The 57671-nt window shown below is 33.1% G+C and carries 46 protein-coding genes (1 of these 46 running past the window's edge); 20 read left to right on the forward strand and 26 right to left on the reverse strand.

All coding sequences use genetic code 11. The annotated features are described in order from the left end of the window. Window positions 1–203 precede the first annotated feature (203 nt). Window positions 204–1076 carry a DUF808 domain-containing protein gene (locus tag ACUSJC_RS14330; protein WP_449270246.1) on the forward strand — a complete coding sequence of 291 codons (873 nt, stop codon included), beginning with the start codon at window positions 204–206 and terminating at the stop codon, window positions 1074–1076. 68 nt (window positions 1077–1144) lie between these two features. Here ACUSJC_RS14330 and ACUSJC_RS14335 read toward each other — a convergent pair whose 3' ends face one another. Then, on the reverse strand, window positions 1145–2404 hold the full coding sequence (locus tag ACUSJC_RS14335; RefSeq protein ID WP_449270247.1) for an NAD(P)/FAD-dependent oxidoreductase: 1260 nt from the start codon (window positions 2402–2404) through the stop codon (window positions 1145–1147). Window positions 2405–2865: 461 nt separating this feature from the next. On the opposite strand from ACUSJC_RS14335, the gene ACUSJC_RS14340 reads away from it, so the two are divergent. Continuing rightward, window positions 2866–3186: an antibiotic biosynthesis monooxygenase family protein gene (locus tag ACUSJC_RS14340; protein WP_449270248.1), complete on the forward strand. Its 321-nt coding sequence runs from the start codon at window positions 2866–2868 to the stop codon at window positions 3184–3186. Here ACUSJC_RS14340 and ACUSJC_RS14345 read toward each other — a convergent pair. The 17 genes from ACUSJC_RS14345 to ACUSJC_RS14425 all read right to left on the reverse strand — a co-directional run bounded on the left by ACUSJC_RS14345 (window position 3183) and on the right by ACUSJC_RS14425 (window position 23964). Further along, window positions 3183–4121: a YeiH family protein gene (locus ACUSJC_RS14345; RefSeq protein WP_449270249.1), complete on the reverse strand. Its 939-nt coding sequence runs from the start codon at window positions 4119–4121 to the stop codon at window positions 3183–3185. The genes ACUSJC_RS14340 and ACUSJC_RS14345 overlap by 4 nt on opposite strands. Window positions 4122–4203: 82 nt before the next feature. After that, complete coding sequence (locus ACUSJC_RS14350) at window positions 4204–5088, reverse strand: LysR substrate-binding domain-containing protein (RefSeq protein WP_449270250.1); 885 nt, start codon at window positions 5086–5088, stop codon at window positions 4204–4206. A 156-nt stretch (window positions 5089–5244) separates the two neighbouring features. After that, on the reverse strand, window positions 5245–7131 hold the full coding sequence (locus tag ACUSJC_RS14355; protein ID WP_449270251.1) for a DUF349 domain-containing protein: 1887 nt from the start codon (window positions 7129–7131) through the stop codon (window positions 5245–5247). A 220-nt stretch (window positions 7132–7351) separates the two neighbouring features. Then, complete coding sequence (locus ACUSJC_RS14360; protein ID WP_449270252.1) at window positions 7352–8110, reverse strand: shikimate dehydrogenase family protein; 759 nt, start codon at window positions 8108–8110, stop codon at window positions 7352–7354. A 2-nt stretch (window positions 8111–8112) separates the two neighbouring features. Beyond that, complete coding sequence (locus tag ACUSJC_RS14365) at window positions 8113–9084, reverse strand: DUF368 domain-containing protein (RefSeq protein WP_449270253.1); 972 nt, start codon at window positions 9082–9084, stop codon at window positions 8113–8115. 63 nt (window positions 9085–9147) lie between these two features. After that, on the reverse strand, window positions 9148–10542 hold the full coding sequence (locus tag ACUSJC_RS14370) for a tetratricopeptide repeat protein (protein WP_449270254.1): 1395 nt from the start codon (window positions 10540–10542) through the stop codon (window positions 9148–9150). 168 nt (window positions 10543–10710) lie between these two features. Continuing rightward, complete coding sequence (locus ACUSJC_RS14375; protein ID WP_449270255.1) at window positions 10711–11898, reverse strand: aspartate aminotransferase family protein; 1188 nt, start codon at window positions 11896–11898, stop codon at window positions 10711–10713. Window positions 11899–11932: 34 nt separating this feature from the next. Beyond that, window positions 11933–13633: an OstA-like protein gene (locus tag ACUSJC_RS14380; protein WP_449270256.1), complete on the reverse strand. Its 1701-nt coding sequence runs from the start codon at window positions 13631–13633 to the stop codon at window positions 11933–11935. Window positions 13634–13733: 100 nt separating this feature from the next. Beyond that, window positions 13734–15005 carry an adenylosuccinate synthase gene (locus tag ACUSJC_RS14385; protein ID WP_449270257.1) on the reverse strand — a complete coding sequence of 424 codons (1272 nt, stop codon included), beginning with the start codon at window positions 15003–15005 and terminating at the stop codon, window positions 13734–13736. A 29-nt stretch (window positions 15006–15034) separates the two neighbouring features. Further along, window positions 15035–15487 carry a Fur family transcriptional regulator gene (locus ACUSJC_RS14390; RefSeq protein ID WP_449270258.1) on the reverse strand — a complete coding sequence of 151 codons (453 nt, stop codon included), beginning with the start codon at window positions 15485–15487 and terminating at the stop codon, window positions 15035–15037. 78 nt (window positions 15488–15565) lie between these two features. Continuing rightward, window positions 15566–17788, reverse strand: a complete 2223-nt coding sequence (locus ACUSJC_RS14395; protein WP_449270259.1) for a RelA/SpoT family protein — start codon at window positions 17786–17788, stop codon at window positions 15566–15568. 99 nt (window positions 17789–17887) lie between these two features. Continuing rightward, window positions 17888–18682 carry a TrmH family RNA methyltransferase gene (locus tag ACUSJC_RS14400; protein WP_449270260.1) on the reverse strand — a complete coding sequence of 265 codons (795 nt, stop codon included), beginning with the start codon at window positions 18680–18682 and terminating at the stop codon, window positions 17888–17890. Window positions 18683–18691: 9 nt separating this feature from the next. After that, entirely contained in the window at window positions 18692–20026 is a 1335-nt protein-coding gene (locus ACUSJC_RS14405) for a DUF58 domain-containing protein (protein WP_449270261.1), read from the reverse strand. Between the two features lie 22 nt (window positions 20027–20048). Next, window positions 20049–21074, reverse strand: a complete 1026-nt coding sequence (locus ACUSJC_RS14410) for an AAA family ATPase (protein WP_449270262.1) — start codon at window positions 21072–21074, stop codon at window positions 20049–20051. Next, window positions 21074–22267 carry a DUF4350 domain-containing protein gene (locus ACUSJC_RS14415; protein WP_449270263.1) on the reverse strand — a complete coding sequence of 398 codons (1194 nt, stop codon included), beginning with the start codon at window positions 22265–22267 and terminating at the stop codon, window positions 21074–21076. Before ACUSJC_RS14415 ends, ACUSJC_RS14410 begins: the two co-directional genes overlap by 1 nt. Window positions 22268–22271: 4 nt before the next feature. Next, window positions 22272–22985 carry a DUF4129 domain-containing protein gene (locus ACUSJC_RS14420; RefSeq protein ID WP_449270264.1) on the reverse strand — a complete coding sequence of 238 codons (714 nt, stop codon included), beginning with the start codon at window positions 22983–22985 and terminating at the stop codon, window positions 22272–22274. Window position 22986: 1 nt separating this feature from the next. Next, window positions 22987–23964 (reverse strand): stage II sporulation protein M, encoded by a 978-nt coding sequence (locus ACUSJC_RS14425; RefSeq protein WP_449270265.1) that lies wholly within the window; start codon window positions 23962–23964, stop codon window positions 22987–22989. A gap of 21 nt (window positions 23965–23985) precedes the next feature. On the opposite strand from ACUSJC_RS14425, the gene ACUSJC_RS14430 reads away from it, so the two are divergent. Further along, on the forward strand, window positions 23986–24726 hold the full coding sequence (locus tag ACUSJC_RS14430) for an RDD family protein (RefSeq protein WP_449270266.1): 741 nt from the start codon (window positions 23986–23988) through the stop codon (window positions 24724–24726). On the opposite strand, the gene ACUSJC_RS14435 is transcribed toward ACUSJC_RS14430, so the two are convergent. Continuing rightward, window positions 24727–26541, reverse strand: coding sequence for a T9SS type B sorting domain-containing protein (locus ACUSJC_RS14435; RefSeq protein WP_449270267.1), 1815 nt, complete (start codon window positions 26539–26541; stop codon window positions 24727–24729). Window positions 26542–26647: 106 nt separating this feature from the next. Here ACUSJC_RS14435 and ACUSJC_RS14440 point away from each other — a divergent pair, with 106 nt between their 5' ends. Genes ACUSJC_RS14440 through ACUSJC_RS14455 form a run of 4 tightly spaced genes read left to right on the forward strand, consistent with a single transcriptional unit; the run spans window position 26648 to window position 31141 of the window. Beyond that, window positions 26648–27628 carry a GNAT family N-acetyltransferase gene (locus tag ACUSJC_RS14440; protein WP_449270268.1) on the forward strand — a complete coding sequence of 327 codons (981 nt, stop codon included), beginning with the start codon at window positions 26648–26650 and terminating at the stop codon, window positions 27626–27628. Beyond that, window positions 27625–28722 carry a DegT/DnrJ/EryC1/StrS family aminotransferase gene (locus ACUSJC_RS14445; protein ID WP_449270269.1) on the forward strand — a complete coding sequence of 366 codons (1098 nt, stop codon included), beginning with the start codon at window positions 27625–27627 and terminating at the stop codon, window positions 28720–28722. Before ACUSJC_RS14440 ends, ACUSJC_RS14445 begins: the two co-directional genes overlap by 4 nt. Further along, window positions 28710–29702 (forward strand): hypothetical protein, encoded by a 993-nt coding sequence (locus ACUSJC_RS14450; protein ID WP_449270270.1) that lies wholly within the window; start codon window positions 28710–28712, stop codon window positions 29700–29702. The genes ACUSJC_RS14445 and ACUSJC_RS14450 overlap by 13 nt, the downstream gene beginning before the upstream one ends. Continuing rightward, window positions 29702–31141: an oligosaccharide flippase family protein gene (locus ACUSJC_RS14455; protein ID WP_449270271.1), complete on the forward strand. Its 1440-nt coding sequence runs from the start codon at window positions 29702–29704 to the stop codon at window positions 31139–31141. The genes ACUSJC_RS14450 and ACUSJC_RS14455 overlap by 1 nt, the downstream gene beginning before the upstream one ends. Here ACUSJC_RS14455 and ACUSJC_RS14460 read toward each other — a convergent pair. Together ACUSJC_RS14460 and ACUSJC_RS14465 are read right to left on the reverse strand one after the other, a co-directional pair. Beyond that, entirely contained in the window at window positions 31134–32861 is a 1728-nt protein-coding gene (locus ACUSJC_RS14460; protein WP_449270272.1) for a sulfatase-like hydrolase/transferase, read from the reverse strand. The genes ACUSJC_RS14455 and ACUSJC_RS14460 overlap by 8 nt on opposite strands. 530 nt (window positions 32862–33391) lie before the next feature. Continuing rightward, the gene (locus ACUSJC_RS14465) at window positions 33392–34267 is read right to left on the reverse strand and encodes a glycosyltransferase (RefSeq protein ID WP_449270273.1); all 876 of its coding nucleotides are present in this window, start codon (window positions 34265–34267) and stop codon (window positions 33392–33394) included. 51 nt (window positions 34268–34318) lie between these two features. On the opposite strand from ACUSJC_RS14465, the gene ACUSJC_RS14470 reads away from it, so the two are divergent. Continuing rightward, window positions 34319–35395, forward strand: coding sequence for a glycosyltransferase (locus ACUSJC_RS14470; protein WP_449270274.1), 1077 nt, complete (start codon window positions 34319–34321; stop codon window positions 35393–35395). Then, window positions 35392–35787 (forward strand): sugar 3,4-ketoisomerase, encoded by a 396-nt coding sequence (locus ACUSJC_RS14475; RefSeq protein ID WP_449270275.1) that lies wholly within the window; start codon window positions 35392–35394, stop codon window positions 35785–35787. The genes ACUSJC_RS14470 and ACUSJC_RS14475 overlap by 4 nt, the downstream gene beginning before the upstream one ends. Here ACUSJC_RS14475 and ACUSJC_RS14480 read toward each other — a convergent pair. Further along, complete coding sequence (locus tag ACUSJC_RS14480) at window positions 35781–36713, reverse strand: glycosyltransferase family 2 protein (RefSeq protein ID WP_449270276.1); 933 nt, start codon at window positions 36711–36713, stop codon at window positions 35781–35783. The genes ACUSJC_RS14475 and ACUSJC_RS14480 overlap by 7 nt on opposite strands. Before the next feature lie 60 nt (window positions 36714–36773). On the opposite strand from ACUSJC_RS14480, the gene ACUSJC_RS14485 reads away from it, so the two are divergent. Together ACUSJC_RS14485 and ACUSJC_RS14490 are read left to right on the forward strand one after the other, a co-directional pair. Next, window positions 36774–37928, forward strand: a complete 1155-nt coding sequence (locus ACUSJC_RS14485) for a hypothetical protein (RefSeq protein WP_449270277.1) — start codon at window positions 36774–36776, stop codon at window positions 37926–37928. A 34-nt stretch (window positions 37929–37962) separates the two neighbouring features. Continuing rightward, window positions 37963–38787, forward strand: coding sequence for a 2OG-Fe(II) oxygenase (locus ACUSJC_RS14490; RefSeq protein WP_449270278.1), 825 nt, complete (start codon window positions 37963–37965; stop codon window positions 38785–38787). Here ACUSJC_RS14490 and ACUSJC_RS14495 read toward each other — a convergent pair. Then, window positions 38784–39467: a cell division ATP-binding protein FtsE gene (locus ACUSJC_RS14495; RefSeq protein ID WP_449270279.1), complete on the reverse strand. Its 684-nt coding sequence runs from the start codon at window positions 39465–39467 to the stop codon at window positions 38784–38786. The genes ACUSJC_RS14490 and ACUSJC_RS14495 overlap by 4 nt on opposite strands. A gap of 220 nt (window positions 39468–39687) precedes the next feature. Between ACUSJC_RS14495 and ACUSJC_RS14500 the strand changes: the two genes are divergently transcribed. From ACUSJC_RS14500 to ACUSJC_RS14540, 9 genes are all read left to right on the forward strand, one after another. Next, on the forward strand, window positions 39688–42702 hold the full coding sequence (locus ACUSJC_RS14500; RefSeq protein ID WP_449270280.1) for a tetratricopeptide repeat protein: 3015 nt from the start codon (window positions 39688–39690) through the stop codon (window positions 42700–42702). 73 nt (window positions 42703–42775) lie between these two features. Then, window positions 42776–44527: a TonB-dependent receptor gene (locus ACUSJC_RS14505; RefSeq protein ID WP_449270281.1), complete on the forward strand. Its 1752-nt coding sequence runs from the start codon at window positions 42776–42778 to the stop codon at window positions 44525–44527. A 187-nt stretch (window positions 44528–44714) separates the two neighbouring features. Next, the gene (locus ACUSJC_RS14510; protein WP_449270282.1) at window positions 44715–45164 is read left to right on the forward strand and encodes a hypothetical protein; all 450 of its coding nucleotides are present in this window, start codon (window positions 44715–44717) and stop codon (window positions 45162–45164) included. Between the two features lie 239 nt (window positions 45165–45403). Next, window positions 45404–47029: an asparagine synthase B gene (gene asnB, locus ACUSJC_RS14515; protein WP_449270283.1), complete on the forward strand. Its 1626-nt coding sequence runs from the start codon at window positions 45404–45406 to the stop codon at window positions 47027–47029. Window positions 47030–47219: 190 nt separating this feature from the next. Beyond that, on the forward strand, window positions 47220–49160 hold the full coding sequence (gene gyrB, locus ACUSJC_RS14520) for a DNA topoisomerase (ATP-hydrolyzing) subunit B (RefSeq protein ID WP_449270284.1): 1941 nt from the start codon (window positions 47220–47222) through the stop codon (window positions 49158–49160). After that, entirely contained in the window at window positions 49141–50148 is a 1008-nt protein-coding gene (locus tag ACUSJC_RS14525; protein ID WP_449270285.1) for a DUF6588 family protein, read from the forward strand. The genes gyrB and ACUSJC_RS14525 overlap by 20 nt, the downstream gene beginning before the upstream one ends. A gap of 10 nt (window positions 50149–50158) precedes the next feature. Further along, on the forward strand, window positions 50159–51091 hold the full coding sequence (locus ACUSJC_RS14530; RefSeq protein WP_449270286.1) for a malate dehydrogenase: 933 nt from the start codon (window positions 50159–50161) through the stop codon (window positions 51089–51091). Between the two features lie 182 nt (window positions 51092–51273). Beyond that, window positions 51274–54201 carry a protein translocase subunit SecDF gene (gene secDF / locus ACUSJC_RS14535; RefSeq protein WP_449270287.1) on the forward strand — a complete coding sequence of 976 codons (2928 nt, stop codon included), beginning with the start codon at window positions 51274–51276 and terminating at the stop codon, window positions 54199–54201. 83 nt (window positions 54202–54284) lie between these two features. Further along, entirely contained in the window at window positions 54285–54731 is a 447-nt protein-coding gene (locus tag ACUSJC_RS14540) for a hypothetical protein (RefSeq protein WP_449270288.1), read from the forward strand. A 49-nt stretch (window positions 54732–54780) separates the two neighbouring features. On the opposite strand, the gene lgt is transcribed toward ACUSJC_RS14540, so the two are convergent. From lgt to cysS, 3 genes are all read right to left on the reverse strand, one after another. Next, window positions 54781–55701, reverse strand: coding sequence for a prolipoprotein diacylglyceryl transferase (gene lgt, locus ACUSJC_RS14545; RefSeq protein ID WP_449270289.1), 921 nt, complete (start codon window positions 55699–55701; stop codon window positions 54781–54783). Between the two features lie 94 nt (window positions 55702–55795). After that, window positions 55796–56044 (reverse strand): membrane protein insertion efficiency factor YidD, encoded by a 249-nt coding sequence (gene yidD / locus ACUSJC_RS14550; RefSeq protein ID WP_449270292.1) that lies wholly within the window; start codon window positions 56042–56044, stop codon window positions 55796–55798. A 206-nt stretch (window positions 56045–56250) separates the two neighbouring features. Next, window positions 56251–57671 carry the 3' portion of a cysteine--tRNA ligase gene (gene cysS / locus ACUSJC_RS14555; RefSeq protein ID WP_449270290.1) on the reverse strand. It continues 58 nt past the right edge of the window, so only the last 1421 of its 1479 coding nucleotides appear in the window; its start codon lies off the right edge, out of view; the stop codon is at window positions 56251–56253.

Consider the following 57671-nt stretch of genomic DNA (forward strand, 5'->3'; position numbering starts at 1 on the left):
TGGAAGAAGCGAAGCGCTTACCAAAATAAGGAATTGGAAAATCTTTGATTTTCAAATAACTCAAATGGAAGAAGCGAAGCGATTCTAGCTTTTAAAGTTCATTATCAGTCAATTAACATTGAGTAAATTTTAAATAATAGTTTTACTATTTTCATAAGAATAAAGACTAATTTTACAACCCAATACAAAAACAATACTATTTTATGGCATCAGGTATTTTTGCAATTTTAGATGATATTGCATCTTTGATGGACGACGTAGCAATGAGCAGTAAGATTGCAACTCAAAAAACCGCTGGAATTTTAGGAGATGATTTAGCAGTAAATGCGGAAAAAGCAACCGGATTTGTATCATCGCGCGAGTTACCCGTACTCTGGGCAATTACCAAAGGTTCATTTCTTAATAAATTAATTATTATTCCAATTGCATTAGCGCTTAATTACTTTTTTCCAATTGCTATTAAAGTTATTCTAGTGTGTGGAGGACTGTTCTTAGCATTTGAAGGTGTAGAAAAAATAATAGAATATCTTTTTCATCGCAAAGAAAAAGTGACTGAAAATCAAATAGGAGTTGTAGAAGATACTGGCTTAGAAGCTGAGAAAGTAAAAGTAAAATCGGCTATTACAACTGATTTCATTTTATCTATTGAGATTGTCATAATGGCTTTGGGGACTGTTCTAGATAAAAGCATTGGAACCCAAATTTTGACGGTAACTTTTGTAGCTTTTTTGGCAACTGTTGGTGTTTACGGAATTGTAGCCTTGATTGTTCGTATGGACGATGCGGGTTTCAACCTTTTAAAACGTTCCAATAACAAAGGGTTTTTATCGAGCTTAGGAAATTTCTTAATCAAAGCACTTCCTGTTGTTATTCGTTTGTTAGGTGTTGTGGGAACTATAGCTTTAATTATGGTTTCCGGTGGAATTTTAGTTCATAATATTGACTTTTTACACCATTTATTGCCTCAAGTGCCATCAATTATAAAAGAAATTACCTCTGGACTAATTGCAGGTATTTTAGTTGTGTTTGTTGTAAAAATGTTTGGAAAGGTATTTTCTTCTTTTAAGAAAGAATAAAAAGAGAGTTATTAGTATATAATAAAGAAATCCGAAGTAAAATTTTGCTTCGGATTTTTTGTTTGTTATTATTTATCGTCTCGAATGTACGGTTTGAAAATCAATCGTAAAGAAGAATTTTTATTAAAATAAGCAGCTGTCCAGTTTACAAATACATGAATTCGGTTACGCATTCCCATGATAAATAAAAGGTGTAACAACATCCAAGTCAACCAGGCAATAAAGCCACCGAATTTAAATTTAGGTAAATCGACAACAGCCTTGCTTCGACCTACAGTAGCCATACTTCCTTTGTTGGTATAATAGAATGATTTGAATTTTTTGCCTTTTAGTTTTTGCTTAAAATTATGAGCTAAATTTCCCGCTTGATGTATAGCTACATTTGCCAATTGAGGATGACCGTGTGGAAATTGTTGGGTTTCCATGTAAGAAATGTCACCAATGGCATAAATATTATCATAACCTTCTACTTGATGAAATTCATTGACCTTCATTCGATTACCACGTACTTTTATCTTGGTATCAATCCCTTCAGGATAATTTCCGGCAACACCGGCAGCCCAAATCAATAAATTGGAACGGATTTTAGTACCATCGGCAAGTTCTACCCATTGGCCATCATAATCTTTCACCTGAGTTTGAACCATAACATCAACTCCCATGTCGTCTAAATACTTTTTCGCCTTTTTAGAAGAATACTCAGACATGGCGGCTAACAATCTCGGACCGGCTTCAATCAAGTAGATTTTCATTTTACTGATATCCAAATCTTGATAATCTTTTGGTAAAACATACTGTTTCATTTCCATTAAAGCACCGGCAAGCTCTACTCCTGTAGGGCCCCCGCCTACAATAACGTAGTTGTATAACCCTTCTCGAACTCCTAAATCTTGAGTCTTATACATGTCTTCAAAATTTTGGAGAATACGCATTCTAATGTAAAGTGCTTCGACTGTACTTTTCATAGGAAAAGCATGTTGGCGAATGTTTTCATTGCCAAAATAATTAGTGTCGGCTCCGGTGGCCAAAACTAAATGATCATACGAAAAGTTTCCGATTTCGGTAACCAAAGTGTTTTCTTCAGGAATAACTTTTAGTACATTTGTAATACGAAGTGTCACATTTTCAGAATCATTGAATACTTTTCGAAGTGGAAAGGAAATATTACTGGCGTCTAAACGAGATGTGGCAACTTGATAGAATAAAGGTTGAAATTGATGAAAGTTATTGCGGTCAATGACCATCACCTGATAATCAGTGTTTGATAATTCGCGGGCTAATCTTAATCCTGCAAATCCACCTCCAACGATAATAATTTGTTTTTTCATAAGATGAATTCAAAATGAGTGTGTGTAGTTAGTTTATCTTTGTTTTTTGGAGTTGAATGTTTTTTAGAAAAACAATCATGAGTTAAGAAACTCAATTATTGTCAGTTACAGGAGCTTAAATAATATTTCATAACGATTGCAATTTTTTATGATTGATTTTTATTGGTTTTTTAAAAAATTGACAGTTTTGTTTTTAGTTCTTTTTTGAGCTAAATTCGTTCCATCTTAGATTGGCTAACGATTTTAACGGTATAAAGGTAATTATTTAATTGAAAAGTGAATAAAAAAGTATTGAGTTTTTTTTAACGAAAACGTAATAATGATGTGAATAATGTAATGAGATTTGTAATAATAATTTGCTGTTTTAAAAAACATCTTACTATTTAATTTAAATTTTCTTAAAAATCAAAACGCTAAAGATTTAATTTAGCCTTTATAAATGTTTAAACAATCCAAATTCAATGAGTCAAATGCATTCAATAAATGAAAAACTACCTTATTATGCCGTTATTTTTACTTCATTAAGAACAGCAATTGATGATGGATATTCAGAAACGGCATCGCGAATGTTAGAATTAGCAGAAAATCAATCCGGATTTTTAGGAGTGGAAAGTGCCAGAAGTGAAATCGGGATTACGGTTTCTTATTGGGAAAGTCTGGAAGCCATTCACAATTGGAAACAAAATAGCGAACATCTTTTAGCTCAGGAAAAAGGTAAAATCCTTTGGTACGAAAGCTATAAAGTCAGGATTGCTAAAGTAGAGCGAGAATACGAATTTTAAAGATGAACGATAAAAAACAAACTTCCTGTACTAATTACGAGCCAAAGAATGACGGCAAAGAGTAACGGTTTTATTCCAATGCTTTTTAGGGTTTGAAGTGTAAAAGTGGAGCCGATTAAGAATAAAGTTAAAGCCAACCCCGATTTAGAGAATTGTGTAATGGTAGGTGTTAGAGAGTTGAATACAGGAAAGTAACTATTCAGCAGAATTGCTACAATAAATAGTCCGATAAACCATGGGATTTTAATTTTTGAAAACTGATTTTTAAACCAATACATGGAAAATAAAGAGATCGGAATGATCCATAAAGCTCGAGCCAATTTAACTGTAGTGGCAATTTTCAGTGCTTCATCGCCATATTTACTGGCAGCTCCTACAACTGAACTGGTATCATGTATGCCAATAGCACACCATAAACCAAACTGTTCTTGGGTTAATCCTAAGAAATGACCAATTATCGGATAAATAAACAAGGCAATAGAGTTCAGTGTAAATACAATGGCTAACGCTAGTGAAATTTGACGAGGATTAGGCTTGATAATAGGAGAAACAGCAGCAATAGCACTTCCGCCACAAATAGCTGTTCCAACAGAAATTAAATAAGATAATGCAGTTTCCATTTTGAAGATTTTACCCAAAGCATAGCCAAGAATTAAAAGAACTGAAATACTTATAGCGGTTAAACTAAAACCTGTTTTTCCGGCGGTCAAAGCTTCATCGATAGACAAGCCAAAACCTAAGCCTACAATTGAAATTTGTAACAATAGGTGTATTATGCGATGCAATTGTTTTTCGAATGGATTTCCTATTATTAATGCCGTTATAAAACCTAAGACTAAAGCCGAAGGAGAAGATATAAAAGGAATAAAGCAAAGCATTCCTAAGGTTACAAATAATGCTTTGGGGAAAAAATGAGGTTGAACAATACTTTTCATCAGTAGATTTTTTTGAATTACTGAATTCAAAAGTCTTTATTTTTATATTACCAAACCAATTGTATTTTGTTTTGACGGATAACTAAAAGTTATAGTTAAGAAATTGCATGAAAAGGCTGATAAGTTCCGAACGTTCGCCTTTCGGTAAAATAAGTTGGAAAGTTCTATTAATATTAAAGCTTTTAATATCGATTATAGAAAGCGTGTGATTCTGTAATTCCTGAAAAATGCTGCTAATAGACAAAAAAGCCATTGCTTGAGAATGCAACAGATAGTTTTTGATGCTTTCGCTGCTTCCTAAATGCATGATAACTTGCAATTTTTCAAGAGCAATACCTTTATCCTGTAGATGTTTTTCGATGAATTCCTGAGTACCCGAACCCGGTTCGCGAAAAATCAGTTCCGTATCGTAAAGATCATTTAGCTTTAAAGTTGCATTTTCTAAAGGATGTTGGGCACGCGCAACCAACACAATCTCATCTTTTTTAAAAGGATGATATTCCAAAAGTGAAGATTGCGAAGCACCTTCAATAATTCCCAAATCAATAGTATGGTTTTCCAGTAATGAAGAAATGGTTTCAGTATTGTGCGTAATCAATTCAATTTGAATGTCTTTATAATACGAGTGAAAAGTAGCTAAAATTTCAGGTAAAATATATTGCGCAACCGTAGTACTGGCTCCGATTCTAAGTCTGCCTTTTTGCTTTTGATTTACTTGATGCATTTCAAATTCCAAATCACGATAAATGCCTCTGATTTTTACAGCATAATCATATAAAATCTTACCACTTTGTGTAAGTTGGATGCTTGCACCTTTGCGGTCAAACAGCTTGGTGTTGAACTGTTGTTCAATTTCTCTGATGTGTTTGGTTACCGCAGGCTGACTGATATGCAGTTCCTGTGCGGCTTTGGTAAAGCTCAGCCGGGTAGCAACGGTATAAAATACTTTTAAACGGTAATCAAACATGGTAAAAGATTTCGATGAAATTCAAAGGTAGTTTTTTTTAAGAAGAAGTAAAATAAAAGAAGAATTGATAATGCTACGAGAAATACCCTTTTTTAATAGAATAAAAATCAGTATATAAGACAAAAGAAACCCCAAGCTTTCACTCGGGGTTTGGTATTAAATTTCTCTTAATTTTGCTAATTTGTCTTTCCAAAGTTTCAAATCTTCTTTGTGACGTTCAATGTTCTTTTGAACTTCTTTTAAGAATGGATTGTCTTTTTTGGCATTGGTAATAAACTGAATGTTGTTTTCCAATTGGAAGATCTCATTTTGCACTTCGTCAATTTTCTTTCTGATAAAGAATTGCTCTTTTTCAATGGCATGATTGTCTTCATTTTCAACCCATTGTTCCAATTTAGCATCAAACTTCATCAATTCGGTATCTTTTTTAGACAAACTTAATTTTTCAAATAAAGCATCTAAAATTTTATTGAATTTACCTTCAATATGACGGCGGTTGTGAGGAACTCTACCAATAGCTTTCCAAGATTCAATATGTGCTTTTATAGCGTCTAAATCGGTTTTGTGATCGCCGCTTAAAACAAAAGATTTTAATTCTTCTAAATAATCTTTTTTCTTGTCAAAAGCTTCTATTTCTACTTTGTTTTCAGCATTTCGTACTTGATGTAAGCGGTCAAAATAGTGATTACAAGCGTCTTTAAATTCAGCCCAAATTTTATCAGAATATTTTCTAGGAACGTGACCAATTTTCTTCCAGTCATCCTGAATTTTTTTCATAATTGGTGTAACGGTATCAAAATCTTCACTTTCTTTTAAAGACTTGGCTTGTTCTACCAATGCTAACTTTTTATTCAGGTTATCTTGTTGTTCGTTTTTAATTTCTTTGTAAAAAGCATTTTTATTGGAATTAAAATCTCGAACAGCTGTTTTGAATTCGTCCCAAGTTTGTTCGTTCACTTCAGCAGGTACTTTCCCGGCTTTAAAGAAGGCTTCTCTTAAGCTTTCCATTTTTTTGATTTGCTCTTGCCAACCATTGTGCGAAGTAATATTTTCTTTTCCTAAAGCAATGATTTGAGCAATAATTCCTTTCTTCTTTGTAAGATTTTCAACTTCACGATCTTTAATCGTAGACATATACGCTTCGCGTTTGTCGTGCATTTCTTTTGTAATATCGCTGAACTCGTTCCAAATAGCTTCACGATGTTCACGATCTACAGGTCCAATTTCTTCTTTCCAAACGCGGTGTAGCATTTGTAACTCACGAAAGGCTTTTAAGACATCTTCTTCTTGTAAAAGTTCTTTAGCTTTACCAATGATTTCTTGTTTTTGCTCTAAATTGTGTTTAAAATCTTGGTCTCGAGCTTCCTTGTCTAAGTGAATCATATCGTAGAAACGTTCGATATGGAAGTGGTAATTGTTCCAAACAATGTTGTATTTATCACGAGGAATAGATCCTGCATTTTTCCATTGTTCTCGAATATCGTTTAAACGCTTAAACATGTCGGCAATCGTAAGTGTCTCCTCTGTATTATCAACTAAAGCTTTAAGCTCTTCGATAAGTTCGGTACGCTTCGTTAAATTACTTTTTAGATTTTTTTGTAATTGGTTATAATGTTGATTGCGTTTTTCTTTGTAAGAATCATATACCTCGTCAAATTTATGCTTGATAGGTAAATGATATTCAAATTCAGCATTTTCGTCCGTGTTAGAAGCGTTAAATTCTTCACGCTTTTCATCCAGTAGATTGCTGTAATGGTTCATAAAAGCCTTGCGAATTTCTTCGGCATGGTCTTTAATAGACATTACTTGGTAGTTCTTAACCAGTTTTTCCAGTTCAGCAGTGAGTTCTTCCATGGACATGGAATCATAATCCAGCATAGGGATACTATGTCTGTCTTTTAAAGAGTCGTCTTCGTTTTCTTCTGCATTAGAATTATCAATTTCTTCTTGAACAGATTGTGGTTTTACAACAACATTTTCTTGCGACTCTAATTGTGGTTGTCCATCTGCTTCGTGCAGGTTATCATGCTTATCTTCTAACATTTTTTAAATGCTTAAGGTTACTAATTGTGTACCAAGATAGTAAAGCAGAATGAAAATTCAAAGAAAATCCGACAAATGTATGCTTTTTTGAGCCAATGAAATTGGTTTGTCGTTTAAGATTAGGAAGTTAGGAGTTTAAATTTAATGAGCGATTTTTAATTTTAGAATTATATAATCTGCCATAGAGATTGTTATTATACTTAGAGTTGGTGTAATTCATTTATTTGTTCCAAATTCGCCATGCTTTTTCCGCTTGAAAAACCAGCATTTCATATCCATTTTGTGTTTTAGCTCCGTATTCTTTTGCTTTTTTCATAAAGGTGGTTTCTTCCGGATTGTAGACCAAATCAAAAGCAATGTGTTTTGTTGAAAACAAACTATAATTAAGAGGAGGACAAGCTTCAACATTAGGATGTGTTCCGAGTGGTGTAGTATTGATAACGATGGTGTATTCTTTGAAAATATCAGCGTTTAGTTCGTCATAAGACAATTCATATTCCGATGGAGTTCGGCTCACGTAATCAAATTCAATTTTAAGTTTTCGAAGTGCAAAAGCAATAGCTTTGCTTGCACCACCGGTTCCTAAAATTAAAGCTTTAGTATGGTGTTCTTCTAGCAACGGAAGTAACGCTTTTTTGAATCCGTAATAATCGGTATTGTAGCCTTTTAGTTTTTTCTTTGAAACCGTAATGGTGTTTACTGCACCAATTTTTCTAGCGGTTTTAGAAAGCGAATCTAAATAAGGAATAATGTCTTCTTTGTATGGAATGGTAACGTTTAAGCCTTTTAAACCTTTGGTTTCAGCTATAACTTTAGGAAAATCCTCAAGAGATGCAATATCAAAATTGACATATTCGCAATTGTCAAAATGTAATAAAGTAAATTTTTCGGCAAAATATTTTCTGGAAAAAGAATAGGAAATATTTCGTCCAACTAATCCATATTTCAATTGCTTTTTAATTTTTTTCTTTTTTCCCATTTTTACTCTTTTTTCCCCAATTTAAGGGCTAATTTTTCAAGACCAAAAATTAATAAAAATCCGAAAACTGACATAATAATAGCACCAATAATTTTAGCATCGCCATCAAAATATTGCGGTAAAATACTTTTTTCTATAAACGGAACGACTTCGCCGTGACTGTTAATACGCGTTTCTAAAACTATTTTCCAAGGCCAAATTTTATTCAACGAACCTATCATAAACCCGATAAGTAGCGCTAAAGTGGTGTTTTTATGATGCGCAAACATCCAAGTTAACACTCTTGAAAATAATTTTAAACCTAAAATGGCACCTAAAGCAAAAACAACAAGTTTTAAAATAGCCTGTGATAAAATTTCAAAATTCATTTGGGTTAAACCTTCACGTAGTTGGTTAATTGTACCGATAACAGTAGCATAAGACCCCATTAAAAGTAAGATGAAAGCTCCTGAAACTCCGGGTAGGATCATAGCAATAATAGCTAAAAATCCGGAAAGGAATAGATAAGGGAAACTTTCCGGTGATTGTGTAGGTTCGGCAATAGTGATGTAGTAGGAAAGTAGTGTTCCTATGAGTAAAGCTAAAATACTTTTGGGTTTCCAATGCGTGATTTCTTTCCAAATGAAAACAATACTTGCAATTACTAAACCAAAGAAGAACGACCAAACCAAAATAGGTTGGGTTTCTAATAAATGTGTGATGATCTTAGAAAAAGTCAATACGCTGATTCCGATTCCTGTAACCAATGCCAAAAGAAAATTTCCGTTGATTGAGGCCCAAGTAGTTTTAATTCCGCTGGTTTTTAAGGTTTTTAAGGTTCCTAAATTGATTTTGTTGATGCTGTCGATAAGTTCTTGGTAAATTCCGGAAATAAAAGCGATTGTTCCGCCGGAAACTCCGGGAACAACATCGGCAGCTCCCATGGCAATTCCTTTTAGTGTAATTAAAAGATAGTCAGGAAATAGTTTTCTCATAAGATCATAAAAAAGCCATTCTACTCTGTAAAATTTTAGTGTAGAATGACCTGTAAAAAAGCATTAGTTTCTAAATTTTTCGATAAGGGTTTGCACTGCTTTTCTCATCCAAACTCCAGGGAAATAATCTACTAAAATAGTATGATTGTTAAAGTTTAAACGCAATGCGTTGGTTAAATGATATTTTCCGCTTTTGCCATCACCAATCAAATAGTACAATCCGCCTAAACGGTATTCGATTTCATATTCATCGGGAAAAACTTCAAGTGATTGTAATAAAATTTCAATCGCCGCATCATATTCGCCTAACTGTTGTAAAGCATTGGACCACAAAACAAAAGTATCTAAGTTGATATCTCCGTTTTCAAAAGCTTTTTTATAACCAATTTCCGCTTCTTCAAAAAACTGAAGCGCTTCATTAATGGCGGCGTAGCGTTTCCAGTAAAAACTATTATCGGCATCAATACCTAAAGCTTTATTGACATAATACAAGGCTTTTTGGTAATTTTTTTCACCGATATAAAAATCGGTAATAGCAATCCAACCTTTGTCTAATAAAGGATCTTCGTGAACCGTTTTGTGGAAATATTTTAAGGCTTGTTCTTTATTGTCTAATTTTTCATAGCATTTTCCCATGCGTAATAGGGCAAATGAAGTAGCATCATCAATTTCAGTGGTAAGTTTGTAGCATTCAATCGCATCTGCATAACGTTTTAGCTTTTCAAGTGCTTTGGCTTTTTCCATATAAGCGCCTAAAAAAGTATCATCAATTAGAGTAGCATAATCAAATGCCCAAACTGCTTTTTCAAAGTTTTTAAGCGTGTAGTATTGGCGACCTAATTGGTGCCAAGCCACTTCGCTGTACGGACTTCTGTCTATGAATTTTGTTAAGTATTCAATAGCCTGTTCGTTCTGATCTAAAAAGTCATAACAGTACACTACATTGTATAGTGCTGAATAGTCTTCTTCGTCTTCTTCCAAACATTTGATGAAATATTCTTTAGCTTTCTCTAGATTATCCATAAAAAGATATTCCATACCAATCATCGAATACACGTCGGCATAGTCATCCGTATATTTTAACGCAATTTTTAAAGATTCAATGGCTTTTTCGTGTTCGTCTTTCTTCGAGTGGATATTAGCCTGCTGAATGTAAATTTCTTCATTAGTCGGTTCAATAGCATATAATTCGCCCAACAACTTTTCAGCAATCTCTAATTTGTCTTCATAAACCAGCATTTCAACCTGAACAAGCTTTAATCCTGTAGATCTGGGATGTTGTTCTAAGCCCAATTTTAAAGCCTTTTTGGCTAAATTCATCCTTCCGGTATCCATGTAATGCAAAATAATGTCTTCAAATTCTTCAGAATCAAAAAAGAAAACTTTATTCGTTTTTAACATGGACTCAAACTTGGAAAGGGAAAGGTTGTTATCTTCTTCATCGTGACTCAATCTCATACGCTTTGCAATTTATGGTTTTGTCCTTACTAAAATTAAGGAATATATATGGGCCTATTTTTTAAACAGCAAATTGTTTTAAACAATTTAATTAACAATTAGTGAAAAGAAACCATAAAAGTTAAAAAAACGATTTTTTATAAAAATTTTCTAATCTAAAATTTTGGTTTACAATTCTCTTGCTATTTCATTTAGTACTTCAATAATAATGCCACATCCTTCTTTGATTTCTTCTTTTGACAGAGTTAGAGGAGGTGTTGTGCGAATCGCCTTACCTTCAAATAACAACCAGAACATCATAACGCCTCTTTTCAAAGATTCTAAGATGACACGATTGGTAATTTCAGGACTTTCTGTCATGGCAGCAAGCATTAATCCTTTACCTCTAACTTCCGTGATAAGCGGGTGGACTAAAAGCTCTCGGAATAATTGTTCTTTTTCTAAAACTTCCTGCATGATGTTCGTTTCTGTAATTTCTTGTAGCGTAGCCAATGAAGCCGCTGCAATAACCGGATGTCCGCCAAAAGTAGTAATATGACCTAATTTTGGATCGTGACTTAATAAATCCATCATGGCATCAGAAGCGGTGAAAGCGCCAACAGGCATTCCGCTGGCCATTCCTTTTCCCATAACCACAACATCGGGAACAATATCGTAATTCATAAAACCGAACAATTTTCCGGTGCGACCGAAGCCAGGTTGAATTTCGTCTAAGATCAATAAAGCTCCTACTTCGTCACAACGTTGTCGAACTTTTTTCAAAAAGTCGTTTTCAGGTTGAATGAATCCGGCTCCACCTTGAATGGTTTCTAATAAAACACCTGCGGTTTTAGTCGTTATTTTTTCTAAGTCGGCTTCGTTGTTAAAGGTAATGAAATCAACATCAGGAATTAACGGGCGGAAGATTTGCTTACGTTCTTCAAACCCCATAACGCTCATGCTTCCCATCGTATTTCCGTGGTATGCATTGTAACAAGAAATCCATTGACTTCTACCGGTTACTCTTCGGGCTAATTTTAAAGCACCTTCAATAGCTTCCGTACCTGAATTAACCAAATAGGTTTTGTTCAAAGGTTCGGGAAGGTGAGAAGCTAATAATTTACAAAATTCGGTTGCGGGATGTTGGGCAAATTCACCATAGACCATTACATGCGAATATTTGTCCAATTGTGCTTTAATGGCATCGTTAACTCTTTGAGGTTGATGTCCCAAAGTATTTGCGGAAACTCCGGCTACAAAATCGAGATAGGCTTTTCCGTTAGTGTCATAAATATAACTTCCTTTGGCATGAGAAATTTCTAAGGCTAAAGGATATTCTGAGGTTTGTGCTTGGTATTTATAGAAATCGTTAAGCATAATGGTTAAGCTAATAAAGTGAAAACTACAGATTTTAGGGCTGCTTTTCTACAGTCTTTTTATCTTTTGCTTTTGGATTGTTTTTGTCGTAATCTAAAGTTTCAGGAAGCACTTCCATAGGAACATCGTCTTCAGTAGACTTCTTTTTACTTTCTATTAAAATTTGTTCATGAAGAATGTTCTCTTCTTCCGGAAAAATATCTTCTTTGGATTTTATTCGTTCATCTCCCCGCCAGATAAAACCTTTAAGTTTTCTAACATTTTCAGGGAATTCTTTTTCAGGATATAAATAACTTTCAACTGCTTTAAATCCAGTTACTGTTTGTATTTGGTTGTCTTCAATCTCCATTTCAATTCGACTACATTTCTTTTTCTCGATACCAATTAATTCGTTATCATCATTGTACGCGTAATGGATTACTTCGGCATTTTTGTCAATATTGACGTGGTATAGTTTATTGTCTTTGAATTTTCCGTATAAGTTTTGACCCTTAATTTGGTTATATCCGTTTTCGCTCAAGGTGTCTTTTTGAACTAAAAAAGCATTGTTAAGCACTTTTAAGGAATCCAGTTTTTCGGTAGTATTGTTACCAATTAAATGCATAACATCACCGGTCATTTGGTTTTCATTATTCCAAACCACAGGATTACCAATTAATTGTGTAAGTGCTTTTTTATTGTTAGAATGTAAGGAGTCACATTTTCCGCTCATATCGGTTTTGTAAAAACGAACATTGTTAAATGCTCGGACTGTTCGATCTTCCGGCGGTCCTGTAACCAATATTTTTTTTCCATGCATGTAAAGAGAATCGTCTTCCACTTTTGAAATAACCACGGCACGTTTAGTTAAAATGATGGAATCTTTTCGAGTAATCGGATCGCGCCACATTTCAGCATAATGTCCTTTAGCGACCATATTATTAATAGTATCCGTTATTTTGACATTATTAACTGCTTTTGAAAAATTTCTCGATTGGTCGTAAAACAAATCATCTCCTTCAATGATTTTATTATCGTAGGTGATTTTTGAATTCTTGAGTAGTTTTCCGGTATTGTTATTGGTGTCGTAAAATCCGTTTTCGGTATAAATTACATTTCCTTCGTTTGTAATGGTTGAAGGGCCAAAAACATAAGCGTGTCCCGAATTTTCGTAGAAATCCAAATGATTGGTTTCAATTTTTGCTTTCGGATTGGTTACCACAACTTTTGTGTTGAACTGATATTTTTTGGTCTCCAAAAAGTATTTTCCCGATTTACTTTTTAGCGTATTTTCTTTGTTTACAATAGTTCCATAGCTGTTGTAAAATGCCATTTGACTTTTTTTGTCAAAATAAATCGTATCGGTTGTTAAAGTAGATTCAGGAGAACGAAGAAAAACATCGCCAGTAGCAAAAGCCAATTCTTTTTGCCCGTCATATTCAGCATATTTACTGTTTAAGGTAATGGTGTCGCCTTGATTGATTCGGACATTTCCGAAAGCCTTGATATAGTTTTCTTTATCAAAATAATAGGCTTTATTGCAATTGATTTTGACACCATTGTGTAGAACGCGAACATTTCCGGTGAAAACAGTAGCTCCCGGAATTTCGTTTTGATCGCGATCCACGAAATCAGAGTTTTCTACAATAATTTTTTTGCCTTGTTGTGGATTAGATATCTGTTTTTTAGTTTCTTGCGCATGAAGAACTTGAATAAAACTTAGGAGGCAGGCAATATATAAGGCTAATTTTTTCAATCTGGACTATTTTGTGTCAAAAATAAGTAAAAACTCGAAATGCCTTTGTGAATTAAGAATTTTTTATAAAAAAAGCGCTCCTAATTGGAACGCTTTTCAATTATTTTGTAATGGTTTGTGTTCTATCAGGACCTACAGAGATAACTTTAATAGGTACTTCAACTTCTTTTTCAATAAAAGTGATATACTCTTTTAATTCTTGAGGAAGTTCATCATACGTAGACATTCCTGTTAAATCAGCTTTCCAACCTTTTAATTCGGTATAAACCGGCTGAACGTTTTCCGGTTCAATATTGTATGGCAAATGATCAATTTGTTTTCCTTGATATTCGTAAGCTGTACAAACTTTTAACGTATCAAAACCAGAAAGAACATCGCCTTTCATCATGTACAATTGAGTAACACCGTTGATTTCAACAGCATATTTTAAAGCAACTAGGTCTAACCAGCCACAACGACGAGCACGTCCGGTTACTGAACCAAATTCGTTACCCACTTTAGCCATAGTAGCACCTACTTCATCAAATAATTCTGTTGGGAATGGACCTGAACCTACACGAGTAGTATAAGCCTTGAAAATTCCGAATACATCTTTTACTCGGTTAGGAGCAATACCTAAACCTGTACAAGCTCCGGCAGCAGTAGTGTTTGATGAAGTTACAAACGGATACGTTCCGAAATCAACATCTAATAAAGAACCTTGAGCACCTTCTGCTAGAATAGATTTACCTTCTTTAAGTGCTTTGTTCAAATAATCTTCACTGTCAATGAAAGTCAATTGCTTCAATGCTTCTACTGCAGCAAAGAATTCGTCTTCCATTTCTTTTAAATTGTATTGTAGATCAACGTCATAAAAAGAGATCATAGCTTCGTGTTTATCCGCTAATGCTCTGTAACGTTGGTTGAAATCTTCTAATTCAATATCACCTATACGCAAACCGTTTCTTCCGGTTTTATCCATATAAGTAGGACCAATACCTTTTAAGGTTGAACCAATTTTTGCTTTACCTTTAGAAGCTTCAGAAGCGGCATCTAATAAACGGTGGGTAGGTAAAATAAGGTGTGCTTTACGCGAAATGAATAACTTAGAAGTTACATCCATATCAAATTTAGCTAAACCTTCAATTTCTTTTTGGAAAACAACCGGATCCATCACTACACCATTACCGATGATGTTGATAGCGTTTTTGTGGAAAATTCCGGAAGGAATAGTTCTTAAAACGTGTTTGATTCCGTCAAATTCCAAAGTATGTCCGGCATTTGGACCACCTTGAAAACGAGCAATAATATCGTATTTTGAAGTAAGAACGTCAACGATTTTTCCTTTACCTTCGTCGCCCCATTGCAGTCCTAGTAGTAAATCTACAGTCATTTTTAGTAGTTAGTAATTATGAGTTAGTATTAGTTTGTTGTGTTATTTTCTTTCTTTGTTCCGTAGAAATACAGTGAGTGATTTTGAATTTCGATACCAAACATTTCTTCCATTGTTTTTTTAATTTGTTGGATTCTTGGATCGCAAAATTCAATAACTTCACCTGAATCGGTTAAAATAATATGATCATGTTGTTTGTCGAAATACGATTTTTCGTAATGTGCTTGGTTTTGCCCAAACTGATGACGACGAACCAATCCGCAGTCTAATAGGAGTTCTATCGTATTGTAAAGTGTTGCTCTACTAACACGATAATTTTTATTTTTCATTTTGATATACAATGATTCAATATCAAAATGTTCACTTGAATTGTATATTTCCTGAAGTATAGCATATCGCTCAGGAGTTTTGCGATGTGCTTTTTCTTCTAAGTATTTAGTAAATACGTTTTTTACAATGTCTTGATTGTTGTTGTTTTCCATTAGTTCTAAAATGAAACAGCTACAAAGATACTTTTATTTTTTGAATGTGAAAAACATCTGAAAAAATGAAAAGAAAACTTAGTTTTGATAAACTCGTGTTACTTTGTCTACGCCGTCTACTTTTTTAATATTATCCATGAGTTTTTTCAATACGGTATTGTTTTGAACGACAACTGTAATTCGGCCATTAAAAATACCGGCGTCACCGCTTAAGGTAATGTTTTGAATGTTTACGTGCATTTCGTTAGAGATAATTTTGGTTAGTTCATTGGTCAAACCAAGAGTATCCATTCCTGTAATTTCTAAAATGGCTTTGAATTCTTCTTGAGAGGAGTCAATCCATTTGGCTTGAATAATTCGATACGCATAGTTGGATTGCATGCTAATTGCATTTGGACAATCTTTTCGATGCACTTTAATTCCTTCATTAATGGTAATAAAGCCAAAAACATCATCACCCGGAATCGGATTACAGCAATTGGCTAATTTATAGTCTAGTTTTTCTTGTTCTTTTCCAAAAACTAATAAGTCGTATTTTTTGCTGATTTCATCGCGATGAATGATTTCAGGTTGTGGATTTGGAGAACGTTTGATGGTTTTCTTAAAGAAATTAACCAAAGTGTTGCTTTTTTGAGCCGCGTATTCTTTAAGTTGTTGGTTATCGATAGTCCCAATTCCCATTCGGTAAAACAAATCCAAACTAGTCTGTAGTTTAAAATAAACTACTAATTCATTCACTACGTTTTCATTTAAGGTTATTTTTAAATGACGAAGTTTTCGTTCCAAAATTTCTTTTCCTTCTTCACCGATTTTTTTAATGTCTTCGTTCAGAACATTTTTGATCTTATTTTTAGCTCTTGACGTGGAAACATAATCGAGCCATTGTGCTGTCGGTTTTTGATTCGGAGAAGTAATGACTTCAACCTGATCACCACTATTTAAGACGTGATTTAACGGAACTAATTTTCCGTTCACTCGTGTTCCTCGTGTATGTGCACCAATTTCAGAGTGAATAGCGAAGGCAAAATCTAATGAAGTAGCACCTTTTGGCAATGATTTAATATCGCCTTTTGGTGTAAAAACATAAATTTCTTTAGCGTATAAGTTCAGTTTGAAATCTTCTACAAAATCTACAGCACTTGAAGTTTGGTTTTCCAAAGCTTCTTTTAATTGGTTTAACCAAATTTCTAAAGTGTGTTCTTCAGTATCATTAGAATTTTTGTATTTGTAATGCGCTGCATATCCTTTTTCTGCAATTTCGTCCATTCGTTCACTACGAACCTGTATTTCAACCCAGCGACCTTTTGGTCCCATTACAGTAGTGTGTAAGGCTTCATATCCGGTTGATTTTGGTGAAGAAATCCAATCCCGTAAACGGCTAGGGCTTGGACGATAATGATCGGTTACAATAGAGTAAATTTTCCACGCTAAGAATTTTTCATCATGAGTGTTGGATTTATAGATAATACGCAAAGCAAATTTATCATAGACTTCATCAAAAGTTACTTTTTGCGTACGCATTTTTCTACGAATAGAATAAATCGATTTTGGTCGGCCTTTGATAATGAATTCAACACCTTCGTCTTCTAAAGATTTGCTTAAAACATCAGAAATCGATTTGATATAAGCATCTTGTTCTTGCTTGGTTTCTTTTATTTTGCTTACAATTTCGTTGTAAACTTCAGGCTCAGTATATTTTAACCCTAAATCTTCTAATTGAGTTTTGATGTTGTATAATCCTAAGCGGTGTGCTAACGGAGCATAAATGTATAAGGTTTCCGAAGCAATCTTTGCCTGTTTGTAGTCAGCCATGCTTCCCATAGTTTGCATGTTGTGAAGACGGTCTGCTATTTTAATTAAAATCACGCGAACATCTTCATTAAGTGTCAACAGCATTTTACGGAAATTCTCGGCTTGAAGCGAAATATCCTGATCGGTTTTTACTTTAGCAATTTTGGTTAATCCTTCAACAATTTTAGCGATTTTAGGATTAAACATTCGCTCTATATCTTCAACAGTGATATCGGTGTCTTCAACAACATCATGCATTAAAGCAGCAGCAATGGAAGTGGCCCCCAAACCAATTTCGGCTGCAACAATTTTGGCCACAGCAATAGGATGGAAGATATAAGCTTCTCCCGATTTTCGTCTCTGATCTTTGTGCGCATCTACGGCAACATCAAAAGCTTTGCGAATTAGTTTTTTGTCTTCATCGGAAAGTGTTTGATAACTGATGCGTAAAAGCTCTTTATATTCTTGCGCAATGGCTTTGTTTTCTGCTTCTAAATCTATTTCTACCATATAAAACCTCAATAACTATCTAAAGTTAGTACAAAGTAATGAAATTAACAATTTTATTTTAAAAAAGGAGAAGCTTTGTGGTAAATTATTATACAGATCTTAATTAAAATCTCGTTGACGTTTCGCTTCAAAAAGTAAAATGGCAGCAGCAACCGAAACATTCATAGAATCAATTTCACCTTGCATTGGAATAATGATGTTTTTAGTACTTTCTGTACGCCAAATTTGAGTTAATCCTGTGGCTTCTGTTCCTACGACCAAAGCAGTAGGCGACGTGTAATCTTGGGTGTGATATTCGGTTGAATCTTGTAGTGTAGCCGAATAAATACGGATCTTTTTGTCTTTTAAAAACTGTACGACTTCTTCCGATGTTCCCGCAGCAATTTGTCTCGTAAACAAACAACCTACACTGGAACGTACAATATTCGGGTTGTAAATATCAGCTCTTGGATTGGCTATAATTACAGCATCAATGTTGGCAGCATCGGCAGTACGTAGAACGGCACCTAAGTTTCCGGGTTTTTCTAAACCTTCGGCTACTAAAATAAGTGGATTTTCAGATAGTTTTAAATCGGTTAATGCTAAAGATTTGGATTCGGCAATAGCTAAAATTCCTTCGGTAGTATCGCGATACGCTAATTTTTGATAGACTTCTTTCGAAATTTCTATTGTTTCGGTTTCTGACGAAATGGGCAAACGATTTACTTGGTCTCCGGAAAAAATTTCAGGCAAAAAAAGAATTGTTTTTAATGAATATCCGCCTTTTAAAGCCAATTCAATTTCGCGTTGACCTTCAATTAAAAAAGTTCCGGTTTGCTTTCTAACTTTTGCTTTTTCCTGAAGTTGAACTAATGATTTGATAAACGGATTTTGAACAGATTCTATTTTTTTCATTTTGCAAAATTACAAAATTCCTCTAGCTTTAATTTCTAAATATTTGTTGATGGTATCTAACGTAAGATTTTCGGGTTCGGTTAAAACCGAGTAAATACCATATTTTTTTAATTCGTTGACAATTAATCGTTTTTCAAAAGCGAATTTTTCGGCAATTGTTTTGTCGTAGATTTCCTGAACATTGGTTGCTTTTTTCTGGATCAACTCATTGAGTTCGGTATTGTTAAAAAAAACCACAACCAATAAATGATTTTTAGCCATTCCTTTTAGATACGGCAATTGACGGTATAAGCTGTCTAAAGTTTCAAAATTGGTATACAATAGCAACAAGCTACGTTGGTTGATATTCTTTTTGACATCTACATACAAACGGCTAAAATCACTTTCGAAGAAATCGGTTTTAATGTTGTATAAATTCTCCATGATTTGCTGCATTTGGCTTTGACGTTTTTCGGCAGCAACAACGTTTTCTACTTTTTTAGAGAATGTAAACATTCCGGCTTTATCGTGTTTTTTCAGAATAACATTAGATAAAACCAAAGTGGCATTAATCGCATAATCCAACAAACTCAATCCGTTGAAAGGCATTTTCATTACCCTTCCTTTATCAATAATCATGTAAACATTTTGTGATTTTTCATCTTGAAATTGGTTGACCATGAGTTGATTGCGCTTGGCAGTCGCTTTCCAATTGATAGTTCTGATGTCATCACCTTGCACATATTCTTTAATTTGCTCAAATTCCATAGTGTGCCCAATGCGTCTGATTTTTTTCAAACCATATTGGAACAAATTATTAGAAAAAGCCATTAAATCGTATTTCTTCAATTGAATGTACGACGGATAGGTTGGAACCATTTGGTTTTCCTCATACATAAATCGTCTGCTGATGAGGCGAAGCGGAGACGAAGCATAAAGGTTCAGTTTGCCAAAAGTGTATTCGCCGCGTTCTGTGGGACGAAGAAAATATTGGTAACTGTCTTTTGCCTGAGTTTTTATTTTGCGACGGACTTCAAAATGGCGTTGTTGAAACTGAAACGGAACTTCATCGATCGCTTTAAGGTGAATGGGAAACGTGTAATAATTTTGAACGTAAACCGTAATTGGGTTTTCATCGCCGTTCGATAATTTTTCGGGAAGTAGGCGAGAACCCGTTACTTTTTTTCCGGAAGCAAATAGCAAAAGACCATCAATGACTGTAAAAGCTAGCAATAAAAATAAGGCATACCAAGCTGCGTTGTAAAACATGGGAAGAAAAAACGACACTATAAAAAGTGCGATGATTCCCATGACGCAGTAAAAGAAAAAAGTGTTGATATATAATTGCTTATAAAAGGCTAGCATGTTCTTTAAAAATTAATTGGACTTAACGCGGAATTTCAACGGCATCAATAATTTGTTTGATGATTTCGGTGCTGTTAATTCCTTCCATTTCGCGTTCCGGAGTTACCACTACGCGGTGTTGTAAAACAGGAATTGTAGCTTCTTTAATATCATCTGGAGTCACAAAATCGCGTCCTTTGATGGCGGCAAAACCTTTCGCAGCATTTAAAATCGCGATAGAAGCTCTTGGCGAAGCGCCTAAATATAAAAAGGCATTTTCACGCGTATTAGCTACAATTTTAGCAATGTATTCAATTAAATGCGGTTCAATGATGATTTGTTTGATTAAATGCTGAAAGTCGGTAATGTTACTTTTCGATAAAACAGTAGCAATAGCTGCTAATTTATCATCGGTTCTCAATTCGTTTTCTTTAGATAGAATTTTGATTTCTTCTTCTAAATTAGGGTAACCAATATTTACTTTGAATAAAAAACGGTCTAATTGTGCTTCCGGAAGGCGATAGGTTCCTTCTTGCTCAATAGGGTTTTGCGTAGCAATTACTAAGAAAGGTTTGTCTAAAATATAGGTAGTTCCGTCGGCAGTAATTTGACGTTCTTCCATAACTTCAAACAAAGCGGCTTGCGTTTTGGCAGGCGCACGATTGATCTCGTCAATTAAAACAAAATTAGAAAAAATAGGTCCTTTTTTGAATTCGAAAGTAGATTTCGACAAATCAAAAACCGAAGTACCAATGATATCTGAAGGCATCAAATCAGGAGTAAACTGAATTCTACTGAAATCAAGCGATAACGTTTTTGCCAAAAGTTTAGCACTGATGGTTTTTGCAACACCGGGAACACCTTCCAACAAAACGTGTCCGTTAGCCAAAACTGCCACTAACAATTGGTCGATCATTTTGTTTTGTCCTACAATAACCTTTGCAATTTCCTGACGAATTTGCGACAAGCCATCTTGTAACGGTTGTAGATTGATTCGAGATTCGAAATTTACGTGTTCTGCATTTTCGTTAGTCTCGTTTTGCGGATTGTTTTCAAAAAAGTTTTCCATTATAGATTTAATTTTTCAATCAGTTGGTTTAAGGTAATCAAATCGGCTTCCAAAGCTTGTGTTTGTCTTCGCATTTGGTTGATATGATGTACGAGTTTTGTAATATCGTCTATATTTTTACCTGTTTTTTGATGTAGACGTTTGATAAAAATGTCGTCCAAATTAAAGGTATCAATATAATATTCGTTTCTAATTTTTTCAAGTAAATATTTGATCTTTTTCTCAATAATGTCCAAGTGATTTTTTTCTTGAAAGTATAAATTACCAATAGTTTTGATGAATTCTACCGTAGTATTTTTTAGCGGTTCAATGATGGGAACGACACGCTGGCGGCGTTTTGCATTGAAAATCATAAAGAAAATCATGCTAAAAATAGCGATAAGCCAAGCCCATTTTAAGGAAGGTTCGCTAAAGATAAAACGCAATGGCGATTGATCTAAATTTTCGCTTTCATACCGATCAATTTTCCAGAAAATAGCATCTTTTTGCGGAATTATGTTTAAGACACTTTCGGCGTAAGATTGATTGTTTTTTAGATAATAATTGGTAAACGCTTCGGGTTGTGTGTGCAAGTAAAAAGCACCTTCACCAAAAGGAACTTTGATAAAATTAGTTTGTTCGTTCTCGAATTTTTTACCGTATTTCTGTTTTCCTAAGACTTCTGTTTTTGCCGAATCAATGCTTATGAAATAGCCGTTGTTGACTCCTTTGTCGAAATAATTTTTAGATTTTTCAATATTTTGAACTTCTAATTGCAACGTATCGTTAAAAATATTGCTGTAACTCATTTTAAAGCCAAGCGAATCTTGCAAAAGCTTTGGGAAATCAAAAGAACTCAAGAAAATTGAATTTCCATGACTTGCAAAGTACATAAGTTCTTCTAACGATTCGTTGTCAATATCAAATTCGCTGTCAATATATAGTACTGTTCCGGAAACAGCATAACTCGAATCTTTGTAACGGTATTTGGCGTCTAAAAATTCGTAAGGACTTTTTCCGAATCGCGTTACCGATTGCGGTTTGAAAAAAGCATCGCATTCGTTGTCAAAAATGTATAAACCAAATGGAATTTTATCTTTGATTTTGAAGGTTTGGCGCCAATCTACAGGTTTAGGTCGGCTCGCATCAATAGCAATGATGGCTACCCAAATGAAAATTAGAACTCCTATGAATATTTTTAATTGTTTTGACATGCTGTTATTTTCCTATCGATTTTAAAAAGGCATTTTGAGCTTTGTGGAAATCTTCTTCCGTGAGTTCAAATTCGCCATACCAACTGTATTCGTACACATACGAAAGGAATCGGAAATCCTTTTGCAAAGCCGCATCGTTAATTTCGTATAAATAATCAGAATTGGTTTTTTCAATATCCCATTCAATAATTTCTTTATCGGAAAGCGATTTGAGCAACCACAAATAATAATAACGAATGGCTACGCGGAAATTTTTCCCGCTAACGGCTTCAGAAACTATGGTTTTAAAATCGATGGTATGAATGTTTTCTTCTACGTTTTCGGTAACATTTATTTTTTTGCTTGAGCGACTAAAAATCCAACCGCCTTCTTTATTGATAATCATTTTTACGATGAAATAAACCACAATCAAAATAATGATAATAGCCAAAACACGAAGTACAATTTGGAAACCGCTAATGGCATCAGAAGTTGAAGTTCCTCCAAAAATACTAGAAATCAAATTTTGAAGCGCACGCATTAATTTTTCCCAAAAAGTAGGTTCGTTAACATGTTGTTCAGCCTCGTAATTGAAATCGCTTCCGTTGTATTTTTCACCCAATGAAGTACCAAATCTTCTATTGGCAGAAGCAATGCTATCATTTGTCCTTTGGGCCAAAGATTGCAAAGCAAAAGCAAAGCTAAAAAATAGACTGATGTGTTTTTTATGAAATTTCATATTACGCTAAAACTACTGATTTTTTTACTTTTTGATGCACTACAAACGGATAAATTAAGTAGTAATAACCAATAGCAGAAAGTGTTATTAAAATGATGGAAATGCTCAAGAATGTTGGCATTTGCAAAGCATATCGAGTAATGTAACCTTCCAAAAATCCGGCAGCAAAAGTAAACGGCATGGTGCTGATGAAAATTTTAAAGCTGTTTTTGAATCCTATTTTGAATGAATTTAAACGCGAATAGGTTCGAGGAAATAAAATACTAGCGCCTAAAATGAATCCGGCACCGGCTTCAATAATCATAGCGAAAATTTCCATAGAGCCATGAATCCAAATACCGCGAACACTTTCCCAAAATACATTTTCCTGATAAAAGAAATATTGGAATGAACCCAACATAATGGAATTCTGCATTAAAATATAAAAGGTGCCAATTCCTAAAAAGATGCCAAAAAAGTAAGATATAGTACCCACTTTTAAATTATTGAGCGTTATACCGATGAAACTACCCCAATTGCTTCCGCTTTTGTAAACGGCAACAGGATCTCCTTCTTTAATATTTTCCAAGGTCATGTTGACATAGTAATCACCTAAAATCAAGCGTACAAAACTGTCGTCGTTATGGGCTGAAAGTACACCAATTCCCGTTAGTAGAAAGAAAGTAATAAAGGCATACAAAATGTATCTTCGGTAGTCGTAAACCAATAAAGGAACTTCGGTTTTAAAAAAATAAGCAATTCTATTGGTCTCAGTTCTTTTAGTTTTGTAAATTTTTTGATAGGTTTGTGCTGCTAAATGATTCAAGTAAACCGTAGTTTTACTTTTCGGATAATAGGTTTGTGCATAAGACAAATCGTTGACTAAGTGAATGTATAAACTAGCCAACTCGTCCGGATTTTTTTTAGTTTTACCAAAAATAGCTTGTTCGAAATTAAGCCATTTTTCTTTATTTTGTTTAATGAATGCAACTTCTCTCATGGAAATGCTAAAATATAAATTATGATGCAATTAACCATAAACACTACACAAAATGTGAATATAAATTTTACGTCAGCTTCTGTAGGCGATCGGTTACTGGCACAAATTTTAGATTTATTGGTCAAAATTGCCTATATTATTTTGGTGATTTTCATTTTTGAGATAACGGATTTGTCCCGAATTTTTAACGGTTTAGATCAATGGTCGGTTATGGCAGTTATTTCTTTATTGGGTTTACCCGTTATGTTTTATTCTTTGGTTCAGGAAAGTTTTTGGGAAGGGCAGACCATCGGTAAAAAAATTGCAAAAATTAAAGTAATTAAATTAGATGGTTATCAGGCAAGTTTTGGAGATTATTTAATTCGTTGGTTATTTCGTATTGTCGAATTGAGTATCGGTAACGGATTAATTGCTTTAATTACTATGATTGTGAACAAACGTAATCAAAGATTAGGTGATATAGCTGCCGGAACTGCCGTTATTTCTTTAAAAAATAATATCAATATTAATCATACCATTCTTCAAGAAGTAAATGAAGATTATGTGCCAACCTATCCTTTGGTTATCAAACTTTCAGATAATGATGTACGAATCATTAAAGAGAATTTTGAAAAAGCAGTAGCCGCACGTGATTATGCCACATTAATAAAATTGAGAGACAAGATCATTCAAGTCACCGGAATCAAAAATCAGTCAGGAAACGATCAAGATTTTATCAAAACTCTTTTAAAAGACTACAATTATTATACGCAAAACATGTAATTAATAGGTTAGGTATAAATAACCGCTTAAAGGCTCGGGATAAGCCGGATCGTTTAAATGAAGGATATAAAAATAAGTTCCCTCGGGAGCATTTTTACCACCTACGCCATCTTCTACATAACCGTTCCAATTGGGTTTATTGTTATTCCCTGTCCAAAGTAATCTTCCCCAGCGGTTATAGATTTCCAATGTAAAGTTGACAAAAATATCTCGTAAACCGTCGATAAAAAAATCATCGTTATAACCATCTGAATTGGCAGAAACCGCATTGTAGACTGTCGGTGGACAATTTTGAGTCAGTAAGTCAAAAGAAGTAATGCTGTAGCAACCCAAATCATTTTCAATTCGTATAAAAATAGTTTGCGGTGTAGCTTGTGCTTCATAATTTGACACATTGATGATTTCATTTTCTTGATTTTCGGCATCTTCTAGCGAATGATAAAAACTCACTAAATGAGCTGAATTTGTTTTAACCAAATCTTCATAATCTGAAAAATCAAAGATACCTTGAGTGAAACCAATATTACAAGAAGTAAGATTTTCTAAAGTATTGAATGAAGGAGAAAGCCATTGCATTATTTCCATTTCAAAGAGATTATTGGTCTCGTTTATTTCAGTGATTGCAAAATTATAATCGACCATTGCAACCAAGTTGAAAAGCTCAGGAGTATTGGAAGGCAAATTAATGGTGATACTTCCTGTTTCATCTCCACCAATAGGAATTTCGTTTAAGGTAGCGGCAGTAGCTACTAATTGACTGTTTATATAAAAACCTATTTGTGTATTTGCAGACAAAGCTTCGGTGCTATTTATATTGTAAACAGTATAATCAACTAAAATAGAGCCTGAATTACAACTTGTACTATAATCGTCAATTTCAATTGTAGCATCGGGTAATTGGCTGTTTAATTTGGTAATAATGGTATTCAACATTACAAAATCTTGTCCCGATTGAAGTGTAACCGAAGCGGAAGTTGTACCAGGCATAATATAATTTTCGATAGAATAGACATCTAAGTCCATATTGTATAAAACAGAAGAATTTGTTTCTGTATTTGTACCGTTAAAAGCATTAGTAGATGGATTCAAACTATTGTTTAAGGTATTTGTAACACCATTTGCCGTGAAATTTAATTTTTCCTCATACTCAATACCTCTGTCTCCTTCCCAAGCAACAAAACCTATTTTTGCACCTGTATTACTAATTAAATAAAGATTGTTTAAATCAATTGTTTTAGAATCAATGATTCCTAAAGGACGATTTGGCGATAAGGTTTCTAGACCTTGGTAAACATTGATCTGATTAAGTGTTAAGTTAGGATTTTCATAAATGACTAAAATTGCCCAACCTGCAAACTGTGTACCGTTGCTCCAATATTGAGGAATTAAGCTGTTCAAATCAAATTCTGATAAAGTATACGTTCCGTTACCAGTAGCTTGAACAAAAGAAGTAATGTCTTTAAAGGCACTAAAATAGTCTAAGTTATCTGGTGTCCCAATAGTATTGTATAGTATGTCTGGTGTGAAATCAACACCATTGAGTTGTATATTTAAGTCGCCGATTCCCATTCCTGCCCAGTATAAATAAGCGGCTACAACAGAATCATTGGGTTGTAATGTTAAGTTTGAGGAGGAACTGGTGTAAAGATAAGTTGGAGAATAAGATGTGTTTTCAAAAGGATTTAGAGTATTTCCTACAAATGTGAAATCATATCTACCATTCCACTGTGAAAATAAATCTACATCTTGTCCGGCTACAAAATGGAAGCAAATAAAACTGATAAAAAAATTAAGTAGAGTAGTTTTTTTTAGCATAGTGTAAAAATTACAAGTACCAAGATACTAAATAAAATAATATTTTAATACTTTCGTTTTACTACTCGGTTTATTATTCTTAATTTTCGGCTTTAATTCTACTCATTTGAAAAATTATACGGTAGTAAAATATTCTTCTAAATACTATACCATTTGGAATCAATTTGTTTCTAAAGCCAAGAATGCTACTTTTTTGTTCTTCCGAGATTTTATGGAGTATCATCAAGATCGGTTTGATGATTTTTCACTACTGGTTTTTGATGAAAAAAATAATATAAAAGCATTACTTCCGGCTAATAGAACAGGAGATGTAGTTTTTTCACATCAAGGGTTGACTTACGGCGGAATTATTATTGACAAAAAATGTAAACTTTCTGATTATATAGAAATTATACGAGAAGTCTTGAGTTTTTTGTGCAAACAAGGTATTCATTTTTTAGAAATAAAGGTTTTGCCTTCAATTTACGCTCAATTTCCTTCCGATGAATTAGAATATTTAGCTTTTCTTTTGGATGCAAAATTAACAAGACGAGATACGCTTTCGGTTATAGATTTGAATTCTGATTTTAAATTTTCTCAAAGTAGAAAACAGGAAATTTCAAAGGGTAAAGCAGAAGAATTTGAAATTAAAGAGGTTGAAGAATTTTCTGAATTTTGGAATAAAATATTAATCCCTAATTTAAAAGAGAAACACCAATCAAAACCAGTTCATAGTTTAGAAGAAATTACGTTGTTGAAAAGTAGATTTCCCAAAAACATTCGACAATTTAATATTTATAAAGAAAACAAAATTGTGGCAGGAACGACGGTTTTTGAAACTGAAAAAGTAGTACATTCACAATATATTTCGGGGAATAAAGTTTTAGGGAGATTAGAAAGTCTGGATGTTTTACATGATTATCTAATTTCTAATGTTTTTGTTACTAAAAAATATTTTGACTTTGGGATTTCTAACGAAAATCAAGGTAAAAATATCAATCATGGTTTATTGTTTTGGAAAGAAAGTTTCGGAGCCAGAACTATAGCTCAAAGTTTTTATCGATTTGAAACATCAAAATTTATAGAATTAAAAGAGGTTATGTTATGATAAAATTTCTCGATTTACATAAACTCAATCAACCATTTGAAACTGAATTTCAACAGAAGTTCAATGCGTTTTTAGCTAAAGGTTGGTACATCTTAGGGGATGAAGTTCAGGCTTTTGAAAACAGTTTTGCAACGTATTGTCAAGCCAAACATTGCATTGGCGTTGGTAATGGTTTAGATGCTTTGGTACTGACTTTAAAAGCATATATTCAATTAGGGAAAATTCAAAAAGGAGATGAAGTCATTGTTCCGGCAAATACCTATATCGCAACTATTTTAGCGGTTTTGGAAGCCGATTTGGTTCCGGTTTTAGTCGAACCAAAATTGGAAACTTACAACATCAATCCCGATGTAATTGAAGCCAAAATAACTTCAAAAACTAAAGTGATTTTACCGGTTCATTTATATGGGCAATTAGCCGAAATGGAAGCTGTTTTACAAATTGCCCAACGTCATAATTTGCTAGTGATTGAAGATGCGGCTCAAGCTCATGGAGCTGTTAGTACTAATAAATTAAATTATGCAGCTACAAAAACATATAGCTTTTATCCGGGAAAAAATTTAGGAGCTTTAGGCGATGCAGGAGCTATAACTACTGATGATTCGGAATTAGCAGAAGTGCTGTATGAACTTCACAATTATGGTTCGAAAAGAAAATATAAGAATGAACGCATCGGAGTAAACTCTCGTTTAGACGAATTACAGGCGGCTTTCCTCAGTATTAAATTACCTTTTTTAGATCAGGAAAACCAAGTTAGAAGAGCAATTGCTAAAAGATATTTAAGTGAAATTAAAAATCCGAAAATTGTGTTGCCGCATTGGAATCAAACTAATAATCATGTGTTTCATCAATTTGTGATTCGTACAGAAAATCGCGAGGAATTAGTACAATATTTAAAGGAAAATGGAATAGAAACCATGATCCATTATCCGATTCCGCCACATAAACAAAAAGCGCTAAAAGAATGGAATCATTTATCGTTTCCAATTACTGAAAAAATTCATAAAGAAGTATTGAGTTTGCCGATGAATGGAGCTTTAATAGAAGAAGAAATAGCAACAATAATTGAAATTATAAATAAATGGACATACTAATAAAATCTTTCAATAGAGCTTATTATTTAGACAGATGTTTGTTTAGTATTTTTAAACATGTTCAAGGATTTAATGGTAGGGTTTTGATTTTAGATGACGGAACACCCAATTTATATTTAGAGAAAATTAGAGAAAAGTACCCTCGAGTGGAGCTGTTAACATCCGGAAAAGCCAAAGAAAAGGCAACGAAAATTTTAAAAAATGAATTTGACTTTTCTAGGGAAATACCCACTCAGTTTTGGTTAGAAGCTGCTAAAAAAAGCTCTGATTATTTTTTAATATTAGAAGAAGACTTTTGGTTTACACAAAATATTGATATTGAAAGCTTAGAACAATTCATAAAAAAATATAGGATAGAACTTTTTAAGCTTATTTGGCTTGGAAACCGATCATTAATAGGTAAAGATTTATTAACTAAGGGAAAGTGGATTTCTTATCAACCGGAATTAAGAGCTAATTCATTACTATACCAAATGGTTTTTATGAAATATAATCCGGTTTGGAGAGTCATAATGAAGAAAATAGGTTTTTATAGTTTGCAAAAAGAATTGGCTTTTTATCAATATTATTCGGTAGCCGGAGCTATTTTTAAAAAAGATTATTTTTTAGCAATATGGGAGGAAGCTATGGAGAATGTTGATGAAAAGTTTCAAATTTTAAATGCATTGAAATATGCTACAAAGCATCAAATTCATTTTGGGAGGAGCGATAATGAGGTTTTAAAAACCGGTTTTGTATCATCATCTTTTTCAAAGACAGAGTTTTCCGATTTTTCAATACATGATTTTAACGTTACATTAAATAACTTTTGGTTAAGAGAAAGTGATTTTTTTAAGGAAGATTTATCGAAAGATTTAAGTGTTGAAAAGATAGAAAAAGTATTATTAATAAGTAGTAAATCGGAATTGTATATTGAAGAATGGAAACAATGGGTTAAACAATTTAAGGAGCAGTATAAGAAAATCGGTTGTCATATTTGATGGAAAAAAGAGGCTTTCATAGAATTATATTTAAAAACGTTGGTTTCTTTGGAATCTCCCAACTTGTTACCATTGGAGTAAGATTGGTCACTAATAAATTTGCGGCTATTTTTTTAGGTTCTGCTGGAATAGGTATAATAGGACTTTTAGAAAATATTTTAACACTTATTCAAAGTGTAACAGTTTTTGGTTTACCAGCAAGTAGTGTTAGAGAAGTAGCTTTAGTTGATGATAGTACTCAAGAAGAAAACGCTAAAGAATCAAAATTATTGCAAATTTTGTACAAATGGTCTTGGATATCAGGAGTTTTAGGGGTTGTTTTATCACTTTTGTTTTCCAAAAAAATAAGTTTAGAAGTATTTGAAACAACTAGTTATCAAAGTGAAATAGTAGCACTCAGTCTTTATTTTTTATTTACTTCTGTTTCATCTATTCGGTTAGCAGTTTTACAAGGAAAAAAGAAAATATTGTATATTGTTAAGTACAATTTGATTTTAAGTGTTTTATCATCTTTACTCGCTGTATGTTTTTATTATTTATGGAGAATTAATGGTATTATACCTGTTTTTGTCGGAACTGCATTTATAGGTTTTATTCTGAGTCTTTTTTTTACAAGAAATTACAAGACTTCATCCGTTTCTTTAAAGACAGCTTTAAGTCAAGGCTTACCAATGGTAAAGTTAGGACTGCTGCTATCTTTGAGCGGTATTCTTGGGCAAATTTGTTTTTATATTATAAGATGGTATTTAAAAGAATACTTTTCTCTTGAGATTTTAGGACTCTATCAAGTAGGAAATACTTTTCTTGTGAGTTATTTAGGTTTGGTTTTTACAACAATGGCAAATGATTTTTATCCTAGATTATGCAATTATGAAACTGATAAAAAGAAGTTTAACGATTTAATTAATGACCAAACAGAAGTCGCTCTGTCAATAGTTTTGCCCGCCATATTGTTTTTATATTTGGGTTCTCCATTATTATTAAAACTTTTATACTCAGAACAATTTTTGGAAGTTTTAAAGATTTTGCACATAGGATTACTAAGTGTAATTTTGAAAGCAGTAGTTTGGCCTTTAGGTTTTATTCCTTTAGTAAAAGGAGATAAATTTGAGTATTTTAAACAAAATATTTTATCAGATGTAATACATGTTATTCTTTCTCTTGTCTTGGTTCATTTTTTAGGACTAAATGGAATAGGAATAGCGATTACGGGCATGTTCTTAGTATCATTCTTATATAATTATTATGTAGCAGTTTCTAAATACGAATTTGAATTTAGAAAAGATACATTGAAAACTATTTTTGTAGCACTAATATTGGTATTGATCGCATTAGTTAGCGTCAGTTTTTTTGGTTTTACATTTCAAAATTTTGTAGTTTGGATTACTCTTGCAATAGCGTTTTGGAATTCTTTACAATTATTAAAGAAAGTTATTTAAAATCCCATTTGTCGGCATAAATTCCATAGAAAAATTCCATCTCATATTTTAAAACATAGTCTTCATCTATTCCCGGATCAAAATTAATATGGTAAGCATAAGGCTCAATTCCTACTTTTAGACATTCTTGTAGCAATTCTGGATTAATGTAAATGAAACGTCTGGAAACAGCAATATTTTTTACGCCCATCTTTTTCAAAGAAATTAAATCTTCAGGTTTTAATTGATCTATAATATTGTTAGAAGGCATGGCTGATAAAATTCCTGTTTTGATCCCCTGTTTTACAGCTTCTATATCAAAGAGTTCCATCATGAGTCGCTTTTTATCGACAAAGAGTTTTGCAAAGAGTTCAGGTTCATTGATTTTATCAGTGACTAAGATAGCATCCTTGTGCTCTGAAAACCATTTGTTTATTGTCTTTAAATCTAAAGGAGTAAATTGATTATGAATTTTATGTTTGCGAAATTCGTTAAGTGATACAGGAATTTCTCCGGAAAAATTGGTATTGTCTTTCCATTCATCCCAACCATGTACAGCAACATATTCTCCATCTGAAGTTTTCATAATATCAAGTTCAAAGAGTCTAAAGCCTTTATTATATGATAAGTTAAGAGCTTCAAGCGAATTAGTATAACTAAAGCCTTTTATAGTGCCTCCGGCGTGCGCAATGAAACGAGAAGTATCTTTTTTTATTTTGTTGTACAAGGCCGGATTAAAAGTCAAATCAACAAATTTGGAATCATAACGTAAAAAACCACTAGTGTTAATAGCTGTAATTTCATTCAAATGTTCTTTGATATATTGATTTTTATCACTTATGTTTTTTAAATAATCAGTAAAAAAGATCATGTTATGCTTTACGTCAGCACCATTCAAAATGATTTTAGGTAAATCAATTTGAAAAATCGGAATTCCCTTATTATTGTTAAAAGAGGAATTAGATAAAACATATAGCCCTCTTTCTTCAGGATATTCAAAAATTGAAGGATCTCCCATTTTAAGATGGTCCGGAAAAATATAAACAACGGTATTCTCTAATAGCTTTTTATTATCCAAAAACTTTACAAAATCACCAACCATATAGTCGACAGAAGCCAACATAAAGTCGTAATCATTCTTCTTTTTAGAAACTACTTTTTCCATCCGTGAATCGTAAATTCCATCCGGAAAATGAGTATCTGTTGTAGAAATAAATAATGCAAAATTTTCATTTTTCTTTTCCTCTTCGAGGATTTTTCTTTTTGCAATATCAAATAAATCTTTGTCTCTCAGACCATAATCACTCTCAAATTCTTTCTCTTCTACATTTTTGTTATCAATAACTTCTTTAAAATCAAAAACATTGAGCATTTCTTTTACACCAGAGTGATCTGTATTTCCATTCATGTAAATGGTATTATATCCCGCAATATTCAAAGCCTGTGAAATACTTGAAATGTCAGAATGATATGAAGTTTGGAAGATAGAGTTTCCATAAACACCAAAAAAAGCGGGAAACCCTGTCAAATAGGAGTATAAAGAGCCACTTGTCCAGTCACTTCCGTGATTTTGTTCTAATTGTAAATAATTCCAGTTATTTTTTAAATTTCTTAAATTAGGGGTTAGCTCTCTGAATTTATCTTCTTCCAAAAAGCTTCTTTCAAAAGATTCTAATGAAATAACAATTATGTTTTTTCCTTTTTTAGCTTGTATTCTATTAGGAGATACATAACTATTCATATTATTTCTTTCTAAAACAGCTTTGAAATTTTCAGAATTAGTAGTGAAGACTAGAAATAAAGATCGAGTATCTTCTAAAAAATGTCCCTTCCATAAAGAAAAAGAAAGTAAAACAAATGTGATGATTAATAAAACTATTTTTTGTTGATATAACTTTATAAATGGTAATTTTTTCCCAACAAAGGAGGAAATAAACTTAGATTTATAGAGAGTATAGAATATGAGAATTAAACTTATAATAAATAGAATTAGTTGTGGAATATATAATCCCAGCATGGAATCAATTCCTCTCAAGTTCAAATGAACAAAGAAACGATAGCCTATAAAGGTTTGAGTAAAATATAAAGAGGAAAGTTGAAGTATGATCCATGCACTGGATAAAAAAGAAGTTATAAATCTTATACTGTTTTTTTCAATCAAAGAGTTTAAAATAAAAAGAGAAATGCACCAAAAAGTTAATTCTAATACATAAAATTTTCCGCCGAAAAGTAAAATTGTATGATTAATCATTTCTACCATAAGTTGTTAAATCAAAGAGAGTTCAAAAATGTTTTTGTATAAAGGATCATAAGTTTAGGAAAAATGTAAAAATTTCTAATGTGGACCGCTTTCATCAGCTCATTTTTAATTCTATTTAAAAGTAATTTATATTCTGATTTACTTGTGTTAAGCCGGAAAGCCTTTTCTAATATTTGTAAAGTTGAAAGTTGAATGATTTTACTTCTTTTACTATATTTCAATTGAAATTGAGCACTTATAGAATTAGTCAATTCTCGCTTTTTTACTAAAATTTCCGGAATGTATTCAAAATCAAAAACTCTGGAAGATCTTATCCACAAGTCCAAATCTTCGTAAGCCAGATTTTCATCGTAAAAACCAACAGTTTCAAAAACTTCTTTTTTTACCATAGAACCTACAGAACAGATTTTTACACGTTCGCTAATTACCATAGGATAGATATTTCCACTTTCAGGTTTATCCTTGTCAGTGTAATAGGGATTAGGGAAATCTCCATTTTCGTCAAACTGAATAACATTACCGTAAACAATACCTAAATTTTTAAAGGTAGAATGTAAAAAAGTAGAAACTTGACTCATAATGCAATGTTCCAATAAAATATCATCGGCGGCAAGATCAATGATATAATCGCCTTGAGCAAATTGAACAGCATTATTAAATGTTTGGGTGTTTCCTATATTTTCAGAGTTAGGAATAAATCGGATCGTTGGATGTTTTAAAAGCCAGTTCTTGATCACTTTTTGAGAACCATCGTTGCTACCATCATCTGTAATGATCAATTCAATATTAGGATAAGTCTGATTTAAAACAGAATTTAGAGCCTCCTCAATAAAAGATTCGTGGTTGTAAGAGATGCAAATAACAGTGACTAAAGGTAAATTTTGCATATTAGCTTTTAAAACTTATTTTTATGCTAAATTAAGAAACCTGAAACAATAATGAGTAATACTCAAAAAAAGAAACTGAAAATAGCTTTAGTAGGTTACACAATGGCTGATGGAGGTTTAGAAAAAATGCTAAGTGAAACAAGCCATTTATTGACTCAATCTCAATTTGAAGTTCACGTAATTGTTTTGGAAAATAAAATAAGTTATGATTATTCCGGAAAACTTCATAATCTCGGAATATATTCTAAAATTGTAAAATATATTAAGCTCAAGAGTTTACTTAAAAAACAACAGTTTGATTATATTATAGATTTTAGATATCGTTTAAATCCATTAATGGAACTATTTTTTTTGAATGGAATTTACACTAAAACAAAAGTTATTTATACTGTTCATAGTGCTAAATTAGAACATTATTTCACTTCAAATAATTGGGTAGCCCAACAAATATTTAAAAAAGTTTTTAAAGTAGTTACTGTCTCAAAAAGTATACAACAGAATATAGAAGAAAAATATCTTTTTAAAAAAGCACAAGTCATTTATAATTTTGTAAATGAGGAAACTGTATTTCCCTTAGGTAACGAAAAAAAAGACTTTCTTTGTGAAAATTATATCGTTGCAGTAGGAAGATTGGTTCCTTTAAAACAATTTGACCGATTATTAAGAAGTTATGCAGCTTCCGTTTTGCCATCAAATAACATAGATTTAGTGATAGTCGGAGATGGTTCTGAAAGAAATAACTTGAAAGAACTAGCTGTCAATTTGAAAATACAAGATAAAGTTCATTTTTTAGGATTTAAAAACAATCCGTTTCCTTATGTGAAAAAGGCCCAATTTTTAGTGCTTTGCAGTCAGTATGAAGGGTTTGGGTTGGTTCTTGTAGAAGCGTTACAGTTAGGAGTTCCTGTGATCTCTTTTGATTGTGAAAGCGGACCTTCGGAAATTATTAAAAGTGAATATAATGGGCTTTTAGTAAAAGACCAAGATTTTACAGAATTGATTTATAAAATGAATATTTTTGTTGAAGACAAAAAACTTTACAACTATTGTAAAAAAAATGCAGTTTCAAGTGTTACTCCATTTCATAAAAATACAGTTTTAAAAGACTGGTTAAATGTATTACAATGAATATAGAACGCATATCGATACCTAAAATAGAAGAGAGAAGAGGAAATCTTTCTGTTGTAGAAAAAGATCTTATTCCGTTTGAAATTAAACGAGTATATTATTTATATGATGTTCCTGCCGGAGCTGAGCGTGGCGGACATGCGCATAAAAAATTACAACAGTTCTTAATTGCACTTTCCGGTAGTTTTGATGTAGTCTTGAATGATGCAAAAGAAGAACAAGTAGTAACTCTAAACAAACCTTATGAAGGATTGTTGATTACCAATGGCATTTGGCGCGAATTAAAGAATTTTTCCTCGGGAGCCGTTTGCTTGGTCATTGCCTCAGAAGTGTTCGAAGAAGAGGATTATATCCGTGATTTCGATGATTTCGTAAAGTATAAAAATCAATGATAAACCGTAAAGTCAATTCCTTTCTTTCTCAGCCAGTGTTTAATAGTTAAAAAGCGTTTTAAAAGCCATGGAGGAAGCAACAGTAAAAACTTTGTTTTAGTTGGGATTTTAGTGGTAACCTCTTTTAGTAATCTCTTTGATTTATCTTTGAGTCCTGCAATTCTAAATTGTAGAGCATATTCAATTCTATAAATATCCAAGAAAGCTTTCAAACTAAGATTGTCCTTTTCAAAGTCCTTAAATTGATCAAAACCAAATATTTTTTTTGAAGAAATATTATTTTTAGAAAGAGAATCTAAAATTTCAAAGTGATAAATTGCAGTAACTTTATTATGAATAGCTACAGGGTATTGAATGGCAATTTTTGTCCAAAGTTCAGTATCTTCTCCACTGTTTACATTTTTGTTAAATCCACCAACATGATTCAATATTTTTTTAGGGATTAAAACAGAAGAAGAAGTAATAATTCGGTCGACAAAATTGGCTTCAAAAAAGTTTGGTATTATCCCATAATACTCTTCAGGAAGATTAACAAAGTAATTTGTAGTGAACTTTTTATCTGATATTTTTTTAGTATATCGGCTAGAGAACATGCCGCAATTTGGAAAATCAAGATATAGTTGATACAATTCAGTTAAATGATTAGGGAACCAAAAATCATCAGCATCTAAAAAAGCAATTAATTCACTTTCAGATTTTTGAATACCTGAATTCCTGGCAACAGAAACACCTTGGTTTTCTGTTTTAAAATACCGAATTCTGGAATCTGTAAAGCTCGTTGCAATACTACTCGAATTATCCGTAGAACCATCATCAATGATTACAACTTCAAAATCAGTGAACTCCTGTGCTAAAACAGATGTTAAAGTGTTTTTAAGAACAAGCTCTTTATTATAAAGCGGTATGACAACAGAAATTTTCGGCATTAAAAATGATTTCAATTTTAAAATCAATAATAGTAACAAAAGTAGTATTTTTGATCACTCATGCAAGAAAAGATTCTGAATATAGTTACTTTTGATAATCCATTCCCGCCTTCTTATGGTGGTATAATTGATGTTTATTACAAAATTAGGGCTTTACATCAAACAGGATATAAAATTCATTTGCATTGTTTTGTAACTGAAGTACCTGAGTTATCAATAGAACTTCAAAAAATTACAGCGTCTGTCTATTTCTATGAAGCTAAACCTAAATGGTTTCATTTATGGAGCAGTTTGCCAATTTCTGTAATTTCCAGAAGTAACTCTGATTTGGTTAAAAATCTGCTGAAGAATAATGCGCCGATCCTTTTTGAAAGTCTTAAGACTACTTGCTTATTACAAGACGTCAGATTAAAAAGCAGAATCAAATTATTGCGCTATCACAATATAGAGCATCTTTACTTTAAAGGAATTGCAAATAGTGAGACCTCTTTATTGAAAAAAATACTTTTCTATATTGAATATAAAAGATATGCTAAATACGAAAGGATTCTTGAGCAATTTGATGCAGTTTTTACTTTGTCAAATTATGAACAGGAGTATGCTTTAACTATGAATAGCAACTCGTTTTACGTTCCTGTTTTCCATGGAAATGAGAAAGTAGCTGAACTTTCAGAATATGGGGATTATGTGTTATACCATGGCGATTTAACCACAGCCGATAACAGAAGAGTAGCCTCTTACTTAATAGACGTTTTTAAAGAAATACCAAATTCAAAATTGGTTATAGCTTCAGGAAGTCATCAAGATTTTATAAAAAAGAAAATTAAAGAGCAACAGAATATACAGTTCATATTATTAGAGAATTTTGAACATTTAAAAGAGGTATTGGGGAAAGCGCATATCTGTATTTCCTGGTCGTTTCAAAAATCGGGAACTAAGTTGAAATTAATGAATGCATTATTCAATTCTCGTCATTCCATTATTAATGAAAATATAATTGATGATGAAGCCGTTGTTTCGATATGTTCTGTAGTTCAAAATAAGGAAACATTAAAAGAAAAAATAACACTTTTGAATCAACAGCCATATTCTTCTCTTGACATTGAAAAAAGAAAAAATATACTGGAAAACCAAATAAATGATGCTACAAGTGTTTTGAAAATTGATGAGTTTCTTCAAAAACTATATATGAAGAAAAACAATGAATACCATTGATTGATTTTGTATATTTGGTTATAAATTTTTTCTGATGAACAGAGTTGAAATTGCCGATATAATTGTATCCAAAATAAAACAAAACAAAGACTACCTAAAAGAAGAATTTGAAAAGTCTGCTGCGGGAATAGGCTGTTTTTTTGTAGATGACTTATTGCCTAATGAATTAGCAACCCGATTAGCCGGTAAATTTCCAAATTCAGACCAAATGGTTCTGAAAAAAAGTTTGAGAGAAGATAAATTTATTGGTGTTCAAATGAATCAATACGATTCAATTTTAGAAGAAACTATTTATGCTTTTCAAGACGAAAGAATCGTTCGCCTAGTTTCTGAAATTACAGAATTACAACATATTTTTCCTGACGAAAAATTATATGCAGGCGGTATTTCTTTGATGAAGAGAGATCAGTTCTTAAATCCGCATTTAGACAATTCTCACGATAAAGACCGTGAAAGATGGCGTGTATTGAATCTGTTGTATTATGTTACACCAAATTGGAAATTAGAAAATGGAGGAAATTTAGAACTTTGGCCCAGTGGATTAAAAAATAAACCGGTAGTAATTGAAAGTAAGTTCAATAGATTGGCTGTGATGGCAACTCATAATAATTCGTTGCATTCGGTTTCTCCCGTAGTCGAAAATGTAGAACGTCGTTGCATTTCCAACTATTATTTTTCTAGCGTCCCTGTGCGACAAGACGATACGTTTCATGTAACTTCCTTCAGAGGAAGACCTGAAAATAAAGTAGCAGATGTAGTTTTACAAGTAGATACTTTCTTTCGAATGGGAATTCGAAAAATATTTAAAAAGGGAATTAAAGAAAACCCACATTACTATAAAAAAGAATCGGAAAATTAAACCGTTCTTTGAACCACCTCAAATACTTTTCCTTCATCAAATTTCAACGTTTTAGAAGGATATTTTAATAGTAAAGCATAGTCGTGAGTCGCCATGATGATGGTTTTTCCGTTGGCGTTAATTTTGCGTAACAATTCCATTACTTCCACACTCGTTTGCGGATCTAAGTTTCCGGTAGGTTCGTCAGCTAAAATTAAATCAGGATTATTCAATAAAGCTCTGGCAATAGCAATACGCTGCTGTTCTCCACCCGAAAGTTGATGAGGCATTTTATTTTGATGGTTTTTCATACCTACTTTTTCTAAAACTTCATCAATTTTCACATCCATTTCTTCTTTTACAACCCAACCGGTAGCTTTTAAAACAAAAAGTAAATTTTCTTTAACACTTCTGTCCGGAAGTAATTTAAAATCTTGAAAAACAACACCCAATTTTCGTCTCAAATAAGGAATATCTTTTTCCTTCAATCCGTTAAGTTCATAATCAACAATAGTACCTTCGCCCTCTGTTAAGGACAAATCAGCATATAAAGTCTTTAAAAAACTACTCTTTCCGGCACCGGTTTTACCAATTAAATAAATAAAATCACCACGTTTAACATCTAAATTAATATTCGTTAAAACCGGATTTTTTTCTTGATAAATAGTAACGTCTTTTAAAGTTAAAATGCTTGTCGACATAATTTATTACGGATTTTGCTGTAAAAGTAGTAACTAAATTTTCGGTTACAAAATTTTATTTATTGTGTAAGTTTAAAAAAAGCTGCCTTTTACTAATTCTTGGCATTTTATTTGATTTTGATTTTTCAGTTAATAAATTGTTACAATAATCTATTAACACTTTTCGTTAATACAATTAGGAAACCTTATCTTTGAAAACTATTACCAAAAACAAATTCTAATGATCAAGAAAATCAGACTTGCATCCCTTTTATTCATGGGAAGTCCGGCATTGCTTTTTTCACAGCAAACCGCTATTTACACAAATGAATTGAAAGAGTTTGACAGAGCAATTGAGTTGTATAAAGACCAACAATATCAGTCGGCTCAAATTATATTTGAAGAAGTTAAAAACCAAATCAAAAATCAGGATGTACAAGCCGATTGTGCTTACTATATCGCCAATTGTGCTATCCACTTAAATCAATATGGTGCAGATAGACTTATTGAAAACTTTGTAGAAGACTATCCAACCAGTACTAAACAAAATCAAGCCTATATTGAAGTTGCACATTATTATTTTAACGAAGGAAGTTATCCTAAAGCCTTGGAATGGTTTGATAAAGCCGATACAAGCAATATGTCTAATGCTGATCGCGAAAAATATAACTTTCAAAAAGGTTACATTTATTTTACACTAAAGAAAACCAAAGACGCTCAGAAATACTTGAATCAAGTGGTTAATTCAGCTACTTACGGAAGTCAAGCAAAATATTATTTAGGCTATATGTCTTATGAAACCGACGATTATAAATCGGCAAATCAATATTTTGATCAGGTTTCTGACCAAGACAAATACAAAGAAAAAATGGGGTATTTCCAAGCAGATATGAATTTTAAGCTGGGGAACTTCCAAAAAGCAATTGATTTAGGTTTGGAGCAAATGCCCAAATCAAGTCCGCAGGAAAAAAGCGAATTGTCTAAAATTATTGGCGAAAGTTATTTTAACTTAAAACAATACGATAAAGCGCTTCCTTATTTATTGGATTACCGAGGAAAACAAGGAAAATGGAATAACACCGATTTTTACCAATTGGGTTATACCTATTACAAGCAAAATGATTACGAAAATGCTATTGGGCAATTCAATAAAATTATCAACGGAAATGATCATGTAGCTCAAAATGCCTATTATCATTTGGCAGAATGTTATTTGAAAACCAACAAAAAACAAGAAGCGTTAAATGCGTTCAAAACGGCTTCTGAAATGGATTTTGACTTAAAAATTCAGGAAGATGCGTTTTTGAATTATGCAAAATTAAGTTACGAAATTGGAAATCCGTACCAATCGGTTCCGGAAGTATTGAAATCGTATTTAGATAAATATCCGAATACGTCATTCAAACAAGAAATCAACAATCTGCTAATTGATTCGTATATCACGTCTAAAAATTATACGGAAGCTTTAGTGTTGTTGGAAAAAAACAGATCAGCAGAAAATCGTTTAGCTTACCAAAAAGTAGCGTTCTACAGAGGTTTAGAATTGTTTACGGATGGCGATTATCAAGGGGCTTTCGATTTGTTTAAAAAATCAATTGCTGAAAATAAAGATGCCAAATTCACGGCGCGCGCTATCTATTGGAAAGCGGAAACCGAATACAATTTGGAACAATACAATGAAGCGATGTTGAGCTACAAACAGTTTTTGGGTTACAATGAAGCGGTTTCAACTCCTGAATTTAAAAATGCGCAGTACAATTTAGCCTATGCTTATTTCAAACTGAAAGATTACGATAACGCCATTAAATATTACACTAATTTCTTGGCTGAAGTTAAAAACGACAACAATAGAAAAGTAGATGCTTATTTGCGTTTGGGCGATTGTAATTTTATTTCTGCGAAATATTGGCCGGCAATGGATGCTTACAACAAAGCTATTGAAATGAATAGTGTGAGTAAAGATTATGCGGCTTTCCAAAAAGGAATCAGTTATGGTTTCGTAGGTAAAAATGATCGAAAAATTGAAGATTTAGAAAAATTCATCAAAACATATCCTTCTTCACAATATGCCGATGATGCGTTGTATGAATTAGGAAATACGTATGTAAACGAAAATAACGAATCAAAAGCGATTGCATCTTACGACAAATTGATTGCCAATTATTCGAGTAGTTCTTTTGTTTCTAAATCTATTTTGAAACAAGGTCTGATTTATTACAACAACAATAAACCGGAACCGGCTTTAACCAAATTCAAAAAAGTGGTGGCTGAATTTCCAAATTCTCCGGAATCAATTCAGGCAGTTTCTACAGCGCGTTTGATTTATGTAGATAACGGTAGAGTAGACGAATATTCAGAATGGGTGAAAACCTTGAGTTTTGTGGAAGTTTCAGATGCTGATTTGGATAATACAACCTATGAATCGGCAGAAAAACAATATTTGTTGAACAATAGCAAACAAGCTATTTCAGGATTTAGTAGTTATGTAGCCAAATTCCCGAACGGATTACATGCGTTACATGCTAATTTCTATTTGGCTCAATTGTATTTTGCAGATGGTTTAGAAAGCAATTCAACTAAACATTACGAATATGTAATTAGTCAACCGCGTAATGAGTTTACAGAGCAAGCATTGGCACGTTTAAGTCAAGTGTATTTAAAAGCAAAAGACTACGATAAAGCCATTCCTGTATTGATACGTTTGGAAAATGAAGCTGATTATCCGCAAAATATAACCTATGCGCAATCTAATTTAATGAAAGCGTATTATGAAAAGCAAAATTATACTAAGGCTGTTGTATACGCTGATAAAGTTTTAGCAAATGAAAAAACAGATGACCGAATCAAAAGTGATGCTCAAATTATCATTGCACGTTCGGCAATTAAAAATAACGATGAGGTAAAAGCGAAAAAAGCCTATGCCGATTTGTTGAAAATAGCCAAAGGAGAATTGGCTGCTGAAGCCTTGTTTTACGATGCCTATTTCAAAAATAAAGAAGGAAAATTTGAAGAATCAAATAAAGCAGTTCAAAAATTAGCAAAAGATTATTCAGGATATAAATATTATGGAGCCAAAGGTTTAGTGGTAATGGCTAAAAACTTTTACGGATTAAAAGATAGTTTCCAGGCCACTTACATTTTAGAAAGTGTGACCAAAAATTTCACCGATTATCCGGATGTAGTAGAGGAAGCTCAAACAGAATTGGCAACCATAAAAGCAGAAGAAGCGAAAACCAATTCATCTATTACAAACTAATATGTCATGCTGAACTTGTTTCAGTATCTAAAACTTATAGAGGTTAACTTATAATATACAACTGAGAAAACAGATGAAAAACTTCAAAATATATTTATTAGGAACTACAGCATTATTAGTGAGCCAATTTTCTTTAGCGCAAGAAAAAGAAAACATTGGTTCTGAAGTGGTAAATGTGGTGAAACCTTATACGCCTTCCATTTCTGATGCATTTAAAATAAAAGAAACGCCAGTTATTGACGACGAAGACAATACACAAAAAGAACCTATCGAATACAATATTTTTTCTTTTCCGGTAGCTTCTACTTTTACACCGGCTAAAGGGAAAGCAGCGGGAGTAGACAAAGCGGAAAAAGAAAAATTATACCGCAATTATGCTACTTTAGGTTTTGGAAATTATCCAACCATAAATGGCGAATTGTTTATCACCGAAAACTTCGGACGCAATAGTTATATTGGCGGAATGTTACGTCATTTGTCTTCGCAAGGCGGAATCAAAGATGTAGTTTTGGATGACAAATATGCGAATACCAGTTTAGATGTAACCTACGGTTCTCGCGATCGCGATATGAGTTGGAACATCGATTTAGGAATTAAAAACCAAATCAACAATTGGTATGGTTTACCGACTGAAAACATCATTTTTACTGACGAAATGATTAATGGAATTGATGAAAAACAATCCTACAACACCATTGCTTTAGGCGGAAAATTGAATTTAACAGACAGTTATTTCAGTGGAGTAAGTTTGCAGTTCAAACGTTTTTCAGATGGTTTGAGTTCAGGTGAAAATCGATTTTTTGTAAAACCTAATTTCGATATTGACGTGATGGATCAAAAAATCAAAGCCAATTTTGTGATTGATTATGTGGGAGGAAGTTTTGATAAAGATTTTGAAGGAACTTCTGATATAACCTATAGCAACATTATTTTCGGAACAAAACCTTATATTTTATACCAACAAGACGATTTATCCGTTCAGTTAGGAGCCGGAGTGTTTTATACAACAGGAAAATATAACGGAACAAGCGACAGCAAAGTATTTGTGTATCCTAATGTAAAAGCGTCGTATAAAATTGTAGGCGACTTCTTAATTGGATATGCCGGTGCAGAAGGTGGTTTAAACCAAAATTCGTATGCCGATTTTGTAGACCAAAATCCGTTTGTGTCACCAACGCTTTTAGTAGCTCCAACAGATAATAAATATGATATTTATGTGGGTTTAAAAGGGAAATTGGCTAATTCTGTTGCTTTTAACGTAAGAGGTTCATACAATAATGAAGATGGAAAGGCACTTTTTATGAGTAATCCTTATGTTTTTGGAAATGCTAATACTGGCTATACGTATGGAAATTCTTTTGGTGTGACTTATGATAACGTAAAAACGCTAAGTATTTTCGGGGAACTAAAAGCTGATTTTTCAAAAAGTGTAAGTCTAGGAATCAACGGAAGGTATAACAATTATTCTACAGAATTTGCCACTGAAGCTTGGAATTTACCACAATTGAAAATAGGTACAACAGTAGATGTTGATATCAATGAAAAATGGTATACAGGAGCAAAAATATTTTTTGTAGGCGAAAGAAAAGATATGGTTTCTGTGCAAAGTTTAGCAGCTGTTTATCCACCAATTTTCACAACAGAAGAAGTAACTTTAGATAGCTATTTCGACTTAAATATGCATGTTGGCTACAAATACAACGACCGTTTGACTGCTTTCTTAAAAGGAAATAATTTGGCAAGCCAACAATACAATCGTTGGGCAAATTATCCGGTTCAAGGAATTCAAATTTTATTAGGAGCCAACTATAAGTTCGATTTTTAAAAATTAAATTTTTTGTCATTTCGAGCGGAGTCGAGAAACGTAAGTTCGGCGGAGCTAAATCTTATTAATTTTTTCAAATTTTAATATAGATAACCATAAAGGACACAAAGTAAAATCTACAAAGCTCGCCAAGAAAATTTTGGTGTTCACTGTATTTTTTAGTGTTCTTTGTGGTTAATTTTATACTATGACTTTCAAACAAAAAATACTTTCTCATTACACACAACATCTCGAAGAGAAAATAAAAACTTTGCGTAAGCAAATTACTGATTTGACCGAAGATGCTCAAAATGATGCTAAAGGTTCAGCCGGAGATAAACATGAAACAGCTTTGTCAATGATGCATTTGGAACAAGAAAAGTTAAATCAAAAAATAAAAGAAGCTTTAGAGCAAAAGAATATTTTGGATAGCATTGATAGTGCTAAAGAAAATAAAATGGTAGCTGTTGGGAGTTTGGTCTATACGGAAACTTTTATTTTTTTTGTAGGCACGGCTTTGCCTCAAGCTACTTTTGATGTTGTCAAAGTGGTTCCGTTGTCTTTAGAATCGCCCATCGGTTCTGCTATGAAAGGAAAACAAGTAGGCGAGGAGTTTGCTTTTAATACTTCAAAATATAAAATTCTGAAAATAGAATAAGTAGTCCTTTTTTATCGGAACTATTTTTAAAGAATAAACTGAAAATTTAAAATTTGTAATTTATCATAACTAAAACTATTAGTTTTAATTTGTTTTTTTAATAAAAAACTGTTTCTATGTTTTAAATTGTAATCTATAATTTAAAACTGCTTTATAAAAAAAAGTAAAACAGCCAACTTTGCTTCATCAAAATAATGATATAAGCAGATAAATATTAAAAAAATAAAGTTAACAATAGTATGTGTGGTATTTTAGCAGTTATAGGAAAAGGAAAAGATGAGGCTTTAGTAAAACAGCTTTCTAAAAGAATGACTCACCGTGGTCCGGATGAAAGTGATATTCATGTAACCGAAGCGGGACATATTTTGGCTCACGAAAGACTGTCAATTGTAGATTTACGTACGGGAAAACAACCTATTCAGGGGACTTCTTCGGCTTGGATGGTTCACAATGGAGAGATTTACAATCACAAGCATTTGAGAGAAACTGTTCTAAAGCACCACACATTCAGAACCACTTCAGATTCTGAGGTAATTGTGCACTTGTATGAAGAATTTGGTTATGATTTTTGCGATTATTTAGACGGAATGTTTTCTTTCGTGGTGGTAGACGGAGACGATTTTATTGCCGGACGCGATCCGCTCGGAATTAAGCCTTTGTATTACGGAATTGACGATAGAGGGCGTTACTACTTTGCTAGTGAAATGAAAGCTATCGCCGATCAATGCACTACATTTTCAACTTTTCCTCCGGGACATTTTTATACTGAAAAAACAGGTTTTGTTAAATATTACAAACCAGAATGGGAAGATGCTGCAAAAGCGGTAGAAGAAGTCGATTATACGGCTATTCGCGAATCGTTAACTGAAGCAGTTAAAAAACGTTTAATGGCTGATGTTCCGTTTGGAGTATTGTTATCAGGTGGATTAGATTCGTCTTTAACGTCTTCAATTGCCAAAAGATTATTAGAAGGAAGCGAACAAGTATTGCATTCATTTTCGATTGGATTAGATGAAACAGCGCCCGATTTAATTGCAGCTCGTAAAGTAGCCGATTACATTGGAACAGAACACCATGAGTTTTATTTCACTGTTGAAGAAGGAATTCAAAACTTAGAAAAACTGATTTGGCATTTAGAAACTTATGATGTGACTTCGATTAGAGCAAGTACGCCAATGTATTTTATGTCGAAAGCAATCAAGGAAACCGGAATTAAAATGGTGTTGTCTGGTGAAGGAGCTGATGAAATTTTCGGTGGATATTTGTATTTCCGTAATGCGCCGTCAGCTGAAGAATTCCAAAAAGAAACCATTGAAAGAGTTCAAAAATTATTTACTGCCGACTTGTTGAGAGCGGATAAATCAACAATGGCTCACGGATTAGAAGCTCGTGTTCCATTTTTAGACAAAGCTTTCTTGGAATTGGCTATTAAAATTAAGCCGGAAGAAAAACAGCCTAAAACGTACGAAGGTGTAGAAAAATATATTTTGCGTAAAGCATTTGATACACCTGAAAGACCTTATTTACCAGAATCGGTTTTATGGCGTCAAAAAGAACAATTTTCAGATGGTGTAGGTTACAACTGGATCGATACTTTAATTGAGTATTGCGAGTCGCAAGTAAGTGATGAGGAATTTGCAAAAGCAGCCGAGTTGTTCCCGTATAACACACCATTAACTAAGGAAGCCTTCTATTACAGAAGTATATTCCATAAACATTTTCCACAGCAAAGTGCAGCACAAACTGTACGCAAGTGGATTCCTAAGTGGCAGGCGAACCAAGATCCGAGTGGAAGAGCCAATGCAGCGCACGTGAAAGCAGATGTTTCAATTGCTACTAAGGATGCCTCTAAATTGACCGTTTAATTTTTTTATGGTTATAGTTTGTTTTAATAATCGCCGATTCAGAAATGTCTCGGCGTTTGTTTTTTTAGTAGTAAGAAGAAAGTTTGTTAATAACTTACCGATAAATTGCAATTCTTTAGGATATTTTTTTTATCTTATTACTTATATTTGTCTGTTTAATAGATAAAGAAGAGAATTTAAGCAATTAGATATGAGTGAAGAAGTAAAGAAAAACAATTATTCGGCTGATAGTATTCAGGCTTTAGAGGGAATGGAGCACGTAAGAATGCGTCCTTCTATGTACATCGGGGATACTGGAGTTAGAGGTTTACATCACTTGGTTTATGAGGTGGTAGATAACTCAATTGACGAGGCTTTAGCCGGACATTGTGATACTATTTTTGTAACGATTAATGAAGATAATTCTATAACGGTAGAAGATAACGGTCGTGGTATTCCGGTTGACATTCACAAAAAAGAAGGAGTGTCTGCTTTGGAAGTGGTAATGACTAAAATTGGTGCCGGAGGTAAGTTTGATAAAGATTCCTATAAAGTATCAGGAGGTCTTCACGGAGTAGGGGTTTCGTGTGTTAACGCATTGTCAGACCATTTAAAAGCTACAGTTTTTCGTGAAGGAAAAATTTGGGAACAAGAATACGAAAGAGGTAAAGCATTATATCCAGTAAAACAAATTGGAACTACGGATAGAAGAGGTACGATGGTTACCTTTAAACCAGATGGAACCATTTTCCAACAAACTTTAGAGTATTCTTACGAAACACTTGCTGCTCGTTTGCGTGAATTGTCTTTCTTGAACAAAGGAATTACAATTACACTAACTGATAGAAGAGAAAAAAATGAGAAAGACGAATTTAAATCGGATGTATTTCATTCGGAAGAAGGGCTTAAGGAATTCGTTAAGTTTTTAGATGGAAATCGTGTGCCAATAATTGGTCATGTTATTTCAATGGAAAACGATAAAGGCGAAATTCCTGTTGAAGTAGCTTTGATTTACAACGATAGTTATTCTGAAAATATCTTTTCTTATGTAAATAATATCAACACTCACGAAGGAGGTACGCATTTACAAGGTTTCCGTATGGGATTAACTCGTACGTTGAAAAAATATGCTGATGCTTCGGGATTATTAGATAAATTAAAATTCGAAATTTCAGGAGATGATTTCCGTGAAGGTTTAACGGCTATTATTTCGGTAAAAGTGGCTGAACCTCAGTTTGAAGGGCAAACCAAAACGAAATTAGGAAATCGTGAGGTAGTATCTCCGGTATCTCAGGCTGTTGCTGAAATGTTAGAGAATTATTTGGAAGAAAATCCAAATGATGCTAAAATCATTGTTCAAAAAGTAATTTTGGCTGCCCAAGCACGCCACGCTGCTAAAAAAGCACGTGAAATGGTGCAACGTAAAACCGTAATGGGTGGCGGTGGATTGCCAGGTAAATTATCAGACTGTTCAGAACAAAATCCGGAAAAATGTGAAATTTTCCTTGTAGAGGGTGACTCGGCAGGTGGAACTGCAAAACAAGGGCGTGATAGAAATTTTCAAGCTATTTTACCATTGCGTGGTAAGATTTTGAATGTGGAAAAAGCGATGCAACACAAAGTATTTGAAAACGAAGAGATTCGTAATATTTTCACGGCTTTAGGAGTTACTGTTGGAACAGAGGAAGATAGTAAAGCTTTGAATCTTACTAAATTGCGTTATCATAAAGTGGTAATCATGTGTGATGCCGATGTCGATGGTAGTCACATTGCTACTTTGATTTTGACATTCTTCTTCCGATACATGAAAGATCTTATTGAGCAAGGTCACGTTTATATTGCAACTCCGCCATTATATATGGTTAAAAAAGGAAACAAGAAAGAATACGCATGGTCAGATGAACAACGTGATAGAATTTCAGCAGAGCTAGGAAATGGCGCTGGTGTACAACGCTACAAAGGTCTTGGAGAGATGAATGCTGAGCAGCTTTGGGAAACAACAATGAATCCGGAGTTTAGAACGCTTCGTAAAGTAACTATTGATAGCTTAACGGAAGCAGATAGAGTTTTCTCTATGTTAATGGGAGATGAGGTTCCGCCTCGTAGAGAATTTATTGAAAAAAATGCGGCTTATGCAAAAATTGATGCGTAGGTTTAATTATATTATAATGGCTTTGATGATGCTAGGTTTTTTAAAACTAAAGGCTCAATCAACGTTAAGTCAAGAAATAGGGTATCTGTTATCAGATGCCCTTTTCTATTCAGAGAAATATATAATTCCTGCAACAGATGGAGCTGTTTATCAAGCTTCTTCTGCTTGGATGAGTACTGTTAAAAAAAGAGAGAAATGGACAGTAGAGGCAGGAATTTATGGAAATGTTTTTTTTGTTCCTAACAGCGATCGGACTTTTCAAATCAATAACAGCGATCTTCAGTTCTTTGAAATTGAAAATGCTTCGAGTGCGACAGTTCCAACAGCTTTAGGGAATAAAGATCAGGTCTATTTGACAGGGGATTTAAATGGTGAGCAAATTCGATTTAAAACTCCTCAGGGAATCAATCAAGAAACCGTCGTATATCCTTATTTACGAGTGGGTTTGGTGTTGCCTTATGGTTTTGAAATCATGGGGAAATACTCGACACGAACTAAATTAAAAAAAGGAGATTATCAGGTTTTTGGTTTGGGATTAAAGCATAATTTCAGTCAATATTTTTCTTCTTTAGAAGCAAAAAAAATCAATTTAGCAGCTATGGTAATGTATTCTAATGAAGATATAAGTTTTGATTTTATAGATGCAGAGACAAGCTTTGGAAATTTAGGATTTAATCGTTTTACAGGAATTGTAAATACATATCATCTTCAGTTGAGTGCTTCAAAAGAAATTAATCATTTTGAAATTATGGGTAGTTTTATTACTAATGTTAGTGATTTTAAGTATGAAGTAGGAGGGAGTACGTCAGAACCTACTCCGTATGCAATAGCTATCAATAATTTGCTTCCTCAGCTTGAAAAGACAAAATTCAATTATATGGGGGAACTATCTGTTAATTATTTTATTAGTAAGTTTTATATCAAAGGAACTTTTTCTTTTGGGAAATTTGCTAATGCTAATTTAGGATTTAATTACGTTATAAATTAAAGTATATATTATGAAAGTAACGGTTGTAGGAGCAGGACATTTAGGGGCTACTTGTGCCGATGTTTTGGCATATAGAAAAATAGCTAGTGAAATAGTTTTGTTAGATATTGAACAAGGTTTAGCAGAAGGTAAAGCCTTGGATATTATGCAAAGTGCTTCAACAACTGGGTTTACTTCGGTGGTTTGTGGTTGCACGGGTGATTATCAGCAAACTGAAAATAGTGATGTTGTAGTAATTACTTCCGGTATTCCTAGAAAGCCGGGAATGACTAGAGAAGAATTAATTGGGATAAATGCAGGAATAGTGAAATCGGTAGCTTTAAATATTTTGAAGTTCTCGCCAAACGCTATTTTTGTTGTTGTTTCTAATCCTATGGATACCATGACTTATCTAACGCTAAAAGTAACTGGATTGTCTAAGAATAGAGTTATAGGAATGGGAGGGGCTTTGGATAGTTCTCGTTTTCGGTATTATTTGTCGCAAGCCATGAATGAACCTGTAAGTGAGATCCAGGCCATGGTTATTGGTGGTCATGGAGACACTACGATGATTCCACTGAGTCGTTTAGCTACTTATAATGGATTGCCGGTGTCAACTTTCCTGTCGGAGGAAGTATTGCAAGATACCGTGGCTAAAACAATGGTAGGAGGAGCAACATTGACTAAATTGCTGGGAACTTCCGCTTGGTATGGTCCGGGAGCAGCTGTTGCTTCTTTGGTGGATAGTATTTTGAACAACCAAAAAAGACTAATTCCCTGTTCGGTTTATTTGGAAGGTGAGTATGGAGAAAATGATATTTGTATAGGAGTTCCGTGTATTATTGGTAAAAACGGAGTTCATCAAATTGTTGATGTACAGTTAGATGGTGTAGAGAAAGAAAAATTTGCAAAAAGTGCTCAAGCTGTTCGTAATATGAATAAAGACCTAAGCTCTGTTTTGTAAGTTTTTGAGATTCAAATACTAAAAAACTACTAACTGCTGTTAGGTGGTTTTTTATGCATAATTATTGAGTAAAACTAAAAAAAAACGAATTTTATTTTGTAATAAAATTGGTTAATCCTATTGTAAATTATATATTTGTCCGTTTTTTATAAAAAATAAAATAAATTAATATTTTAGTAGTAATGCAGAATAGAGGACTAATTAAATTTTTCGCAGTATTATTTGCTTTAGTTTGTCTGTATCAGTTATCATTTACTTTTGTAGCTAATGGAATTGAGAAAGACGCAAAAGCTCATGCAAATGGGGATTTTCAAAAAGAAGTAGCTTACTTAGATTCATTATCTAAAGAAAAAGTATTTTTAGGATATACTTATGACGAAGTAAGAAATAACCAAATCAACAAAGGTCTTGACTTAGAAGGAGGGATTAACGTAATTCTTCAAATTTCAGTAAAAGATATTTTGAAAGGTTTGGCTAATGGTTCTAAGAATCCGGCTTTCAACAAAGCTTTAGAAGATGCAAAAGCGAACCAACAAGGAAATCAAGATTACATTGATGCTTTCTTCAAAGAAGCTAATGCTGCAAATGTAAAATTGGCTGATGCTGAAATTTTTGGAAACAGAAATTTGGATGAGCTAATTAAATTTGATATGACTAATGCTCAAGTTGAGCCAATCATTAAACAAAAAGTTCAAGAATCTGTAGAATCTGCTTTTAAAGTATTAAGAGAGCGTATCGATAAATTCGGGGTTACACAACCTAATATTCAATTATTAGGAAATTCAGGTAGAATTTTAGTAGAATTACCAGGTGCTAAAGATGTAGACCGTATTAAAAAATTATTACAAAGTACTGCTCAGTTAGAGTTTTGGGAAACTTACAAAGTGGAAGAGGTTGGTAATTTCTTAATGGCTGCTAACGAAGCTTTAAAGAAAACTGAAATTAAAGAAAAAACTGCTGAAGTTAAAGAAGCTGCAACAGGGATTGATTCTTTATTGACAGATAAAGTTGATTCAACTAAAACACAAGTAAACCCTTTGTTTGACAGTATGATTATGCCAGGTCAACAAGGCACACCTTATGTTGGTGTTTTCAATGTAAAAGATACTGCTAAAATTGGAGGATACTTAAATAGAAGTGATATTCGTGCTTTATTGCCGGCAGAATTGGCGTATGTGAAATTTGCTTGGGGTAAAATCAATGAAAAATCACCAACAACTGTTGAGCTTTATGCTTTAAAAGGAAATAGAGAAAACAAAGCACCTATTAGTGGTGGTGTTATTGTTGATGCTAGAGATACTTTTGACCAATTAGGAAAACCTGCTGTTTCAATGCAGATGAATGGTAAAGGTGCTCTAGAGTGGGAAAAATTAACTGGTAAAGTTTCTCAGCAAGGTAATGCAATTGCTATTGTTTTAGATAATCTAGTATATTCTGCACCAGGTGTGAGTAGAGGAGCAATTAGCGGAGGTCAATCTGAAATTTCAGGAAGTTTCACAATTAACGAGACAAAAGACTTAGCTAATATTTTAAGAGCTGGTAAATTACCTGCTGCTGCCGAAATCGTACAATCTGACGTAGTTGGGCCTTCATTAGGTGCTGAGGCTGTTAATAGCGGTATGATTTCATTTATTATTGGTTTCGCTTTAGTATTAGTATGGATGGTAGTTTACTATGGCAGAGCTGGTTTCTATGCTAACTTGGCTTTATTGGTAAATATTTTATTCATCTTCGGAGCTTTAGCAAGTTTTGGTGCTGTATTGACATTGCCAGGTATCGCAGGTATCGTTTTAACAATTGGTATGGCGGTTGATGCTAACGTAATTATTTACGAAAGAGCAAAAGAAGAATTAGATTCAGGAAAAACAGTTAATGAAGCAGTTGATTATGCATTTACTTGGAAAGGGGCAATGTCTTCAATTGTTGATGCTAACGTAACAACAGCTTTAACAGCAATCATCTTATTAGTATTTGGTACTGGACCAATCAAAGGTTTTGCTACTACATTATTAATTGGTATTATTACTTCTGTGTTTACCGCAATCTTCATTACAAGAATTTTATTAGATTGGAGTTTATCAAGAAACGAAAATATTACATTCTCAACTTCAATTACTAAAAATTGGTTCAAAAACTTGAATTTTGATTTCTTGGCAAAACGTAAAATGGCTTATTCTATTTCGGGAGTATTAATTGCGTTGAGTTTGATTTCTTTATTCACTAAAGGTTTAAACCAAGGAGTTGACTTTGTAGGAGGTAGAACATACCAAGTTCGTTTTGATAAAGAAGTTGCTGCTCCGGAAGTAACGGCTGATTTAGTAGCTGTTTTCGGAAGTGCTGAAGCAAAAGTTTTTGGTAACAACAACCAGTTAAAAATTACAACTAAATATAAAGTTGACGAAGAAGGAGAAGGAGTAGATAAAGAAGTAAACCAAAAATTATATGAGACACTTAAGAAATATTTACCAGCTGATTTAACGTATGATAAATTTGTGACTTCTTACGATGGAAAACAGTTCGGAATAATGCAAGCTTCTAAAGTTTCTGGAACTATTTCTAAAGACATCAAAACTAATTCAATTTGGGCGGTGTTAGGATCATTGTTTGTAGTATTCGTTTACTTAATGATTTCCTTCCGTAAGTGGCAGTTTGGTTTAGGAGCTGTAGCTGCAGTTGCACACGACGTAATTATTGTATTAGGTATTTTCTCTTTTGGTTATTCATTCTTGCCATTTAACATGGAGATTGATCAAGCGTTCATCGCGGCAATCTTAACGGTTATTGGTTACTCATTGAATGATACGGTAATCGTATTTGACCGTGTGAGAGAGTATTTAGACTACAATTCTTCACCAGATTTCAAAGGTTTAGTAAACAAAGCATTAAACTCTACTTTGAGTAGAACGGTTAATACATCAGCGACTACATTAGTAGTATTGATAGCAATCTTTATCTTCGGTGGTGAAACTATCCAAGGATTCGTATTTGCTATCTTAGTTGGTATTTTGGTAGGTACTTATTCTTCATTATTCATTGCAACTCCGGTAATGAATGATACAATGAGTGATAAAGAAGCTGAAAAAATGGCTTTGAATAAAAAAGAAGAATAAGAAATTATTTCTCATTATAACAAAAGTCCTGATTTTATCAGGACTTTTTTTGTACATTTAGTTTTGACTAAGACTATTCAATTATGAAGAAGATATTCTTTTTATGTTTTGGATTATTGATTGCTTGTAACCAAAATTATGTTGTGGAAGAGATTGATAAAGATTTCGAAAATAACAGATGGTTATCAACAGATGAAAAGCAATTTGTGTTCCAAATTGAATCCGAAAATGCGTATCAAATTAGTTTGCATATAGCTCATGTTTATGATTTTCAAATACCGGAGATTCCTGTTGAAGTGAGTCTGAATAAAAATGATAATATTGTTTTCCAAAAAGAAGTTTTGGTAAAGTTTAAAGATGAAAACGGAAAGGATTCAGGAGAATGTTTGGGAGATCTTTGTGACTTATATTTTCCTATAAGTGAAAAAGTACAGCTTACCCAAGGGAAATATCATTTTTCGGTAAAAAGTAAGTTTAAAGGGGCTTATTTGCCTAATATTTTAGGGGTAGGAGTAAGAGTCGAAAAATAAAAAAAGAGTGATTGTAAAATCACTCTTTTTTATAACTATTTTAAAAGTATTAAGCCGTTTTTTTTGCTCTGGCTACTAAGTAGAATCCGGCAATAATAAAAGGAATACTTAGCCATTGTCCAGTAGAAAATATGCCTAAGGCATTTTCAAATCCTCCTTGGCTTTCTTTTACAAATTCGACTAAAAATCGAACAGTCCACAATAAAATTAAGAAGATACCAAAGATGTAACCTAATTTGTTTCTGGCATCTGTTTTCCAATATAAATAATATAAAATTGCGAATACAAACACATAACCAAAAGCTTCATATAGCTGAGCTGGATGTTTTGGAGCTACAGCATTTAATAATTCAACAAATTGCGGGTCGTTAGCAATAGCTTTATAGGCTTGATTGATATTTGGAATTCCTGTCTTTTCAACGGCTACTCTTGGTGAATAAAAATCTCTGATAAATTTGATTCCTAATGGAGAAGAAGTTGGAGTTCCAACGATTTCTGAATTGAAAAAATTACCCAAACGGACAAATATCGCTCCTAAAGAAACCGGAATAACAATTCGATCTAAAATCCAGAGTACGGGTTTCTTGACTACTTTTTTGCTGTAATAAAGCATTACTAAAATAATAGCTATTGCAGCGCCATGACTGGCTAATCCGGCAAAACCGGTAAATTCCCATCCAGAGGCTGTTTCTCTTATTGGAAGCAAAATTTCCAATTTATGATCTTTGAAATAATCCCAATCATAAAAAAAGACATGTCCTAAACGAGCTCCAATTAATGTGGCTAGAACTGTAGAGACAAATAGATTGTCAAGTTTTTCTAAAGACTCACCTTCCCGTTGGTAAATGGCTTTCATAACATACCAACCTAATCCAAAGGCAACTACGAACATTAAGCTGTAAAAACGAATGGTGAAAAAACCAAGATCAATTCCTTCTGAAGGGTTCCAAATCATGTTTAGGGCAAGCATAAATATTTATTTTAGGCTAAAATAAGGATTAAAATTCGTAATAGTGTTAAAAAATCACAAATTAAAGAAGGGAATTAATAGATGAATTTATCTTTTAAGGAACCGGATCATAACCGCTACCGCCCCAAGGATGACAGCTGAATATTCTTTTTAAAGCGAGCCAACCTCCCTTAAATAAACCATACTTTTTTAAGGCTTCGAAGGAGTAATGTGAGCAAGTAGGTTGATAACGACATGTAGCTGGGGTGTAAGGAGAAATGGCGACTTGATAGAACCTGATTAATAATAAAAAAGGAGCTATCAGTATTGTTTTAAATGTTATTTTTTTTTTAGTGCTACACATGATGCTGATTTTAATGAAAAAATAGAAGAACATGATTATTATCATCTTTTAAGATGATAGATCGCTCTATATTTGCCTTATAGTTCTTAAAAATTTCATTTTTGGTAAACGTTAGAAATAACGAAGTGAATTTTTTGTTTTAATTTATAGTTTTATAGAATTGTTAAAAAGAGAAAAAAGGATTGGTTAGCCAATCCTTTTTTTATTTAGTAATTAAAACTTGTTCCTTCTTTTCCATCTTTAAGTAGAATGCCTAACTCTGCTAAATTATCTCTGATTTGATCAGAAAGAGACCAATTTTTATCGGCTCTAGCCTGATTTCTCATTCCTATAAGCATATTTAATACGCCGTCAAGTTTGTCAGTACTTGCATTTGTAGCTTTTTCACTTTTAATGCCTAAAACATCAAAAACAAAAGTAGTTAAAGTGGTTTTTAAAACTTCAATATCTGCAGTTGTTAAGGTCTCTTTCGAATCGTTAACTAGATTAATAACTTTAATTCCTTCGAATAATTGAGCAATCAAAATAGGTGTGTTGAAATCGTCATTCATAGCATCATAACAGCTTTGTTTCCATGCTTGAACATCAAAACTAGAGTTGGTAGAAGCTTTTAATTTATCGATGAGTTCGATGCTGTCCATTAAGCGATTATATCCCTTTTCGGCAGCTAAAATAGCTTCATCAGAAAAATCTAAAACACTTCTGTAATGCGCTTGCATCATAAAGAAACGTGCTACTCCGGAACTAAATCCTTTGCTTAAATTAGGATTTTCTCCGGTAAAAATTTCTCTAGGTAAAATGTTGTTGCCTGTTGATTTCGACATCTTTTTACCGTTAAGTGTCAGCATGTTAGCGTGCATCCAATAATGAACCGGATTATGTCCGTTGCAAGCTTCCGCCTGAGCAATCTCACATTCGTGATGTGGGAATTTTAAATCCATTCCGCCACCATGAATATCAAAAGTTTCTCCTAAATATTTGGTACTCATTGCTGTACATTCTAAATGCCAACCGGGAAAACCGTCACTCCATGGAGAAGGCCAACGCATAATGTGTTCCGGTTCTGCTTTTTTCCATAAAGCAAAATCCTGTGGATTTTTTTTATCGCTTTGTCCGTCTAAATCACGGGTGTTAGCAATCATGTCTTCTAAATTCCTTCCGCTTAAGATACCGTATTTGTAATCTTGATTAAATTTTACAACATCAAAATAAACCGATCCATTGGAAATATAAGCGTAACCATTATCTATTATCGATTTGATAATTTCAATCTGTTCAATTAAGTGTCCGGTTGCTGTAGGTTCAATACTTGGTGGTAAAAGATTGAATTCTTGCAAAATTTCGTGGAAATCAACAGTGTAGCGTTGGACAATTTCCATAGGTTCTACCTTTTCAAGACGAGCCATTTTGGCAATTTTATCTTCGCCATCATCTACATCATCCACCATGTGACCTACATCGGTAATGTTACGTACATAACGCACTTTATAACCTAGATGAATTAAATACCTGAAAATAACATCAAAACTCATAAAGGTTCTGACGTTGCCTAAATGTACATTGCTATATACAGTTGGTCCACAAACATACATTCCAACTCTTCCTTCATGAATAGGATTAAATACTT

Source organism: Flavobacterium sp. U410 (assembly GCF_053570605.1).

What these genes read in the sequence shown, in the direction of transcription:
- ACUSJC_RS14405 (WP_449270261.1), bottom strand. Translation starts at nt 20,026, where the DNA reads ATGCTAGCCTTTTATAAGCAATTATATATCAACACTTTTTTCTTTTAC.
- ACUSJC_RS14475 (WP_449270275.1), top strand. Translation starts at nt 35,392, where the DNA reads ATGAATATAGAACGCATATCGATACCTAAAATAGAAGAGAGAAGAGGA.
- ACUSJC_RS14420 (WP_449270264.1), bottom strand. Translation starts at nt 22,985, where the DNA reads ATGAAATTTCATAAAAAACACATCAGTCTATTTTTTAGCTTTGCTTTT.
- ACUSJC_RS14395 (WP_449270259.1), bottom strand. Translation starts at nt 17,788, where the DNA reads ATGGTAGAAATAGATTTAGAAGCAGAAAACAAAGCCATTGCGCAAGAA.
- ACUSJC_RS14530 (WP_449270286.1), top strand. Translation starts at nt 50,159, where the DNA reads ATGAAAGTAACGGTTGTAGGAGCAGGACATTTAGGGGCTACTTGTGCC.
- lgt (WP_449270289.1), bottom strand. Translation starts at nt 55,701, where the DNA reads ATGCTTGCCCTAAACATGATTTGGAACCCTTCAGAAGGAATTGATCTT.
- ACUSJC_RS14355 (WP_449270251.1), bottom strand. Translation starts at nt 7,131, where the DNA reads ATGTTAGAAGATAAGCATGATAACCTGCACGAAGCAGATGGACAACCA.
- ACUSJC_RS14430 (WP_449270266.1), top strand. Translation starts at nt 23,986, where the DNA reads ATGATGCAATTAACCATAAACACTACACAAAATGTGAATATAAATTTT.
- ACUSJC_RS14470 (WP_449270274.1), top strand. Translation starts at nt 34,319, where the DNA reads ATGAGTAATACTCAAAAAAAGAAACTGAAAATAGCTTTAGTAGGTTAC.
- ACUSJC_RS14540 (WP_449270288.1), top strand. Translation starts at nt 54,285, where the DNA reads ATGAAGAAGATATTCTTTTTATGTTTTGGATTATTGATTGCTTGTAAC.
- ACUSJC_RS14340 (WP_449270248.1), top strand. Translation starts at nt 2,866, where the DNA reads ATGAGTCAAATGCATTCAATAAATGAAAAACTACCTTATTATGCCGTT.
- ACUSJC_RS14510 (WP_449270282.1), top strand. Translation starts at nt 44,715, where the DNA reads ATGACTTTCAAACAAAAAATACTTTCTCATTACACACAACATCTCGAA.
- ACUSJC_RS14335 (WP_449270247.1), bottom strand. Translation starts at nt 2,404, where the DNA reads ATGAAAAAACAAATTATTATCGTTGGAGGTGGATTTGCAGGATTAAGA.
- ACUSJC_RS14500 (WP_449270280.1), top strand. Translation starts at nt 39,688, where the DNA reads ATGATCAAGAAAATCAGACTTGCATCCCTTTTATTCATGGGAAGTCCG.
- ACUSJC_RS14385 (WP_449270257.1), bottom strand. Translation starts at nt 15,005, where the DNA reads ATGACTGTAGATTTACTACTAGGACTGCAATGGGGCGACGAAGGTAAA.
- ACUSJC_RS14390 (WP_449270258.1), bottom strand. Translation starts at nt 15,487, where the DNA reads ATGGAAAACAACAACAATCAAGACATTGTAAAAAACGTATTTACTAAA.
- ACUSJC_RS14490 (WP_449270278.1), top strand. Translation starts at nt 37,963, where the DNA reads ATGAACAGAGTTGAAATTGCCGATATAATTGTATCCAAAATAAAACAA.
- ACUSJC_RS14480 (WP_449270276.1), bottom strand. Translation starts at nt 36,713, where the DNA reads ATGCCGAAAATTTCTGTTGTCATACCGCTTTATAATAAAGAGCTTGTT.
- ACUSJC_RS14485 (WP_449270277.1), top strand. Translation starts at nt 36,774, where the DNA reads ATGCAAGAAAAGATTCTGAATATAGTTACTTTTGATAATCCATTCCCG.
- ACUSJC_RS14345 (WP_449270249.1), bottom strand. Translation starts at nt 4,121, where the DNA reads ATGAAAAGTATTGTTCAACCTCATTTTTTCCCCAAAGCATTATTTGTA.
- yidD (WP_449270292.1), bottom strand. Translation starts at nt 56,044, where the DNA reads ATGTGTAGCACTAAAAAAAAAATAACATTTAAAACAATACTGATAGCT.
- ACUSJC_RS14400 (WP_449270260.1), bottom strand. Translation starts at nt 18,682, where the DNA reads ATGAAAAAAATAGAATCTGTTCAAAATCCGTTTATCAAATCATTAGTT.
- ACUSJC_RS14425 (WP_449270265.1), bottom strand. Translation starts at nt 23,964, where the DNA reads ATGAGAGAAGTTGCATTCATTAAACAAAATAAAGAAAAATGGCTTAAT.
- ACUSJC_RS14360 (WP_449270252.1), bottom strand. Translation starts at nt 8,110, where the DNA reads ATGGGAAAAAAGAAAAAAATTAAAAAGCAATTGAAATATGGATTAGTT.
- ACUSJC_RS14525 (WP_449270285.1), top strand. Translation starts at nt 49,141, where the DNA reads ATGCAAAAATTGATGCGTAGGTTTAATTATATTATAATGGCTTTGATG.
- ACUSJC_RS14465 (WP_449270273.1), bottom strand. Translation starts at nt 34,267, where the DNA reads ATGCAAAATTTACCTTTAGTCACTGTTATTTGCATCTCTTACAACCAC.
- gyrB (WP_449270284.1), top strand. Translation starts at nt 47,220, where the DNA reads ATGAGTGAAGAAGTAAAGAAAAACAATTATTCGGCTGATAGTATTCAG.
- ACUSJC_RS14460 (WP_449270272.1), bottom strand. Translation starts at nt 32,861, where the DNA reads ATGAATAGTTATGTATCTCCTAATAGAATACAAGCTAAAAAAGGAAAA.
- ACUSJC_RS14330 (WP_449270246.1), top strand. Translation starts at nt 204, where the DNA reads ATGGCATCAGGTATTTTTGCAATTTTAGATGATATTGCATCTTTGATG.
- ACUSJC_RS14375 (WP_449270255.1), bottom strand. Translation starts at nt 11,898, where the DNA reads ATGCTTAACGATTTCTATAAATACCAAGCACAAACCTCAGAATATCCT.
- ACUSJC_RS14445 (WP_449270269.1), top strand. Translation starts at nt 27,625, where the DNA reads ATGATAAAATTTCTCGATTTACATAAACTCAATCAACCATTTGAAACT.
- asnB (WP_449270283.1), top strand. Translation starts at nt 45,404, where the DNA reads ATGTGTGGTATTTTAGCAGTTATAGGAAAAGGAAAAGATGAGGCTTTA.
- ACUSJC_RS14350 (WP_449270250.1), bottom strand. Translation starts at nt 5,088, where the DNA reads ATGTTTGATTACCGTTTAAAAGTATTTTATACCGTTGCTACCCGGCTG.
- ACUSJC_RS14365 (WP_449270253.1), bottom strand. Translation starts at nt 9,084, where the DNA reads ATGAGAAAACTATTTCCTGACTATCTTTTAATTACACTAAAAGGAATT.
- ACUSJC_RS14450 (WP_449270270.1), top strand. Translation starts at nt 28,710, where the DNA reads ATGGACATACTAATAAAATCTTTCAATAGAGCTTATTATTTAGACAGA.
- ACUSJC_RS14455 (WP_449270271.1), top strand. Translation starts at nt 29,702, where the DNA reads ATGGAAAAAAGAGGCTTTCATAGAATTATATTTAAAAACGTTGGTTTC.
- ACUSJC_RS14370 (WP_449270254.1), bottom strand. Translation starts at nt 10,542, where the DNA reads ATGAGATTGAGTCACGATGAAGAAGATAACAACCTTTCCCTTTCCAAG.
- ACUSJC_RS14435 (WP_449270267.1), bottom strand. Translation starts at nt 26,541, where the DNA reads ATGCTAAAAAAAACTACTCTACTTAATTTTTTTATCAGTTTTATTTGC.
- ACUSJC_RS14415 (WP_449270263.1), bottom strand. Translation starts at nt 22,267, where the DNA reads ATGTCAAAACAATTAAAAATATTCATAGGAGTTCTAATTTTCATTTGG.
- ACUSJC_RS14505 (WP_449270281.1), top strand. Translation starts at nt 42,776, where the DNA reads ATGAAAAACTTCAAAATATATTTATTAGGAACTACAGCATTATTAGTG.
- secDF (WP_449270287.1), top strand. Translation starts at nt 51,274, where the DNA reads ATGCAGAATAGAGGACTAATTAAATTTTTCGCAGTATTATTTGCTTTA.
- ACUSJC_RS14410 (WP_449270262.1), bottom strand. Translation starts at nt 21,074, where the DNA reads ATGGAAAACTTTTTTGAAAACAATCCGCAAAACGAGACTAACGAAAAT.
- ACUSJC_RS14495 (WP_449270279.1), bottom strand. Translation starts at nt 39,467, where the DNA reads ATGTCGACAAGCATTTTAACTTTAAAAGACGTTACTATTTATCAAGAA.